The organism is Blastococcus sp. CCUG 61487 (genome assembly GCF_005222955.1).
Lineage (GTDB): Bacteria > Actinomycetota > Actinomycetes > Mycobacteriales > Geodermatophilaceae > Blastococcus.
Genome location: NZ_LWUA01000268.1, coordinates 1 through 45648, shown reverse-complemented (window position 1 = coordinate 45648; position 45648 = coordinate 1). Strand labels below are relative to the sequence as shown.

Here is a 45648-nt window from a genome sequence, read left to right as displayed (position 1 = left end):
GGCCGCTCCGGCCGAGGCCGAGGCCGAGGTGCAGCCGGCGGCGGGCGTCGCGCGGCAGGTGCTCCGGTGAGCGCGGCCGGCGGGGGCCCGGACCGGACGGAGACACCCTGGGACGTCTCGTTCCTCCGGGTGGGGGCGCTCGCGACCGCCGCGGTCACCGCCGTGGCCGCGCCCGTCACGGCCCTGGTGGCGGGGTGGGACGCCGCTGCGGGGGTGCTGGCCGGCGCCGTGATCGTCACCGCCTTCTTCGTCGTCTCCGGGCTGGTGGTCGCCTGGGCGGGCCGGATCGGGGACACCCTGACGCTGCCGGCCGCGCTGCTCGCGTTCCTCGTCAAGGCGACGGTGCTCTTCGGGGTGCTGCAGGCGCTGCCCGAGGACGGCTGGCCGGACCGCCGGGCGCTCGCCTGGTCGGTGGTCGTCGGCGCGCTGCTGTGGAGCGTCGTGCAGCTCCGGTGGGTCTGGACCCGCCAGCTGTACTACGTCCCGCCCCCGCCGCCCCCCGGCACGGGGAGCGGGCGCTGACCCGTACCCGGATCAGCCCCGGTGGGCGGCTGATAGTGTCCGTCCCGATGGCCGAGGACATGCCCGGGGACGGGGGTGCCCGATCGCGCCCGACACACCGGCCTCGTCAGCCCAGTGGTGCTGACATGGGCTGGGGAGTCACCGGGACCTTGCTGTCCGGGATGGCCGTGTGGGGCGGGGTCGGCTGGTTGCTCGACCAGTGGTGGGACACGCGCGTGTTCTTCCCGGTCGGCGTCATCCTCGGCATCGCGGTGGCGATCTACGTGGTCGTCGTCAAGTACGGAGCCGTCGATCCACACCCCGGGTCGCGGAGCAGCCACACCCCGGGCGGGCGAGGTAGCCGGTCCAGGACGCAGAAGGGACAACGGTGACCTCCAGCGCCCACGCGCTCGGCGACGTCCTCGCCGCGGCGAGCGGCTCCGGTGACGGCTTCACGCCCCCCGGCATCGGGGAGTTCTTCCCCAAGGTGCTCTGGAGCCCCTCGATCCTCGGCATCGAGTTCGAGATCACCCGGATCACGCTGCTGCTCTGGATCGCGACCTTCGCGGTGGTCGCCTTCCTGATCGCGACGGTGCGCAACCCGCAGATCGTGCCGGGCAAGATGCAGTTCCTGGGCGAGTCGGGTTACTCGTTCGTACGGGACGGCATCGCCCGCGACGTGGTGGGCCCGAAGGGGCTCCCGTTCGCGCCGTTCCTCGCCGCGCTCTTCTTCTTCATCCTCGCGAACAACCTGATGGCGATCATCCCGTTCGCCCAGATCTCGCCGATGTCGAAGTTCGCCTTCCCGCTGGTCCTGGCCCTGATCTGCTGGGCCGTCTACATCGCGGTGGGCATCAAGAACCAGGGCCTGTGGCCGTACTTCCGCGACATCATGTTCCTGCCCGGCGTCCCCAAGCCGATGTACGTCCTCATCACGCCGCTGGAGCTGCTGCAGAACTTCGTCGTCCGGCCCTTCACGCTGGCGATCCGACTCTTCGCCAACCTGTTCGCCGGCCACATGCTGCTGGTGACGTTCTCCCTCGGCGCGGTGTACCTGCTGCAGGTGGGCAACTTCTCCGCCGTCTTCGGACCGATCTCCGCGCTGATGGCGATCGCGATGACGTTCTTCGAACTGCTGGTCATCTTCCTGCAGGCCTACGTCTTCACGATGCTGATGGGGACCTACCTCAACGGCTCGGTCGAGGCCGCGCACTGACCTGACCCGGTGGCCTCCGCGGCCGCCCCTCGTACTGCACCACCGCACCACCCGCCAGCCGCCCGGTGACCGCCGGGCGACGACACAGGAGGAACACCCCGCAATGATCGAGGTTCTCGCAGAGCTCCAGGGCAGCATCGGTTCGGTCGGCTACGGCATCGCCACGATCGGCCCGGGCATCGGTGTCGGTCTGGTGTGGGCCGCCTACATCCAGGCGACCGCCCGTCAGCCGGAGTCCGCCGGCCTGACCCGTACCTACGCCTTCCTGGGCTTCGCCCTCGCCGAGGCGCTGGCCCTCATCGGCTTCGTCGCCCCCCTCGTCTACGGCACCTGAGTCGTCCGCATCCCGCGTGACGACCACCGATTCCAGACAGGGACGTTGAGAGCATGAACATCCTGGCCGCGGAACAGAGCGTCCTGGTACCGCCCGTCGGCGAGATCATCATCGGCCTGATCGCCTTCGCGATCGTGCTGTTCGTGGTGGTCAAGTTCGTCGCACCCCGCTTCGAGCAGGTCTTCCAGGCCCGCCGCGAGGCGATCGAGGGCGGCATCGAGCGCGCGGAGGTCATGCAGGCCGAGGCGAAGGCTGCGCTCGAGCAGTACCGCGCCCAGCTCGCCGAGGCGCGCGAGGAGGCGGCGCAGATCCGCGACGCCGCGCGCGCCGAGGGGCAGCAGATCCTCGAGGAGCTGCGCGCCCAGGCGCAGGAGGAGTCGGCTCGCATCGTCGCCCGCGGCGAGGAGCAGCTGGCCACCCAGCGCCAGCAGATCGTCCAGGAGCTGCGCGGGCAGATCGGCACGCTGGCGGTCGACCTGGCCGGCCGGGTGGTCGGCGAGTCGCTGGCCGACGACGCCCGTCGCAGCGGCACCGTCGACCGCTTCCTCGCGGAGCTCGACGGCATGTCCGCGGCCGGCAACGGCCAGGGCGGGGCGGTCCCCGCGGGCGAGAGCAACCGCTGATGGAGGCCTCGACCAGGTCGGCGACGATCCAGGTGCGCGAGCGCCTGGAGGAGCTGACCCGTCCTGCGGCCACCGGGCCGGAGCTGCTGGCGCTCGCCGACGAGCTGTTCGCCGTCGCGCGGGTGCTGGACGACCAGCTCTCCCTGCGCCGGGCGATGGCCGACCCCTCGCGCAAGCCCGAGGAGCGGGCCCAGCTCGTGCGCCGGCTGTTCGAGGGGAAGCTCTCCTCGACGGCGCTGGACCTCGTCGAGACGATCGCGCGGCAGCGGTGGTCCTACCCGATCGACCTGGTCGACGCGGCGGTCACCGTGGCCACGGAGGCGTCCCTGGACGCCGCCGACCAGCGCGGCGAGCTCGACGCGGTGGAGGACGAGCTCTTCCGGTTCGGGCGCATCGTCGCCGCCGACCAGGAGCTCGCCCGCATCCTCAGCGACAGGTCGGCCCCCACCGAGGGCAAGCGTGCGCTGCTCGACCAGCTCCTCGCCGGCCGGGTCAGCCCGGTCACCGAGCAGTTGCTGCGCAACGTGCTCACCGCGTCGAACGTCGGGCAGGCGGAGAACGCCATCGAGCGGCTCTCCGAGGTGGCCAGCCGCCGTCGCGGCCGCTCGGTCGCCCACGTGACGTCGGCGGCGCCGCTGACCGGCGCGCAGGAGCAGCGCCTGACCGAGGTGCTCACCCGGATCTACGGCCGCCCGATCGGGCTGCAGGTGACCGTCGACCCCGCCGTCCTGGGCGGCCTGGTCGTCCAGGTGGGCGACGAGGTCATCGACGGCAGCATCGCCCATCGGCTGGAAGCCGCCCGCCGGCGGCTGGCCGGCTGATCGACTCGCACTCATCGACAACCCGCAGGGAAGAGGACCAGAGACATGGCCGAGCTGACGATCTCCGCAGACGAGATCCGCAGTGCCATCCAGAACTACGTCACCGAGTACCGCCCCGACGTCTCCCGCGAGGAGGTCGGGCGGGTCACCGAGGCCGGTGACGGGATCGCCCGGGTCGAGGGTCTCCCCTCGGTCATGACCAACGAGCTGCTCGAGTTCGAGAGCGGCGTCCGCGGGCTGGCCCTGAACCTCGACGTCCGCGAGGTCGGTGTCGTGGTCCTGGGTGACTTCGCCGGGATCGAGGAGGGCCAGCAGGTCCGCCGCACCGGGGAGGTCCTCTCGGTCCCCGTCGGCGACGGCTACCTCGGCCGCGTCGTCGACCCGCTGGGCAACGCCATCGACGGCGGTGGCGCCATCGAGACCACCGGTCGCCGCGCGCTGGAGCTGCAGGCGCCGACGGTGGTCCAGCGCCAGTCGGTGCACGAGCCGCTGCAGACGGGCATCAAGGCCATCGACGCCATGACCCCGATCGGCCGCGGCCAGCGCCAGCTCATCATCGGCGACCGCCAGACCGGCAAGACCGCGATCGCGATCGACACGATCATCAACCAGAAGCAGGCCTGGGCGACCGGTGACCCGGCGCAGCAGGTCCGCTGCATCTACGTCGCCGTCGGCCAGAAGGGCTCGACGATCGCGGCGATCCGCTCCTCCCTCGAGGAGGCCGGCGCGATGGAGTACACGACCATCGTCGCCGCCCCCGCCTCGGAGGCCGCGGGCTTCAAGTACATCGCCCCCTACACCGGCTCGGCCATCGGCCAGCACTGGATGTACGAGGGCAAGCACGTCCTGATCGTGTTCGACGACCTGTCCAAGCAGGCCGAGGCCTACCGCGCGGTGTCGCTGCTGCTGCGCCGTCCGCCGGGCCGCGAGGCCTACCCCGGCGACGTCTTCTACCTGCACTCCCGGCTGCTGGAGCGCTGCGCGAAGCTGTCGGACGACATGGGTGCCGGCTCGATGACCGGGCTGCCCCTGGTCGAGACCAAGGGCAACGACGTGTCGGCGTACATCCCGACCAACGTCATCTCGATCACCGACGGGCAGATCTTCCTCGAGACCGGTCTGTTCAACTCCGGTGTCCGGCCCGCGATCAACGTCGGCATCTCGGTGTCCCGGGTCGGTGGCTCCGCGCAGATCAAGGCGATGAAGTCCGTCGCCGGCCGGCTGCGCCTGGACCTCGCCCAGTTCCGCGAGCTGGAGGCCTTCGCCTCGTTCAGCTCCGACCTCGACGCCTCCAGCCGCGCCACGCTGGAGCGCGGGCAGCGCCTGGTGGAGCTGCTCAAGCAGGGCCAGTACTCGCCGTTCCCGGTGGAGCGCCAGGTCGTCTCGCTGTGGCTGGGCACCACCGGGAAGCTCGACCGCGTGCCGGTCGGCGACGTCCGCCGGTTCGAGGCGGAGTTCCTGGACTTCGTCGGCCGTGGTGACAACGGCATCTACGACGGGATCCGGCAGACCAAGGCGCTCGGCGACGACGCGGTCTCCGCACTCGAGCGGGCCGTGGAGAGCTTCTACGGCCAGTTCACGACGTCCGAGGGCGAGTCGCTCCAGCTGAACGAGCCCGAGGCCGAGGCCATGGACGCCTCGGAGCGCGGCCAGGAGACCGTCCAGGTCAAGAAGAAGGCCTGACCCGATGGCTGCCTCGCTCCGCGCGCTGCGGCGCCGCATCCGCTCCACGCAGTCGACGAAGAAGATCTTCTCGGCGCAGGAGCTGATCGCCGGTGCCCGCATCGTGCGCGCCCAGGCCCGGGTGGAGGCGTCCAAGCCCTACGCCCGGGAGATCACCCGCGTGCTGTCGGCGCTGGCCTCGTCGGCGTCGCTGGACCACCCGCTGCTCACCGAGCGGGAGAACCCGCGCCGGGCGGCGGTCCTGGTGATCACCTCCGACCGCGGCTTCGCCGGCTCGTACAACGTGAACGTGCTGCGCCGCACCGAGGAACTGCTCTCCCTGCTGCGGCAGGAGGGCAAGGAGCCGGTGCTGTACGTCGTCGGCCGGAAGGGGGAGACCTACTACTCCTTCCGCGACCGCCCGATGGAGCAGACCTTCACCGGCTTCTCCGAGCAGCCCGGGTACGTCGACGCCCAGGAGGTCGGTCGCGTGCTCATCGACGTCTTCACCGCCGGGGAGGACGACGACGAGGACGGCGCCGGGGCCGACGGCATCCAGGGCGTGGACGAGCTGCACATCGTCTACACCGAGTTCCGGTCGCTGCTCTCGCAGGTCCCGGTCGCCAAGCGGATGGCTCCGCTGGAGGTCGAGGAGGTCGAGGAGTTCGACTACGAGCGCGAGGCGCGGGAGTCGGGTCAGGCTCCTGCCGACAACGCCATCGCGCCGTCCTACGAGTTCGAGCCCTCGGCCGAGGGCCTGCTCGACGCGTTGCTGCCGAAGTACGTCACCACGCGGATCTACGCGGCGATGCTCGAGGCTGCGGCCTCGGAGTCGGCGTCGCGGCGCCGAGCGATGAAGTCGGCCTCGGACAACGCCGAGGAGCTGGCGAAGAACCTGTCCCGGCAGGCGAACCAGGCCCGTCAGGCGGAGATCACGCAGGAGATCAGCGAGATCGTCGGCGGTGCCGACGCGCTGGTCTCGGCCAACGCGGGCGACTGACCCGCCCCCCACGACACCCACCAAGCACAAGCCCGAGGGCAGGAGAGCAGTACAGATGACCGTCACCGAGGACCGTCCGACCACCTCGCAGACGCAGGCCGCCGGCCGTGTCGTGCGGGTCACCGGGCCGGTCGTCGACGTCGAGTTCCCGCGCGACGCGATGCCCGACCTGTTCAACGCCCTGAACGTCGACGTCACTCTCGCCGACCTCAGCAAGAAGCTCACCCTCGAGGTCGCCCAGCACCTGGGTGAGGGGATCGTCCGCACCATCTCGATGCAGCCGACCGACGGCCTGGTCCGTGGTGCGGAGGTCATCGACAGCGGCCGCCCGATCAGCGTGCCCGTCGGCGACGTCACCAAGGGCCACGTCTGGAACGCCCTCGGGGAGTGCCTCGACACCCCCGGCCACGGCTCGGACGCACCGCACTGGTCGATCCACCGGAACGCGCCGCGGTTCGACCAGCTCGAGGGCCGCACCGAGATGCTGGAGACCGGCATCAAGGTCATCGACCTGCTCACCCCCTACGTGGCGGGCGGGAAGATCGGCCTGTTCGGCGGCGCCGGCGTCGGCAAGACGGTGCTCATCCAGGAGATGATCCGCCGGGTCGCCCAGGAGTTCGGTGGTGTGTCCGTGTTCGCCGGAGTCGGCGAGCGCACCCGCGAGGGCAACGACCTCATCACCGAGATGACCGAGTCCGGCGTCATCGAGGCCACCGCGCTGGTCTTCGGCCAGATGGACGAGCCGCCGGGCACCCGTCTGCGGGTCGCGCTCTCGGCGCTCACCATGGCCGAGTACTTCCGCGACGAGCAGAACCAGGACGTGCTGCTCTTCATCGACAACATCTTCCGGTTCACCCAGGCCGGGTCCGAGGTCTCCACGCTGCTGGGCCGCATGCCCTCGGCCGTGGGGTACCAGCCGACCCTGGCCGACGAGATGGGCGAGCTGCAGGAGCGGATCACCTCGACCCGTGGCCGGTCGATCACCTCGATGCAGGCGATCTACGTGCCCGCCGACGACATCACCGACCCCGCGCCGCACACCACGTTCGCCCACCTGGACGCGACGACGGTGCTCTCCCGGCCGATCTCGGAGAAGGGCATCTACCCGGCCGTGGACCCGCTGGACTCCACCAGCCGGATCCTCGACGCCCAGTACATCGGCCAGGAGCACTACGACATCGCCCAGACGGTGAAGCGGGTGCTGCAGCGCTACCAGGAGCTGCAGGACATCATCGCCATCCTCGGCATCGACGAGCTCGGTGAAGAGGACAAGGTGACCGTGAACCGGGCCCGCCGTGTCGAGCGCTTCCTGTCGCAGAACATGTTCGTGGCCGAGGCGTTCACCGGGCAGCCGGGTTCGTTCGTGCCGCTGTCGGAGACGCTCCAGGCGTTCAAGGCCATCACCGACGGCGAGTACGACCACGTGCCCGAGCAGGCCTTCTTCATGTGCGGTGGCCTCGAGGACCTCGAGCGCAACGCCGACAAGCTGAAGAAGCAGTAAAAGGACCCCGCTGCCCCCCACGCTTCGCAAGCTCAGCGCGGGTCCCTGCAGCGGGGCCGACCAGTAGCTCACGTCGACGGCCGGGTCTCCCTCCGGGGAGGCCCGGCCGTCGGCGTTCGTGTCACCCGACCGTGTGTTTCTCAGGTCACAGCCTGCAGAGGTCGGCCGCCCGTGCCGACCATCTCAGGAGTGCGTCCGATCGGCGGACGCCGTCCCTGGGGTCCGCCACGTGGATGCGAACGCGACGCTGCACCGGCAACCTGCCGAGGAGCAGGTCTGGACCTGGCCGCCGCACGGTCCGGAGCCGCTCACCGCTCCGCCGTTCGACCTCGGCGAGTGGGCGCCGGCCTCCACCGTGCGCCACCCGTGGGTGCGGGTGGGCCGTTTCACCCTGCTGTACCGCCGCGCCGCCTGAGAGAAGGACCACCCTTCCCCCCACGCGTCCGAGCCCGCCAGGACCGGGGCGGAGGCGTCCTTATACAGTGGGGCGTCCGTCCGTGGATCCGAGGAGTGTCGTGGCGACCCTGCAGGTCGAGTTGGTGGCAGTCGAGCGCAAGATCTGGTCCGGCGAGGCGACGATGGTCATCGCCCGCACGACCGAGGGCGAGCTCGGCGTCATGCCCGGCCACGCGCCGCTGCTCGGTGAACTCGCCGCCGGTGGCGTCGTCACGATTCGCACGGAGTCCGGTGAGGACCTCGTCGTCGCCGCGCACGGCGGTTTCCTGTCGGTGACCGAGAACGGCGTGTCGATCCTCGCCGAGACGGCGGAGATCTCCACCGAGATCGACGTCGAGCGCGCCCGCGAGGCGCTGCGCCGGGCCGAGTCCGCGGACGACGACGCCGAGGCCGTGGCCGCGGCCCGGCGGGCGCAGTCCCGGCTGCGCGCCGCCGGCGAGACCGCCTGACCCGTCCGGCTCACCCCGCAGCGACCAGGACCGCCCCGTGACGACCGCGCTCCTGGTCCTCGCCGGGCTGGTGCTCGTCCTGGTCGCGGTCGTCTTCCTGCTCCGCCGACGGTTCCTGCTCTCCGGGCTGGGGGCGGTCACGATGTGGCTGCGCACGCCCGGCGCCTCCCGCTGGTCGGTGGGGGTCGCCTGGTACGGCGGGGACGCGCTGCTCTGGTACCGGGCGCTCTCCCTGTCCGTGCGCCCGACGCACCGGCTGGGTCGGTCGGAGTTCGCCGTCACAGGTCAGCGGGCGGCCGGCCGCGACGACCTGCCGCTCCCGGACGACGTCGTCGTCCTGTCGTGCTCCACGGCCGAGGGGCCCCGCGAGCTGGCCATGGACCCCTCGACCGTCACCGGTTTCCTCTCCTGGGTGGAGAGCGCCCCGCCGGTCCGCTAGGAGAAGGACCACCCTTCCCCCCACGCCTCGCACGCTCGGCGCGGGCCCCTGAAGGGCGGCCGTTCCATCACTGTCGAGAGCCGGGCTCCCAGAGGATGTCGCCGCCGGGGTTGGCGACCCGCGCGAGGATGAACAGCAGGTCGGAGAGCCGGTTGAGGTAGCGCGCGGTCTCGTCGTTGGTGCGACCGCTCTGCCCGTCCGCCTCGTCCGCCGCCAGCAGCGCCCACACGCTGCGCTCGGCCCGCCGGGCGACCACCCGGGCCTGGTGCAGCAGCGCGGCGAGCGGGGTGCCGCCCGGGAGGATGAAGCTGTTGAGCTTGGTCAGCGTCTCGTTGTACTCGTCGCAGAGGGCCTCGAGCCGCTCGGTGTAGGCCGGGGTGATCCGCAGCGGCGGGTACTCCGGGTCGGGCGTGACCGGCGTGCATAGGTCGGCGCCGACGTCGAAGAGGTCGTTCTGGATGCCGCGCAGCAGATCGGCGAGCCCGGGCTCGGGGGAGCCCAGCGCCAGGGCCGTCCCGAGGACGCTGTTGGTCTCGTCCACGTCGGCGTAGGCGACGAGCCGCGGGTCGGTCTTGGACACCCGGCTCATGTCGCCGAGGTGGGTCTGCCCGGCGTCGCCGGTCTTCGTGTAGATGCGCGTCAGCCGGACCGTCATGCCGGAAGCCTAGGCTGACCCGGTGGAGTGCTTCGAGGTGTCGGGCGGAACCGCCCTGTCGGGGCGGGTCCGGGTCACCGGGGCCAAGAACAGCGCGCTGAAGCTCATGGCCGCGGCGCTGCTGTCACCGGGCCGGAGCACGATCGACGAGGTCCCCGACATCCTCGACGTCACGATCATGAGCGAGGTGCTGCGCCGGCTGGGCTGCGGCGTCGAGTACGCGCCGTCGGAGGGCGGGGGCGGCAGGCTGGTCGTCGACGTGCCGGAGCAGCCCTCCACCGAGACCGACTACGACCTGGTCCGCCGCATGCGAGCGTCGATCAGCGTGCTGGGGCCGCTGGTGGCGCGCTGCGGCAGCGCCCGCGTCGCCCTGCCCGGTGGTGACGCCATCGGTTCGCGCGGCCTGGACATGCACATCGCGGGGCTCGAGCGGCTGGGCGCCACGATCATCAGCGAGCACGGCTTCCTCGTCGCCACCGCGCCCCGGCTGACCGGCACCTCGATCTGGCTGGACTTCCCCTCGGTCGGCGCCACCGAGAACCTGCTGATGGCCGCCGTGCTGGCGCGGGGGACCACGGTGATCGACAACGCCGCGCGCGAGCCGGAGATCGTGGATCTCTGCGCGATGCTCACCGCGATGGGCGCGAGCATCGACGGCGCGGGCACCTCGACGCTCACGGTCGACGGCGTCGACGAGCTCCGGCCCGTCACGTTCAGCACCGTCCCCGACCGGATCGTCGCCGGCACCTGGGCGATCGGCGCGGTCATGACCCGCGGCGACGTCGTCATCGAGCGGGCCGTCGCCACCCACCTCCGGGTGGTGCTGGACAAGCTCGCCGACGCCGGCGCCACGGTCGAGGTGCTGCCCGAGGGCCTGCGGGTCGCGATGAGCGAGCGGCCGCGCGGGGTCGACGTCGTCACCCTGCCCTTCCCCGGGTTCCCGACCGACCTGCAGCCGATGGCCGTCGCGCTGGCCGCCGTGTCCACGGGGACGGCGCTGATCACCGAGAACGTCTTCGAGGGCCGGTTCATGTTCGTCAACGAGCTGGTGCGGCTCGGTGCCGACGTGCGCATCGACGGCCACCACGCCGTCGTCCGCGGCCGGGAACGGCTCTCCAGCGCGCCCGTGGTGGCCACCGACATCCGGGCGGGCGCGGGTCTGGTCCTGGCCGGGCTGGTCGCCGACGGGGTCACCGAGGTGCAGGAGGTGCACCACGTCGACCGCGGCTACCCCCGCTTCGTCGAGCAGCTGCGCGGACTGGGCGTGCAGGTGGAGCGGACCCGCCGGCCCGACTAACCCCCGAAGCCGGCGGCGAGGGTGCCGGCGCGGGCGGCGTCGTCCGGGAAGACGAGCACGTCGGTCCGCCGCGAGGGGTGGGTGCGCTGCGTCGAGCGGATCCCGGCATCGGAGAGCACCGCCCGCAGCGCGCGGGCCGTCTCCGGCGACGACACCGTCGCGACCGGCACCAGCAGTCCGTCGTCGGAGCGTTCCGCCGGAGGGGTGCCGCGGCCGTACCCGGGCCCGAAGGCCCAGCGGGTCAGCAGCGCCAGTCCGGCGAGGACGACGGCGACGACCAGGATCGGCCCGAGCCCTCCGCTCACGGCTTCCTCCCCGACGGGGTCCTTAGCGCGTTCGAGTGTGCCACCGGTCATGTCACCCCGGCGGAGGCAACGCCTCCCCTGGCCCGGCCCTAGACTCCGCGGTTATGCCGTTCCCATCGAACCCGTCGGAGCGCGACCGTCCCTGGGTCATGCGCACCTACGCCGGCCACTCCTCGCCGGCCGAGTCCAACGCCCTGTACCGGCGCAACCTCGCCAAGGGGCAGACGGGCCTCTCGGTGGCGTTCGACCTGCCGACGCAGACGGGCTACGACCCCGACGACGAGCTGGCCGTCGGCGAGGTCGGCAAGGTCGGTGTCCCGGTCACCCACATCGGGGACATGCGGGCCCTGTTCGACGGCATCCCGCTCGACGAGATGAACACGTCGATGACGATCAACGCCACCGCGATGTGGCTGCTCGCGCTCTACCAGGCGGTCGCCGAGGAGCACGGGCACGACGTCAGCAAGCTCGCCGGGACGACGCAGAACGACATCATCAAGGAGTACCTGTCGCGGGGCACCTACGTGTTCCCGCCGGCGCCCTCGATGCGGCTGATCACCGACATGGTCGCCTACACGGTGACGGCCATGCCGAAGTGGAACCCGACCAACATCTGCAGCTACCACCTGCAGGAGGCCGGGGCGACGCCGGAGCAGGAGATCGCCTACGCCCTCTCCACCGCGATCGCCGTCCTCGACTCGGTGCGCGACTCCGGCCAGGTGCCGCAGGAGAAGTTCGGCGAGGTCGTCGCGCGCATCTCATTCTTCGTCAACGCGGGCGTCCGCTTCGTCGAGGAGATGTGCAAGATGCGCGCCTTCACCCAGCTCTGGGACGAGCTGACGAAGGAGCGCTACGGCGTGCAGGACCCCAAGCACCGCCGGTTCCGCTACGGCGTGCAGGTCAACTCCCTCGGGCTGACCGAGGCGCAGCCGGAGAACAACGTCCAGCGCATCGTGCTGGAGATGCTCGCCGTCACCCTGTCCCGCGACGCCCGTGCCCGCGCCGTGCAGCTGCCGGCCTGGAACGAGGCGCTGGGCCTGCCCCGGCCGTGGGACCAGCAGTGGTCGCTGCGGCTGCAGCAGGTGCTGGCCTACGAGACCGACCTGCTCGAGTACGAGGACCTGTTCACCGGGTCGGTCGTGGTCGAGAAGAAGGTGGCCGACCTGATCGAGGGCGCGCGCGCCGAGATGGCGCGGGTGGAGGAGATGGGTGGCGCCGTGGCCGCCGTCGAGTCCGGCTACATGAAGGGCCAGCTCGTGGCCTCGCTGGCCGAGCGGCGCCGCAAGATGGAGAGCGGCGAGGACGTCGTCGTCGGGGTCAACAAGTTCGAGACCACCGAGCCCAACCCGCTCACCGCCGACCTGGACACCGCGATCATGACCGTGGATCCCGCGGTGGAGCAGGCCGCCCAGGAGGCGGTGAAGAAGTGGCGCGCCGAGCGTGACCAGGCGAAGGCGGACGCGGCCCTCGAGCGGCTGCGCCGAGCCGCAGGGACCGACGAGAACCTCATGGAGGCCACCCTCGACTGCGCCCGTGCCGGGGTGACGACGGGGGAGTGGGCCGGGGTGCTGCGCGAGGTCTTCGGCGAGTACCGGGCGCCCACCGGGGTCGCCGCGGCGACCGGGGGCGGCGAGGCCGACCAGACCCTCGTCGAGATCCGCGACCGCGTCCGGTTCACCGGTGAGGAGCTCGGGGGCCGCCTGCGGTTCCTGGTCGGCAAGCCCGGCCTCGACGGGCACTCCAACGGCGCCGAGCAGATCGCCGTGCGGGCCCGCGACGCCGGGTTCGAGGTCATCTACCAGGGCATCCGCCTGACGCCGTCGCAGATCGTCTCGGCGGCCGTCGAGGAGGACGTGCACGTCGTCGGGCTGTCGGTGCTCTCCGGCTCGCACCTGCAGGTGGTGCCGGCGGTCCTCGACGGGCTGAAGCAGGCCGGCCTGGACGACGTCCCCGTGGTCGTCGGCGGGATCATCCCCGACAGCGACGCGCGCCGGCTGCGCGAGCTCGGCGTCGCCCGTGTCTTCACGCCCAAGGACTTCGGGCTGACCGACATCATGGGCACGGTGGTCGACGTGATCCGCGAGGCCAACGGCCTCTCGGAGCAGGTGCCGCAGCCGGCCTGAGGTCGGTAGCGTCGGCCCATGGCTGACGGCGCACCCCGGGTAGAGCGCGACGGCGACGTCGTCCGCATCACGATGGCACGGCCGCAGCGCCGCAACGCGCTCTCCCGCGAGCACCTGACCCAGCTGCTGGCCGCGGTCACCGAGGCCGGGCGGACCGACGTGGCGGGCATCGTGCTGGGTGGGGAGGGCCCGGTGTTCAGCGCAGGCCACGACTTCGCCGACGTCTCCGGCAGGCCGTTGCCCGAGGTGCGCAGCCTGCTGCGGCTGTGCACCGAGCTGATGCAGACGATCCAGGACGTGCCGCAGGTCGTCATCGCCCGTGTCCACGCGCTGGCCACCGCGGCGGGCTGCCAGCTGGTCGCCTCCTGCGACCTGGCGGTCGCGGCGGAGTCGGCCGGCTTCGCCGCGCCCGGCGGCAAGGGCGGCTGGTTCTGCCACACCCCGATGGTGGCGATCGCGCGGAACGTCGGACGGAAGCGGGCGATGGAGCTGGCGCTCACCGGCGACGTGATCGACGCGCGGACGGCGCTGGACTGGGGCCTGGTGAACCGGGTGGTGCCCGACGACCAGCTAGACGACGCCGTCGACGACCTCATGGCCCGGGCGACCCGCGGCTCGCGGGCGAGCAAGGCCTGGGGCAAGCAGACGATGTACGCCCAGCTCGACCGACCGGAGCGCGACGCCTACGCGACGGCGATCGAGGTCATGGCCGCGGCGAGCCAGCTCCCGGGAGCGCGTGAGGGGATGGCGTCGTTCCTGGAGAAGCGCCCACCCGTCTGGCCGGACTGATGCTCGAGCCGAGTCCGACCGCCCGTCGGGTCAGCCGGTCAGGTCGCCGCAGGTCGCCTCGTCCGGGAGCAGCGGCCGGAAGGTGACCGACCACGTCGTCCCGTCGGCCGCCTCCCACCGGGTGAGCTCGTTCGCCCGGTCGGCCGCCGTGCGCACCGCCGTCGCCTCCTCGCCGGTGGCCACCAGGCAGTGCACGTCCGGCCCGATCGGCTCGCCGGGCAGCGGCGGCCCGGGCCAGCGCTGTGCCCCTCCGTACTCGAGTCCGGACCCGTCGTCCTCGGGCGCGGTCCAGGGCCGGACGACCGCGGCGATCGCCGCCGGCTCGTAGACCTCGGGGGAGCCGTCGTAGGGCTGCGCGACCTCCACGAGCTCGTCGAGGAAGGACTGCAGGTCCGCGCGGGCGGCGCGCTGGATCTCGGTGAGCCCCTCGCCGTCGGCGCCCTCGGCGAGCGCGTAGACCTCGCGCACGAACCGCTGCTCGGCGGTGACCAGCGTGAAGCGGGTGGTGGGAACGTCGGCCAGCGGCGGTGATCCGAGGTCGCCCGTGTCGCCCACCCCCGCTTCGAGCGCCCGGTCCACGAGCGCCTGCACCTGCTCGACGGGCACCTGGCGCACCTGCAGGTTCGGCCAGGCGAACCCGGGATAGATCGCCGCGACCGGCCCCAGCCCGAACACGCGACCGTCGGCGTACACGCTGACCACGGGCAGCCGGGCGGCGTCGGCGCCGGGCGGGGTGTAGCCGCCGACCTGCTGCACCCGGAGCACCAGCGCTCCCGGGTCGTCGGAAGGCGTCGCCGGGGGCTCGACGCGCAGCGGCCCGGGTGGCTCCGCGCACGCGGCCAGGCCGCACAGCAGCAGGAGGACCGCGGTGGTCCGGATGGTCCGCAGGGTCGCCATGCCCCTAGGACGTCGCACCGCGGCCCTCGGTTCCGAGCAGGTACCGTCGGCGCCCGTGCGCCTGGTGATCGCTCGTTGCTCCGTCGACTACGTCGGGCGGCTGACCGCCCACCTGCCGATGGCCACCCGGCTGCTGCTGGTCAAGGCCGACGGGTCGGTGTCCATCCACGCCGACGACCGCGCCTACAAGCCGTTGAACTGGATGACGCCGCCCTGCACGCTCAAGGACGACCTCGTCGACGGCACCGGCACCTGGACCGTCACCAACAAGGCCGGCGAGCAGCTGATCATCACGATCGACGAGGTCCACCACGACCACTCCCACGATCTGGGAGTCGACCCGGGCCTGCAGAAGGACGGCGTGGAGGCGGAGCTGCAGCGGCTGCTCGCGCTGCACGTGGAGACCTTCGGCGCCGGCTGGTCGCTCGTGCGCCGCGAGTACCCGACCGCCATCGGGCCGGTCGACCTGCTGTGCCGGGACGCGTCCGGTACGACCGTCGCGGTGGAGATCAAGCGTCGCGGGGAGATCGACGGCGTGGAGCAGCTGACCCGCTACCTCGAACTGCTCAACCGCGATCCGCTGCTGGCGCCGGTCAAGGGCGTGTTCGCCGCGCAGGAGATCAAGCCGCAGGCCCGGGTGCTGGCGCAGGATCGCGGCATCGACTGCGTGACCGTCGACTACGCCGTCCTCAAGGGCACCGACGACCCGTCCCAGCGCCTCTTCTGAGCCACCCTGCGAGTCCGGCCACCGGAGGGTGAGAGACTCACCGGCGATCACCGACGGTGGAGGAGATGGCAGCGTGGCCAGGGAATTGAACGAGGTCGGCGTCGTGGGGCTGGGCACCGCTGGTGCCGGCATCGCGGAGGTACTGGCCCAGGCGGGCCTGTCGGTCACGGCGGTCGAGGTCAGCGACGAGGCCGTCGCTCGCGCCCGCGCGGCGATCGAGCGGTCCGCCGGTGAGGAGAAGGACGCCGTCCTCGGCCGGATCCGCTTCACCACGTCGCTGGACGACCTCGCCGCGGCCGAGCTGGTCGTCGAGGCGGTGCCCGAGCGCGCGGAGCTGAAGGCCGGCATCCTCGCGCAGCTCGACAAGGTCTGCGGCCCGGACACCGTGCTCGCGACCAACACCTCGAGCCTCTCGGTCACCGAGCTCGCGGTGGCGACCGGCCGGCCGGGCAAGGTGGTCGGCCTGCACTTCGCCACCCCGGCGAAGGACGCCCAGCTGGTTCAGGTCGTGCGCACCGCCATCGCGGACGCCGCCGCCGTCGAGGACGCGCAGGCGCTGGCCGAGCGGCTCGGCAAGGTCCAGGTGACGGTCGGCGATGAGCCCGGCTTCATCGTCGACGCGCTGCTGTTCGGCTACCTCAACCACGCGGTCTCGATGTTCGAGAACAAGTACGCCAGCCGCGAGGACATCGACGCCGCCATGCGCTTCGGCTGCGGCCTGCCCAAGGGCCCGCTGCAGGTCGTGGACGAGATCGGCGTCGACACCACCTACGACGTGCTGGACGCGCTGCACCGGAAGTCGGGCAAGCGGCTGCACGCCCCGAGCCCCGTCCTCAAGCAGATGACGACCGCGGGCGTCCTGGGCCAGAAGTCCGGCCGCGGCTTCTACACCTACGCCGAGGCCGGCTCGGCCGAGGTCGTCGCCGACGCCTCGACGCCCACGCCCGGCGGGGCCGCCGAGGGCGCGCGCCCGGTCCAGACCGTCGGCGTCGTCGGCTCCGGCACCATGGCGACCGGCATCATCGAGGTCGTCGCCAAGGGCGGTTACGACGTCACCTTCATCGCGCGGTCCGACGAGAAGGTCGCCAACGTCGAGAAGGCCCTGGCCAAGTCCCTGGACAAGCAGGTGCAGCGCGGCCGGCTCGAGGAGTCGGTGCGCGACGAGGTCCTCGGCCGCGTGAAGGGCGCCACCTCGGTGGAGGCGCTGTCCGACGTCGACCTGGTCATCGAGGCCGTCGTCGAGTCGCTGCCGGTCAAGGAGGCGCTCTTCGCCGACCTCGGCCGGATCGCCAAGGCCGGCGCGGTGCTCGCCACGACGACGTCGAGCCTGCCGGTCATCAAGTGCGCGCAGGCCAGCGGCCGCCCGGCCGACGTCGTCGGCATGCACTTCTTCAACCCCGCCCAGGTCATGAAGCTGGTTGAGGTGGTCTCCACCGTCTCCACCGCTCCCGACGTGGCCGCCACCGTGCACGCGGTCTCGGCGAAGCTGAAGAAGGTCGCGGTGTCGTGCAACGACCGCGCGGGCTTCATCGTCAACGCGCTGCTCTTCCCGTACCTGAACGACGCGGTGAGCATGCTCGAGGCGCACTACGCCTCCGCCGCCGACATCGACACCGCCGTGAAGGCGGGGCTGGGCTACCCGATGGGGCCGTTCGAGCTGCTCGACGTCGTCGGCAACGACGTGTCGCTGGCCATCGAGCAGGAGCTGCACACCGAGTTCCGCGACCCGGCCCTGGCGCCCGCGCCGCTGCTCGAGCACCTGGTCACCGCCGGGTACCTCGGTCGCAAGACCGGTCGCGGCTTCTGGGACTACAGCAGCCGCTGACGGGTGCCTCGACGCCGTCCCCGCGCCGGCTCACGACCTGGTGGTCGCGAGCCGGCGCGGCGCGTCGAGACGGTCGAGGAGGCCGGTGACGGCGACTGGGTCGTGCGCACGCTCACCGGTTCCGGCGCGACCAAGACCTACCGCTGTCCCGGCTGCGACCAGGAGATCCGCCCGGGGACGCCGCACCTGGTGACCTGGCCGGCCTACGCCCGCGACTCCGACCTCGACCCCTGGGACACCGAGTCCGCGGCGGACTGGCGGCGGCACTGGCACGCCACCTGCTGGCGGGCGCGCGACCGCCGTCGCTAACCGAGACGGGCGAACACCACGACGTTGTCGGCGTAGCTGCCGGTCGCCCGATCGAACCGCCCGCCGCAGGTGATCAGCCGCAGCTCGGCTCCCGGGACCGGTCCGTACACGTCCCCGGTCGGGAAGGCGGTCTTCGGCACCTGCGCCACGCGGGTGACCGTGAACCGCACGCTCGTCCCGTCGGCCCGGTCGACCACGACCTCGTCGCCCGGCGCTGCTCCCGCCAGCCCGTGCAGCACCGCCGGCAGCCCGCCCCAGTCGACGTGCCCGGTGAGCACCGCCGGCCCGCGCTCACCCGGGGCCGGTCCGCCCGCGTACCAGCCGGCCAGCTCCGGCGCGGCCGGGACCGCCAGGTCGCCGCCGGCGCCGAGCCCGGTGGGTGCCACCGACGCGTCGATGCCGACCGCGGGCATCCGCAGCCGCACCGGGACCGCCGGCGCCGCGGCGAGCGGCACGGCGGGCACGGCACCTTCCGCAGTCGACGCGGAGGACGGCAGGCCACCACCGGCTTCGACGCCCCCGACGGGCACCCTCGCCGGCGCGGCGGCGTCGACGACCGGCTGCACCGTGAGCCCTCCGTCCGGAGCGTCCACCACCAGGAGGCTGACGACGGTCCCGGCCTCGAGATCGAGCGACACGGTGGTGTCGGTACCACCTCCGGCGAGCCGCAGCGTCAGCGGCCCGGCGTCGACGAGGACGTGGTCACCGGCGCCGGGGAAGGCCAGGTCGGCGGCCAGCAGGGGGCCGTCGTCGACCGCCACGTCGACGACGGGTGCGCCGGCGGCGGCCGCCACGACCCGGACCCGTGCGGTGGCGGCTCCGGCGGGTGCCGGCTCGTCGGTCAGCTCGGTCAGGGCCAGGTCGGCGAACGGACCCGAGAGCGCCAGGGTGCGGACGCCGCCGGCCGGCAGCTGGACGCGGGTGGACAGCGCCGGAGACGTGTCTGCTGGGCTGCCCGCGGGACGGACGCTGACCGCGTAGGCGCCGGCGGCGAGCTCGAGGTACTCGCCGACGTCGCCGTACTGCAGTGCGGTGGCGACGTCGGGCCCCGGGTCCGCGGCCGGTCCCGACGCCGGTGCCGGCGTGAGCGCGACGTCGACGGCAGGTGTGTCGGGGGAGAGGTGCGCGATCCGCAGCCGCCCCGGCTCGTCGGCTGCCGCCGTTCCCTGACCGAGCAGGAGCGCGGCGACCACCGCCAGGAGCAGGGTGGTCACCCCGCGCCGGGCAGCTCCCCTCAGGAGCGGCCCCGCCCGGTGGGCTGGTCGATGGCCTGCGTGGCGGGACCGCCGGCGGGAGCCGCGGTCGCACCCGCAGGCTCCTGGCCACCCTGCCGGGAGGGGAGCGGCAGCTGGCGCGTCGGCGTGGCCTCGGCCCGGGCGGGCGGTGCGGCCTGGGCGGCCGGCTGGGGAGCAGGCTCCTGGCCGGACTGCGCCGCCGCGGGCTGCGTCGTCTCCGGCTTCTGGGTCGTCTCGGGCTTCTGCGTCGCCTCCGCCGCGGGCTGGGGGCGCTCGCTCTCGCCGGACTCGGCGGCCTCCTCCGACTCCGGACGATCGGTGAGGTCGGGGAGCCCGTCCAGCAGGCGACGGGCCGCCACCAGCCGGGAGGTGAGCTCGTCGCGGACGCCGCGGATCGCCTCGGCCTTCGCCTCGCCCTCGGCGATGAGCTGGGCGGCGTGCTGCTCCGCGGCGGCGATCCGCTGCCGGGCGGCCTGGGTGGAGACGCGCTCGCGCTCCTCCTCGACCCGGGCGGCCTCCGCGCGGCGGGCGCGCTGGGCGATGTCGAAGTCCTCCTCGACCTTCGCCCGGCGGGCCTGCGACTCCGCGTCCAGGCGGGCGACCCGCTCCTGGGCCTTGGCCACGAGCTCGTCGGCGCGCTGCTGCGCCTTCTGCATGATCTGGTCGGCGTTCTGCCGGGCCTCGGCGATCATCCGCTCGACCTCGGCCTGCCCGGCGGCGTGCCGCTCGAGCAGCGCGCGCTCCTCGGCGGCGGTCTGCTCGCGCACGGCCTGCGCCTCGACCTCGGCGGCCTTGCGGATCTCGCCGGCCTCCTCCTCGGCGAGCTGCAGCATGTGCTGGATGCGCTCGCTGATGTTCTCGAAGGTCGGCGCGGAGGCGGTGGCGGCCTTGCGGCGCAGCGCCTCGATCTCGTTGTGCATCGCCGAGAGCTGACCGGCCAGGTCCGCCGAGCGGGCGACGGCGGCGTCGCGGTCGGCGAGCGCGATGCGGAAGTCGGCCTCCAGCCGCTCGATCGTGTCGGCGACCTGGCTGCGGTCGTAGCCGCGCAGCACCACGTCGAACGAGTGCTGGGCCTCGTGCATCGGCAGATCGTGGCGGGGGTCGCTCATGCGGCACATCTTCGCAGACGCCGGAACGGCGCGTCAGCGTGTCGGGTGCGACCGTTCCCAACCGCCACGACCGCCACTGGCGTGACCCGGAACGGCCGAGGGCCCGACTCCCTGGGGAGCCGGGCCCTCGACGGGCTGCAGGGTCTCGACTAGACCCCGCGGAAGCGGTTGATCGCCTCGAGGTGCTTCTCGCGCTTCTCGGCGTCCTTGACGCCGAGCCCCTCCTCGGGGGCCAGCGTCAGCACGCCGACCTTGCCCTGGTGGGCGTTCTTGTGGACGTCGAGGGCGGCCTGCCCGACCTCCTCGATCGGGTAGACCTTCGACAGCGTCGGGTGGATGAGGCCCTTGTCGATGAGCCGGTTGGCCTCCCACGCCTCCTTGTAGTTCGCGAAGTGCGAGCTCAGGATCTTCTTCAGGTTCATCCAGAGGTACCGGTTGTCGTACTGGTGCATGTACCCGCTGGTCGAGGCGCAGGTGACGATCGTGCCGCCCTTCTTGGCGACGTAGACGCTCGCGCCGAAGGTCTCCCGGCCGGGGTGCTCGAAGACGATGTCGACGTCCTCGCCGCCGGTCAGCTCACGGATCTTCTTGCCGAAGCGCTGCCACTCCTTGGGGTCCTGGGTGTTCTCGTCCTTCCAGAACTTGTATCCCTCGGCGGAGCGGTCGATGACCAGCTCGGCGCCCATCCGCCGGACGATCTCGGCCTTCTCCGGGCTGCTGACGACGCAGACCGGGATGGCGCCGCCGTTGAGCGCCATCTGGGTCGCGTAGGAGCCCAGGCCGCCGGAGGCGCCCCAGATCAGGACCGTGTCGCCCTGCTTCATGTTGGCGCCGTTCTTGCTCACCAGCTGCCGGTAGGCGGTGGAGTTGACCAGCCCGGGCGCCGCGGCCTCCTCCCAGGAGAGGTGGGCGGGCTTGGGCATGAGCTGGTTGCTCTTGACCAGCGCCAGGTCGGCGAGGCCGCCGAAGTTGGTCTCGAAGCCCCAGATCCGCTGCTGCGGGTCCATCATCGTGTCGTCGTGGCCGGCCGGGTCCTCGAGCTCCACCGAGAGGCAGTGCGCGACGACCTCGTCGCCCGGCTTCCACTTGTTGACACCCGGGCCCACGCGCAGCACGACGCCGGCGAGGTCGGAGCCCACCACGTGGTAGGGCAGGTCGTGGCGCTTGGTCAGCTCCGAGAGGCGGCCGTAGCGCTCGAGGAAGCCGAAGGTCGAGACCGGCTCGAAGATCGACGTCCAGACGGTGTTGTAGTTCACCGACGACGCCATGACGGCGACGATCGCCTCACCGGGGCCCAGCTCCGGGGTGGCGACCTCCTGCACGTGCAGCGACTTGCGGGGGTCCTTGTCCCTGGTGGCCACCCCCTCGAACATGTCCTGCTCGTCCTTGCGCACCACCACGGCGCGGTAGGACTCCGGCACAGCCAGGCCCCCCAGCGCGTCCAGCTGGTCGGCGAGGATGGCGTCCCTGATCTCGTTCACGCGAACTCCTGGGTCGTCTAAGCGGTGGCGTGATGTTACCGACGGGTAACACCAGGTTCCGAATCGGTCAGTGGGCGGAGGCCGCGGGCTGCACGATCTCGACGAGCACGCCGCCGGCGTCCTTCGGGTGGATGAAGTTCACCCGGCTGTCCGACGTGCCGCGCTTGGGGGTGTCGTAGAGCAGCCGCAGGCCGCGCTCGCGCAGGGTGGCGCTGACCGCTTCGACGTCGTCGACGCGGAAGGCGAGCTGCTGCAGACCCGGACCGGAGCGGCCGATGAACTTCGCGATCGTCGATTCGGGGGTGAGCGGAGCGAGCAGCTGGATGCGGGTGTCGCCGTCGCCCACCGCGAGCATCGCCTCGCGGACGCCCTGCTCCTCGTTGGTCTCCTCGTGCACCGATCGCACGCCGTACTTCTCGGCGTAGAAGGCGATCGCCTCGTCGAGGTCGGGCACCGCGATGCCCACGTGGTCGATCGTCGTGAACAGGCCCTCGGGCAGGCCGGCCGACGCAGCGTCGTTGGAGGTCACGACGGGCATCCTGCCGCGAGGCCCTCCGGGGCGACACTCCGGGTCGGCCGTGACCACGGTCGGGTGACGCCGATTCCGCCCCTCGGTGGGCCGTTGACCGCAGGTCCTATCCTCGTGGGTAGCCCGACGCCGCGCGTCCCGCGCGGCCCGCAGCATCTGACACGGTCGCCGGCGCCGGCGGCCCGGCACTGGAGGCCCCCCATGAGCGAGAACAACCGAGCCCGCTCCGTCATCGTCAGCGGTGCCCGTACCCCCATGGGGCGGCTCCTCGGCTCGCTGAAGGACTTCTCCGCCGCCGATCTCGGTGGCTTCGCCATCAAGGCCGCTCTCGAGCGGGCCGGCATCTCCGGCGAGCAGGTCGAGTACGTGATCATGGGCCAGGTCATCCAGGCCGGTGCCGGCCAGAACCCGGCCCGTCCCGCCGCCGTCAAGGCCGGCATCCCGATGTCGGTGCCCGCGCTGACCGTCAACAAGGTCTGTCTGTCGGGCATGACCGCCATCGCGATGGCCGACCAGCTCATCCGCGCCGGCGAGTTCGACATCGTCGTCGCCGGTGGCCAGGAGTCGATGACCCAGGCGCCGCACCTGCTCGCCAACTCGCGCACCGGCACCAAGTACGGCGACACGAAGCTGATCGACGCGATGGCCCACGACGGCCTCTCCGACACCTTCGACCAGGTCGCGATGGGCGAGCTGACCGAGAAGGCCAACTCCCGCTACAACCTGACCCGCGAGGAGCAGGACGAGTTCGCCGCGGCCAGCCACCAGAAGGCCGCGCGCTCGCACAAGGACGGCGTCTTCGCCGAGTCGATCACCCCGGTCCTGATCCCGCAGCGCAAGGGCGACCCGATCGAGTTCACCGAGGACGAGGGCATCCGCGCCGACACCACCGCGGAGAGCCTGGGCAAGCTCCGGCCCGCCTTCGCCAAGGACGGCACGATCACCGCCGGCACCGCCTCGCAGATCTCCGACGGTGCCTGCGCCGTGGTGGTCATGAGCGCGGCCAAGGCCGCCGAGCTGGGCATCACCCCGATCGCCGAGATCGGTGCCCACGGCGTCGTCGCCGGCCCGGACGCCACGCTGCAGAGCCAGCCGTCGCGGGCCATCCAGAAGGCCTGCGAGCGCGAGGGCATCGACCCCAAGGACCTCGACGTCGTCGAGCTCAACGAGGCGTTCGCCGCGGTGGGCATCGTCTCCACCCGCGAGCTCGGCATCGACCCCGAGAAGGTGAACCCCAACGGTGGCGCGATCGCCCTGGGGCACCCGATCGGCATGAGCGGCGCCCGGCTGGTCCTCGACGTGGCGCTCGAGCTGCGCCGTCGGGGCGCCAAGCTCGGCGCCGCCGCGCTGTGCGGTGGCGGCGGTCAGGGCGACGCGCTGATCCTGCACGCGCCCGCCTCGGCGTGACCTCGGACGGCCTCGCCGTCCAGACGGACGCCCCCGCCGCCCCTCGTGGGCGGCGGGGGCGCCGCTCCGTCGACGTCCCCGACCTCGTCGCCCGGGCGCGCGAGGGGGATGCGCGCTCGGTCGCCCGGCTGATCTCGCTGGTCGAGGACGCCAGCCCCGCGCTGCGCGAGGTCGCTGCCGCGCTGGCGCCGCACACCGGTCACGCCCAGGTGCTGGGGCTCACCGGCTCACCGGGGGTCGGCAAGTCCACCACCACGACCGCGCTCGTGCGCGGCCTGCGGCAGGCCGGCAAGCGGGTCGGCGTGCTCGCCGTCGACCCGTCGTCCCCGTTCTCCGGCGGCGCGCTGCTCGGCGACCGCGTCCGCATGCAGGACCACGCGGGTGACGACGGCGTCTTCATCAGGTCGATGGCCTCGCGCGGGCACCTGGGCGGCCTGTCCTGGGCCACGCCGCAGGCGCTGCGCGTGCTCGATGCCGCCGGCTGCGACGTCGTGCTGATCGAGACCGTCGGCGTGGGGCAGTCGGAACTGGAGATCGCCTCGCTCGCCGACACGACCCTGGTGCTGGTCGCCCCCGGGATGGGGGACGGCATCCAGGCGGCCAAGGCGGGGATCCTCGAGGTCGCCGACCTGTTCGTCGTCAACAAGGCCGACCGGGACGGCGCCCACCAGGCGGTCCGCGACCTGCGGTACATGCAGTCGCTGGGTGGCCGCTACGCCGAGCCGGGTGGCTGGCGGCCGCCGATCGTGAAGACCATCGCCTCCCGGGAGACCGACAACGGCATCGACGAGGTGCTGGCCCGGGTCGAGGAGCACCGGCTGTGGCTGGAGTCCTCCGGCGAGGGGCAGCGGCGCCGGGCCGAGCGGGCGGCCCGCGAGATCGAGGCGATCGCGCTGGCGGCCCTGCGCGAGCGGATCGGCGATCTGCGCGGCAGCACCGCGCTGGATGCGCTGGCCGCGCAGGTGGTGGCCGGGGAGACCGACCCCTACCGCGCCGCCGACGAACTCGTCGCCAGGCTCTGAACCGGCTGCCGCCCGAACCGCGCGGTCAGCCGTTCCCACGGCAGGATCGACAGGATCGCGATGCAGTGCGGCAGGAAGATGATCTGCACGCCGGCGTAGGTCATCACGTGGAAGCCGATCAGGAAGGCCACCAGCGCCACCCTGGCCCGGTCGCTGCGCACGAGCAGCATCAGCGGGGCGAGGAACTCCAGGATCAGGATCGCCCACTGCGCGAACGGCAGCAGGTACGGCACGTCCACGGTCCAGTCGGCGAGGTCCGTGCCGCGGCGCAGCACCGCCCGGGTGAGCGTGGAGCCGGTGGGCCAGTCCCAGCCGCCGAACCGGACCTTCGCCCAGGCGGCCAGGAAGTACGTGAGCATGACCGAGACGAACACCGCCGCCATCGCCCAGCCCGCAGCTTCCGACAGTCGCCGGTCCCGGAACCGCGCCCGACCGATCGTCGGCAGGACGGCGAGGGCCACGAGGAAGGCGATCCGGTCGTGGTCGACCTTCCCGTAGCTCATCGCGATGACCATCCACTCCAGGTACAGGAGGAAGACGGTCGTCCCGAGCACGCGCGGCGCCCGTCCGGTGGCGGCGGCCAGGGCGGCGAGGACGAGCGCCCACTGCACGACGACCACGACCGTGTGCGTCGGTGTGGGCAGCGGCAGCAGCCGGGCGATGAGCACCGGCTGGTACCACTCGGTGGGGACGTCGGCGTGCGCCTTCACCCACGCGGTGGTGAGGAAGACGTCGATCGGGATGAACAGGTAGGCCAGCACGCGGAACACCGCGACGCGGGCCAGCGGGACGGGGCTGAACCACCAGCGCGACGACGTCGGCAGGGCGGGCGCTCCGGACTCGGTGCTCACTCGTCGTCCGCCAGCTCGTGCTCGACCACGACGGTGTCGGTGTACTCGCCGGTCGGGCGCCCGCCGGACAGCCCGAACTTGCGGTGGATCACCTGCACCGAGACCAGGTCGGGGGCCGACGGGTTGGCCTCGAGGTAGGCCTCGGCGAGCAGTCCCAGGAGCTCCGGGTGCTCGCGCAGCCGGCCGATCTGGCCCTCGAACTCCGCGCGGCGCAGCCCGACCTGGCCGCCCGACAGCCGCACCTCCTCGCCCGCGGCGGTCACGCCGACGGCGCGGGTGGAGATCACGGGGGTGTTCGGGTCGTTGCGCGTGGAGTACATGCGGAACGGGCCGAACGGGAACTCGTCGTCGTCCCCCCACACCGTGCCGGCCAGGAGGAGCCCGAGGACGACGAGCACGGCGGCCATCCGCCGCCGGCGGGCGGACGGGGAGAGCCGGAGCACCTCGGGTTCGGCCGTCGGTGGGGGGAGTACGGAGGACTGCACCGGCGCAGGCTAGGTCCGGCGGGGCGCGGCCGGCCACGGGCACGCGCGCGGGTCGCCCCAGGCGCACCAGGCCGACTCACGGGCCACGGAACTTGCGCATCCGCGGCGCCGTGTGAGGATCGCCGGGTGAGTGGGCTCGCGGGACGACCGGACGCCGTCGTCGTCGGGGCTGGCCCGAACGGCCTGGCCGCGGCCCTGCGGCTGTCCGCGGCCGGGCTGCGCGTGCAGGTGGTCGACGCCGGACAGCGCCCGGGCGGCGGGATGCGCACCGAGGAGCTGATCCGGCCGGGGTTCCACCACGACGTGTGCTCGACCGTGCAGCCGATGGCGGTGGCGGCGCCGTTCTTCCGGGAGTTCGACGCCGAGAGCCGCGGCGTGCGCTACGTGCACCCCGAGGTCAACTTCGCCCATCCGCTGGATGGCGGCGCGGCGGCGCTGTCCTTCCGCTCGCTGGAGGAGACAGCTGCGGGGCTGGGCGCGGACGCCGACGCCTACCGCCGGCTGTTCGGGCCGCTGGTCGAGCACGGCACCGACGTCATCGACTTCTTCCTGTCCAGCCGGCTGCGCTCGCTGCCGACGAGGAGCGTTCCGCAGATCACGAAGTTCGCCCTCACCGGGCTGCCCAACGTGCGGTGGCTCTCGCAGCGGTACTTCGACACCGACGAGGGTCAGGCGCTCATCGCCGGTGCGGCGGCGCACGGCATGCTCGACCTCAGCCAGCCGCTGACCTCCGCGCTCGGCATGCTGCTGGCGATGCTCTCGCACCACGTCGGGTGGCCGCTGATCGAGGGCGGCTCCCAGAAGCTGGCCGATGCGATGGTCACCGCGCTCGAGGAGCAGGGCGGCGAGGTGGTGACCGGCCACCGCGTGACCGACCTGGGCGAGTTCGAGGGCATCCCGGCCGTGCTGCTGGACACCTCGCCCGGCGACTTCGTCGCGATGGCCGGGGACCGGCTCAACGAGGGCTATCGCCGCTGGGTGCGCAGGTACAAGCACGGCGCCGGAGTGTTCAAGATCGACTGGATCCTGTCCGAGCCGGTGCCGTGGGCGAACCCCGACGTGCGGCGGGCGGGCACCATCCACGTCGCGGGCGATCTCGAGGAGACGATCGCGGGGGAGCGGGCGCCGAACGAGGGGCGGCTCACCGACAAGCCCTACGTGCTCGCCGTGCAGCCGACGGTGCCGGACCCGTCGCGGGCGCCCGAGGGCGGGCACATCTTCTGGGCGTACGTGCACGTGCCGCACGGGTCGGACGTCGACATGACCGCCGCGATCGAGGACCAGGTCGAGCGGTTCGCGCCCGGCTTCAAGGACACGATCGTCGAGCGGGCCACCAAGACCGCCGTCCAGATGGAGCAGTGGAACCCCAGCTACCTGGGCGGCGACATCTCCAACGGCCAGGCGACGCTGCGGCAGATGCTCGCCCGGCCGGTGCCGCGGTGGAACACCTACCGGACGCCGGTGCGGGGCGTGTACCTCGCGTCGGCGGCCACCCCGCCGGGGCCCGCGGTGCACGGCATGTGCGGCGACCTGGCCGCGCGCACCGCGCTGCGGGACGTCTTCGGCGTGCGCGAGGTCCCGCCGCTGCGCCCGGCCCTGCACTGAGCCGGACGCAGCGGCCGGCGATCAGACGATGCGCTTGGCGACGGTGAAGCCCGGCATGCCGACATCGGTGATCTCGACACCGGTGGACTCGCTGCCCGCGTGCACCATCTTCGAGTCGCCGATGTAGATGCCCACGTGGCTCACCGGCGAGTAGAAGAAGACCAGGTCGCCGGGCTGCATGTCGTACGGGTGCACCGTCACGCCCATCTCCGACTGGGCGCGGCTGGAGTGCGGCAGCTCGATGCCGGCGGCGCGGTAGGCGAACTGGGTCAGGCCCGAGCAGTCGAAGCTGTCGGGACCGGAGCCGCCGTACTGGTAGCCCTTCCCGACCTGGGCGTAGGCGGTGTCGACGGCGACCTGGGCCGGCGCGGGCGCCGGTGCCGCGGCCTGCGCCGGGACGGGCTCGACGGCGGCGGCCGTGCCCGGGACGCCGACCAGGGTCAGGGAGGCCGCGGCGCCGGCGAGCAGGCCGGCGCCGGTGCGGCGCAGGAGGCGGGACTGGGTCGGGCGAGTGGTCGCCATGGGGCGGCTCTCCTTCCGTTCGTCCGCCGGGCCCCCGGCACGACGCAGCACAGGGCCACGGGGCTATGGGGGAGTGAGGGGCGGGACGGCGGCGTCGTGGCCGCGGCTCGCCGGGCGCCTGGCAGGCACCCCGGGCGGCGTCCGTCCGGCGGTACCGGCGCGGGGCCACCCTCGTCGGGCGACGACCACCCGGCCGGCTCCGACCACGGTAGGAACTGGGGCAGGGGGCCTCAACCCGGGAGGCGGCTTGTCGAGCAGTCGACGGGTCGACAAGCCGCGCCGGCACTGGGAATAACCGGGTCGATGTGGACCGGGTCACGTCGACGCCGTTGCGGCGAGATCTGCGCCGAGCCGCTCTCCCGGCCGCGGGTCAGCGGCCGATCGCGCATCTCGATGCGAGGGCCGAACGGATGCGCTCCAGGAGCCCCGCGGGATGGTGCAGGTCTGCGGCGGTCACGAAGACGACCACCCACCCGGCTTCGGTCAGCCGGTTGAGCCGATCGCGGTCCCGAGCGAACTGACCCGGCTCCCCGTGCCAGGCGCCGTCGTACTCGAGGGCCAGTCGCAGATCGGGCCACGCGAAGTCGACCCGTGCGACGAAGCGACCGTCCACCCGGATCACGTACTGCGCCACGGGCGCCGGGAGGTCGGACCGGTGGAGGAGCAGCCGGACGCGGGTCTCCTGCGGCGACCCCGCGAGCCCGTCGGTGAGGCCGACCACGTCTCGCACGTGCCGGCAGTCCCGCCCCGCCAGCGCCGAGGCCGAGGCCCGGACGTCGTCGAGGAGCGCTGTGCCCGGCTGCAGGAACCGGTCGACCGCTATCACGGCGGCATCGAGCGGGCGGGTGCGCGCGAGGTCGATTGCCGTACGGACGCCGCTCGTCGCGAGGAGGCCCTGCCGTCGGACGACGTCGTCCCGGTGGAGTCGGCGGCGACTGGGGCGGGTGCCGGCGATCGATCGCGCGCGCGAACCCGGGGGCAGGATGCACTCGACGTCGTCGTCCGGTCCGGCGAGGTCGACGCCCCACAGCACGGCAGCCGTGCGGCCGGCGGCGACAGCGCCCGGGACGAGGTGGTTCAGGACCGCGCGGGCCCGTAGCGCGTGCGTCACCGGCAGGTCGGCGTCGGCGTACACGTCCGGGAAGAGACGGCGCCATGCGCTGCTCTGCAATTGGTGCCGGGTGAGGAGTCCGTCCCGCACCACGGTCGAGCCGCGGAAGACGGTGCCGGACAGCGGGGGAGGGCGGTGCGGCAGAGGTGGCACCCCGGCACCCTGGCCGATCGGGAGCACTCTGACCGGAGGTATCCACAGGGCCCATCGGCGAAATGCGCGTCCTGCCGGTGTCCCGGACGGGGGATGCCGGCCGGGGGCAGATCTCGGTGAGCGCCATGACGCCCCGGTAGCGTCGCGCGCATGGTCCGACCGCTGGGGCTGCCGTTCGACCCGATCGAGCGCGCGGGGGAGACGTGGGAGGAACGGTTCGGCCCGGCCGCGGCGATGCGGGCCGCGACGAGCGTCTTCCGCGTCCAGCAGATCCTGCTCGCCCGCTTCGACGAGGTGCTCAAGCCGCACCGGCTGACCTTCGCCCGGTACGAGGTGCTCGTGCTGCTCACGTTCAGCCGCCGCGGCGAGCTCCCGCTCAAGGTCATCGGCAGCCGGCTGATGGTGCACCCCACCAGCGTCACCAACGCGATCGACCGGCTGGTGGCGGCCGGTTACGTCGACCGGCGGCCCAACCCCGCCGACGGGCGCGGCGTCCTGGCCGCCATCACCGCCCGGGGGCGCGAGGTGGTGGAGGTCGCCACCCGCGCGCTCACCGAGCTCGAGTTCGGGCTCGGCGACCTGCCGGAAGCCGAGCAGGTCACGCTGTTCGAGATCCTGCGCCAGGTGCGGCTGGGCGCCGGTGACGTGGCCGACGTGGATCCGGTGACGTAACCCACAGGTAGGTGTGTCGTTGAGGCACGGCAATACCCCCGACCTCGGAGGAACGTCGTGCGGATCGCAACAGTGCTGGTGGCAGGGGCGGTGGCGGTCGTCGGCCTGGCGGTGCCGAACACCGCCGTCGCCCACGAGGAGCAGGCCACCGAGTACGGCGGGGTGCGCAACATCCTGCCGCCCGGCCAGTCGGGCGGGATGCCGCTGCCCGCCGCCGTGGGCGCGATCCTCGGTGACCCGCTGGGCCGGCAGGCGGTCGACGGCCGGAACGCACCGGTCAACTTCTCCGACCAGCTGGAGATGTACGACGCGCTCAACGCCGCCGACCTCGATGCCCTCACCGAGGACCGGCTCGGCGAGTTCTACAAGGACGCCCCGCTCACGCTGTCCGACGAGGACGCGGTCCGCATCGAGCGCCCCCGCGAGGGCGTCGTCATCCGGCGGGACGCCTTCGGGGTGCCCTACATCGAGGCGGAGACGCGCGAGCTGGCCGCCTGGGCCTCCGGCTACGCCGGCGCGCAGGACCGGATGTTCCTCATGGACGTGCTGCGGCACGTGGGCGCCGGCCGGGCCGCGGAGTTCCTCGGCCCCAGCGAGGAGAACATCGCGATGGACCAGGAGCAGGTCCGGACCGCGTTCTACACCGAGGAGGAGGCGGCCGCCCAGGTCGAGGAGGTCGCCGCCCGCTTCGGCGAGGAGGGCGCGGCACTGCTCCGTGCCACCGACGCCTACCTCGAGGGGATCAACGCCGGCCAGCGGGCGCTCTGCCCGGGCCTGGTGCTCGGCGCGCACTGCCCGGTCGAGTACGTCGCGCTGCAGAAGCTCCCGGAGGACTGGGACCGCGCCGACATCGTCTACATCGCCTCGCTGGTCGGCGGCATCTTCGGCAAGGGCGGCGGCGCGGAGTACGCCAACGCCCGCTGGCTGCAGCAGCTCCAGCAGCAGTTCGGGGACGACGAGGGACGGCGGATCTTCGACGACCTGCGCTCGGCCGACGACCCCCAGGCGCCGACGACGGGATCGGAGGCCGCGCCCAACGGGGGCGGCACGCCGGTCGACCCGACGCTGCCCGGTGTCGCGCTGCCCGATCTCGACGGCCCGACCGCGCCCGGCACCGGCTCCGACGCCGGCGGCTCCCCGATCCCGCTCCCGTCGCTCGGTTCGCTCGGCGGAGCCCTGGCGCCCGCGCCGAAGCGGATCACCGGCCCGTTCGGCACGCTCGACCTCGGCGCGGCCGGCGACGGCATGAGCAACGCCGCCCTCGTGGCCGGTGAGCACACCGACGACGGCAAGCCGCGGGCCGTCTTCGGCCCGCAGACCGGTTACTACGCGCCGCAGCTGCTCACCGAGCAGGCCGTCGTCGCCCCCGGGATCGAGGCGCGCGGCGTCTCCTTCGCCGGCACCAACCTCGTCGTCCAGCTCGGCCGCGGCGTCGACTACGCGTGGTCGGCCACCAGCGCCAACCACGACAACGTGGACACCGTCGTCGTCCGGTTGTGCGACCCGGCCGGCGGCCCGGCGACGGTGGAGTCCGAGGGCTACCTCGACGGCGACAGCTGCGTCCCGATGGACCGGCACGTGCACGAGCAGGTGGCGCTGCCGACGCTGGGCGGCATCGGTGCCCCGCAGACGCTGCGCTTCCTCGTGCTGCGCACCGAGCAGGGCATCGTGCAGCTGCGCACCACCGCCGGGGGGGAGCCGGTCGGCGTCGTCCTGCAGCGCAGCACCTACGGGCGGGAGCTCGACTCGGTGATCGGGTTCGAGCGGTTCGGCAACCCCGACCGGGTCCGGGACGCCGAGAGCTTCCAGGAGGCGGCCGAGGCCATCGACTACACCTTCAACTGGTTCTACGCCGACGACAGGGACATCGCGTTCTACTCCTCCGGCCTCGTCCCCGTGCGCGCCGAGGGCACCGACCCGCACCTGCCGCGGTGGGCGGGCGAGGAGTACGACTGGCAGGGCTGGCTGGCCGCGGAGGACCATCCGCAGCAGGTGAACCCGCCCTCGGGCTACCTGGTCTCGTGGAACAACAAGCCCGCACCGGGCTGGGCCGCGGCCGACGACACGTGGGGCTGGGGTCCGGTGCAGCGCAGCCTGGCTCTGTCCGACCGGCTCGACGCGCTGGTCGGCGACGGCGGCGTGACGACCACGGACCTCGTTGCCCTGGTGCAGGACGCCGCGACCGTCGACGTCCGCGCCGTCGAAACGCTCCCGGCGCTGCTCGAGACGATCGGCGACGACCCGGCGCTGGCCGAGGCGACGGCGCTGCTGCGCGACTGGCAGGCCCGCGGGGCGCACCGGATCGACGCGGACAGGGACGGCGCCTACGACGACCAGGCGGCGATCGCGCTGTTCGACGCCTGGTGGGAGTCAGCGGCCGAGGACGGCAGCGTCGACTCGGTGGCGCACGACCTGCTGCGCGGCACGCTGGGGGACCTGGTCACCGAGCTGCCACAGCGGCTGGACGACCACCCGCGGCAGGGGCTCGGCTCGGCCTGGAACAACGTCGCCTGGTACGGCTACGTCGTCCGGGACCTCGGCGGCGACGACGACGGCGCCTGGTCCCGCAGCTACTGCGGGGGCGGCGACGCCGCGCAGTGCACCGAGGACCTGCGGGCGTCGCTGAGCGGCGCGATCGAGCGGACGCTGGCCGCGCAGGGCGCCGGGTCGCTCGCCGAGCTGACCTACGACAAGCACCAGGACGACATCCGCGCCAAGGCGACGGGTGTGGTCGGCGTGCGCGACGTCGACTGGCAGAACCGTCCGACGTTCCAGCAGGTGGTGGCGTTCACCGGCCACCGCCCGAGGTGACGCGGAGTGGGATGATCGCCGGCATGCAGCCCACCCGTCCTGGACGTCCCGACCCCCGGGCGCAGGCCCAGCAGGCGCAGATGGCCGCCGCGATGGCCGGCGCCGTCGACCTCGCCGCCGTGAAGGCCCGCTCGGAGGCGGCCGCCCGTGCCCAGGCGGCGCCGCCGCCGAGCGCCGCCGCCCCGGCGGGCGCCCCGGGGAGCGCGGTCGTCGACGTCACCGAGGCCACGTTCCAGGCCGAGGTGCTCGACCGCTCCTTCCAGGTCCCGGTCGTGCTGGACCTCTGGGCGGAGTGGTGCGGGCCGTGCAAGCAGCTCTCCCCGGTGCTCGAGCGGCTCGCCGCCGAGGGCGGTGGGTCCTGGGTCCTGGCCAAGGTCGACGTCGACGCCAACCCCGCGCTCGCCCAGGGCCTGCGGGTGCAGGGCATCCCCGCGGTGAAGGCCGTCTGGCAGGGGCAGCTGGTCGCCGAGTTCAACGGCGCCATCCCCGAGGAGCAGGCGCGCCAGTTCGTCACCGAGCTGGTCCGGGCCACCACCGGCGGGGCCGTGCCCGGCGACGCCGGCGAGGCGCCGGCGGCGGAGGACCCGCGGCTGGACGCCGCCGAGGCCGCGCTCGAGCGGGGCGACCTGGCCGCCGCGGAGGCGGCCTACAAGGCGATCCTGGCCGAGGAGCCCGACCACCCCGACGCTGGCATCGCGCTGCGGCAGGTGCAGCTGTTCCGGCGCGCCGAGGAGGCCGGCCCCGACGCGTTGGCCGCCGCCGACGCCGCACCGGACGACGTCGCGGCGCAGACCCGCGCCGCGGACTTCCTGCTGGGCACCGGCAACATCGAGGCCGCCTTCGACAGGCTGCTCGACGTGATCCGCCGGACCGCCGGCGAGGAGCGCGACCAGGCCCGTCGGCACCTCGTCGAGCTTTTCTCGGTGGTCGGCGACCAGGACCCGCGGGTGGCCGCGGCCCGCCGGGCGCTGACGACCGCGCTGTTCTGACGGGTCTACAGCCCGCAGGCGTCCAGGCCCTCGAAGAACCCGGCCCGGTACAGGTCGACCAGCTGGAAGCCCGTCAGGTCGACGCCGGGGAGCACCTCCGGCTCGCTGCCGAAGGTGAGCAGGAACTGCACGCTCTCGTCCACGTCGCCCGGTGAGATCGACGAGGTGAAGATCCCGTCGGCGCCGAGCGGGTCGCTGTAGAGCTGCTCGGCGTACCAGCCGCTGAGGCAGACCACCGACCGGGCGGCGTCCTCGTCGTCGACGGAGAGCCCGAGCTGGTCGCGCACCGCCAGCCCGTAGGGCAGGGAGATGGCGGTGGCGACGGCGAAGTCGCCCAGCTCCTCGTACGCCGGGACGGCGAGGTCCGTCTCGTCGAAGGCGACCAGGCCGTCGTCGGGGCAGTACACGAGATCGAGCCCGGGGTCCGGGGCGCAGTCGGGCGCCTCGCCGTCGAACCGCTCGACGGACGGCGGCCGGAAGTCGTCGCCGAGGGCGGACGCCCAGGCCTGGGGCAGCGTCTCGGCAGCGATGTCCAGCAGCACCTCGTAGGGCGCGTTGCCCCCGGTCTCGATCTCCCCCACGGTGCGGAACCGGTCCTGGGTCAGGGGGCGGGCCACGTCGAAGTTGTCGCGGCACGCCTCGGCGCCGAGCTCGAAGCCCTCCTGGAACGCCGAGACCCGGTCGAAGTAGGAGCCGTGCGCCTGCGGCTGCCCCGGGTTGGTGCCGACCGGGTCGCGCAGCAGCAGGTAGCCGCGCAGCACGTCGTCGAGCTCGCTCGTCCGCAGCACCGTGTGCTCGGCCGCGCCGTCGGCGACCCAGCGCGACCAGGCGCCGGCCAGGCAGTCGGCCTGGGTCTCGACGAGGATCGAGAACTCCGGCGAGCCGACCCGCGCCTGCACCGCGTGCCCGAACTCGTGCGCCATCACCAGCGCCGGGATGAAGCGCCCGAAGTCCGCACCGAGGTCGCCGAGGAACGTCCGGTCATAGCTGATCGCGTCGGAGTTGGGTGCTTCCCGGGCGAGGCAGTAGTAGGCGTTGTCCTCCACCTCGCGGGGGTCGGCGCCGCAGCCGATCCCCGTGGGGTACAGCCGCGGGTCGACGTCGCCCGGGTCGACGCTGAAGTAGCCGCCCTCCAGTGGCTCGAAGGGCAGGCCGAAGACGGCCGGTTGCTGCTCGGCCCAGAAGGTCTCGAGATCGGCCAGGGCGTTGCGCGCCAGGACGTCGACCTCCTGGTCGGTCGCGCCGACGACCTCGATCTCTCCGGGCTCGGCATCGGTGACCGGCGGGAGGGCGGGGATCGCCTGCCCCACGACGACCATCGAGCAGCCGGTGAGCACCAGCAGGCAGGCGAGGACGGCGGGAAGCAGTGCCGCCCGCCGTCCTCCTGCGCCCGCCACCCCCTGGTGTCCGCTCAGCCCTCGTGGAGGAACCAGACGGTCCCGAGCGGGGGTGCCGACACCGTCGCCGAGTACGGCTGGCCGTGCCAGGGCTCCTCGACCGCCTCCACGCCGCCGTAGTTGCTCACCCCGGAGCCGCCGTAGCCCTCGGCGTCCGTGTTGAGCACCTCCCGCCAGATGCCCGGGCGGGGCAGCCCCACCCGGTACTCGTGGTGGGGGTTGCCGGCGAAGTTGACCACGCAGGCGACCGCGGCACGGTCGTCCTCGGTCCCCGTGCCGAAGCGCAGGAACGACAGCACGTTGCCGCCGGCGTCGTTCGCGTCGATCCACCGGAAGCCGGCGGGGTCGACGTCGAGCGACCAGAGCGCGTCCAGCTCTCGGTAGCGCGCGTTCAGGTCGGTGACCAGCTGCAGGATGCCCCGGTGCGCCGGGTCGTCCAGGTGCCACCAGTCCAGCGAGCGGCTCTCCGCCCACTCCGAGTCCTGGGCGAACTCCGAGCCCATGAAGAGCAGCTGCTTGCCCGGGTGAGCCCACATGTAGCCGAGGAAGGCGCGGAGGTTGGCCAACTGCTGCCACCGGTCTCCGGGCATCTTCCGCAGCATCGAGCCCTTGCCGTAGACGACCTCGTCGTGGCTGATCGGCAGCACGTAGTTCTCGGAGTAGGCGTAGTGCATCGAGAACGTGAGCTGGCCGTGGTGGTAGCTCCGGTACACCGGCTCCCGCTCCACGTAGGAGAGCGAGTCGTGCATCCAGCCCATGTTCCACTTGAAGCCGAAGCCCAGGCCCCCGAGGTGGGTCGGCCGGGTGACGCCGGGCCAGGCGGTGGACTCCTCCGCGATCGTCACGACGCCCGGGACCTCGCGGTACACGGTGGCGTTGAACTCCTGCAGGAAGGCGACCGCCTCGAGGTTCTCCCGGCCGCCGTACTGGTTGGGCACCCACTCGTCGCGGGAGTAGTCCAGGTAGAGCATCGAGGCCACCGCGTCGACGCGGATGCCGTCGACGTGGAACTCCTTGCACCAGAACAGCGCGTTGGCGACGAGGAAGTTGCGCACCTCCGAGCGGCCGAAGTCGAAGACGAGCGTGCCCCAGTCCAGTTGCTCGCCGCGGCGCGGGTCGCCGTGCTCGTAGAGCGGTGTCCCGTCGAAGCGGGCCAGCGCCCACTCGTCCTTGGGGAAGTGCGCCGGCACCCAGTCGACGATGACGCCGATGCCGGCCTGGTGGGCGCGGTCGATCAGGTAGCGCAGGTCGTCCGGGCTGCCGAAGCGCGACGTGGGCGCGTAGTAGGAGGTGACCTGGTAGCCCCAGGAGCCGCCGAAGGGGTGCTCGGCCAGCGGCATGAACTCGATGTGGGTGAAGCCGGCCGCCTTCACGTAGTCGACGAGCTCGTCGGCCATCTCCCGGTAGGAGAGCCCCTGCCGCCACGAGCCGGCGTGCACCTCGTAGACGCTCATCGGCTTCTCGTGCCAGCCACCCGCGGCCCGCTCGGCCAGCCAGGCGTCGTCGTTCCACTCGTGGGTCGACTCGGTGACCACCGAGGCGTTCAGCGGCGGCACCTCGGTGGCGAACGCGAGCGGGTCGGACTTCTCCCGCCACTGCCCGTCGGCGCCGAGCACGTGGTAGCGGTAGCGGCTGCCGACCTGCACCCCGGGGATGAAGATCTCCCAGACCCCGGAGGAGCCCAGCGACCGCATCGGGTAGGCGCGCGCCTGCCAGTAGTCGAAGTCGCCGGTGACCTTCACCCCGCGGGCGGCCGGCGCCCACACGGCGAAGGAGACGCCCTCGACGGTGCCCCGCGGCGTCTCGTAGCGGCGCACGTGCGCGCCGAGCACCTCCCAGAGCCGCTCGTGGCGGCCCTCGCGGATCAGGTGCTCGTCCATCGCGCCGAGCGTGGGCAGCCAGCGGTACGGGTCGTCGACGGTGTGCGTGCTGTTGCCGCCCTGGCCGTCGGGGTAGACGACCTCGATCCGGTAGTCGCCCGGCTGCTGGGGGAGCGTCGCCTCGAAGATCCCGCCGTCGTGCAGGGAGCGGGCCTCGTAGCGCCCGCCGTCCTCGTCCAGCACCGTCACGGAGACCGCGTCCGGGCGCAGCGTCCGGACGACCCAGCCGTCCCCGGCCTGGTGGGCGCCGAGCACGCGGTGCGGGTCGTGGGCCCACCCCTCGACGATGGCGCGCAGGTCGTCCTCGCCCGGCTCGTCGAGGCTGGGCTGCTCACCGGGAGCCGCCAGCCCGGTGGGCGAGGGGCCCGCAGCACCAGCAGCGGCGGCGTCGTCGTCGGGAGCCTGCGGGCTGCTGGGCTCCGCGGGGTCGGGGCTCGGCGGGTCCGGCGGGCCGGCCGGAGTGCCCGTCCCGTCGCCCGGCTCGGCGATCGGCGCGGGCGCGACCACCGGGGGCACCGTGGTGGGGCCGCCCTCGGGTGCCGTCGAGGCGGTGCTCGGCTGCTCGTCGGTCGTGGTGTCGCCGGGCGGGGCGACGTTGCCGGTCACGGTGACCTTCTTCGCCGGCGTCCGCTTGGCGGCCTTCTTCGCCGGTGCCTTCTTGGCGGCGGCCTTGCGGGCCGTCTTCTTCGCCGGTGCGTTGATCACCGGCTCGCCGCCGGCGGCTGCCTCGGCCGCGGCGACCCGGTCCTCCACGGCGCGCTGCAGCTCGTCGTTGCCGGCCACCGGTTCCTCTCGGTCAGGGCTGCTCATCGTCTCGTCCTCCGGTGCCGTGTGCGTCAGTCGCGACTGGTGAGCCGGGACAGGGAGTGGAGCGGGATCATCAGCCAGTGCGGTCGGTTCCGTGCCTCGTAGACGCACTCGTAAACCGCCTTGTCGGCCTCGAACGCCCGAAGGAGTGGTGACTCTCCGCACGGGTCGAGCCCGCTGGCCTCGGCGTACCCGGTGCAGAACGCGGCGCGGTTCCGGTCCGCCCACTCCTGCGCCCGGTAGGCGCGCTGGGCGTCCTCGGGCTGCTCGACCAGCAGGTGCCGGGCCGCGTAGTCGAAGCTGCGCAGCATCCCGGCGACGTCCCGCAGCGGGCTGTCCAGCTCGCGGCGGGAGGCCAGCGGCCGGGCGGGCTCGCCCTCGAAGTCCAGCACGATCCAGCCGGTCGCCGTCCGCAGCACCTGGCCGAGGTGCAGGTCGCCGTGCACCCGCTGGCGGACGACGGGCTCGGTGCTCTCGGCCACCGCGGCGTAGAGCCTCCGGATCCCGTCGGCGTGCTCGGCCACCTGCGGCACGATCTCGATCGCCGCGTCGAGCCGCTCGGCCATCTGGCGGGCGACCAGTGCGAACCAGTCCCGGTCGGCGGGCTGGGTGGGCAGCGCGGCGGCCATGTCGGTGTGCACCGACGCCGTCGCCGCGCCGAGCCGCTCGCTGTCGGCGGCGAAGTCCCCGCCCACCTCGTCGGCGTGCAGGTCGCCCTCCGCGTAGAGGTCGCGGAAGCTGGCCGTGGCCAGCCGCCAGCCGTCGCTGGCGTTGGGGATGAAGGTCTGCAGCATCGCCACCGTCGCCGGCGGGCGGGACGGGTCGGGATCGTCGATCTCGATGTGCCCGAGCAGCGGCGCGATGTGCGGGTTCTCCGAGTTCCGCAGGGCGTCGTGGATCTCGACGTCGGGGTTGAGCCCGGGTTCCAGCCGGCGGAACAGCTTGAAGATCGCCTCCTGGCCGTAGACCAGGGAGGTGTTGCTCTGCTCGGTGGACAGGACGTCGCCGGGGAGCCCCTCGGGGATGTGGGCGACGCCGGTCGGGTGGAAGTGCATCGGCCCGACCGTCGAGGCGTTGGCCAGGTGGATCAGCCAGGGGGTCGTGGCGTCCCGGTCGCGCATCGCGTCGTAGGCGAAGGACTCCTGGCCGTCGTTGGTCACCGACCCCACGAACGCCGACGCCAGGTCCTCGACGGCGTGGTCGCGCCAGGACAGCGGGACCAGGTAGGTGTCGGAGCCGCCGTCGGCGTAGGTGATCGTCACCCGGTGCACCGACAGGACCGGCTCGCTGCGGTCGAGGAAGAACCCCTCCTCGGTGATGCCGGCCCACTCGCGGCCCTTGCTCCCGAACCACCGCTGCCCGGGCATCCACTCGCGCAGCAGATCGGCCAGCGCGGTCACCGGGTCACCTCCGCGTCGCCCTCGGGGAGGTTCTCGCCGACGGTCTCCTCGGCGTCGCTCACGATGCCCCCGGCCAGCAGCGAGTCGGCGACGGCGCTGCTGCCGGTGGTCTCCCAGTCCTCGATCTCGTCGGGCTCGGGCTCCACCGGCTTGGACAGCTCGAACCAGTAGAAGCCGTGCCCGGCGAGGGTGAGCATGTAGGGCAGGACGCCGATCTGCGGGAACTCCACCCGGCCGGTGAGCTCGACGGGTGTGTAGCCCTCGAACTCGCGCAGGTCGAGCTCGACCGGCTGCGGGAACCGGGACAGGTTGTTCACGCACAGGACGACGTCGTCGCCGAACCGGCGGACGAACGACAGCACCGTCGGGTTGCGCGACCCGATCTCCTCGAAGGTGCCCAGGCCGAACGTGGGGTGCTGGCCGCGCACCTGGATCATCCGGCGGGTCCAGTGCAGCAGCGAGGTGGTGTTGCGCAGCTGGGACTCGACGTTGGTGACCTGGTAGCCGTACACCGGGTCCTGGTTCAGCGGCAGGTACATCCGCTGCGGGTCGGCGGTGGAGAACCCGCCGTTGCGGTCCGGGGTCCACTGCATGGGCGTCCGGACGCCGTCGCGGTCACCGAGCCAGATGTTGTCGCCCATGCCGATCTCGTCGCCGTAGTAGAGGACCGGCGACCCGGGTAGGCTCAGCAGCAGCGCGGTGAACAGCTCGAGGGTGTCGGTGTCGTTGTCCAGCAGCGGGGCCAGCCGCCGCCGGATGCCGATGTTGGCCTTCATGCGGGGGTCCTTGGCGTACTCGTCCCACATGTAGTCGCGTTCCTCGTCGGAGACCATCTCGAGGGTCAGCTCGTCGTGGTTCCGCAGGAAGATGCCCCACTGGCAGTTGTCGGGGATGTCCGGCGTCTGCGCCATGATCTCCGAGATCGGGAACCGCTGCTCCCGCCGGACGGCCATGAACAGCCGCGGCATGACCGGGAAGTGGAAGGCCATCTGGCACTCGTCGCCGTTCTCGCCGAAGTACTCGACGACGTCGGCCGGCCACTGGTTGGCCTCGCAGAGCAGCACCTTGTCCGGGTAGTCGGCGTCGACCACCTTGCGCACGTGCTTGAGGAACTCGTGGGTGCGCGGCAGGTTCTCGCAGTTGGTCCCCTCCTCCTCGAAGAGGTAGGGGACGGCGTCCAGCCGGAAGCCGTCGACGCCGAGGTCCAGCCAGAAGCGCAGGGCGTCGATGATCGCCTCCTGCACCTTGGGGTTCTCGAAGTTGAGGTCGGGCTGGTGTGAGAAGAACCGGTGCCAGAAGTACTGCTTGCGCACCGGGTCGAAGGTCCAGTTCGAGCTCTCGGTGTCGACGAAGATGATGCGGGCGTCCGCGTAGCCGGTGTCGTCGTCGGCCCACACGTAGAAGTCCCCGTACGGGCCGTCGGGGTCGGTGCGGCTGGCCTGGAACCACGGGTGCTGGTCCGAGGTGTGGTTCATGACGAAGTCGATGATCACGCGCATGCCGCGGGAGTGCGCCTCGGTGAGGAACTCCTGGAAGTCCTCGATGTCACCGAACTCCGGCAGCACCGCGGTGTAGTCGCTGACGTCGTAGCCGCCGTCGCGCAAGGGCGAGGCGAAGAACGGCGGCAGCCACAGGCAGTCGACGCCGAGCCACTGCAGGTAGTCCAGCTTGTCGATCATGCCGCGCAGGTCGCCGACGCCGTCGGCGTTGCTGTCGGCGAAGCCGCGCACCAGGACCTCGTAGAAGACCGCGCGCTTGTACCACTCCGGATCCGTGCCGGGAGGCGGCAGCGCGGAGCGGCTGTCGGGGAAGTCAGGGACGGGAACGGACATCGGAAGGATCGGCCCCTCGAGTCGAACGGCGGGTGGGCGGGGTCCTGACTTCAGGAGACAGGTGCGGGGAACTGCACCTGGCGCGGCAGCTCGAGTGCGAAGACGTGCGCCGGCTCCCGGTGCGGGTCCAGCTCCAGGTAGTTGAACTGGCCCCAGTCGTACCGGGCGCCGCTGAGCTCGTCGGTGACGCCGAACCGCTCGTGCCAGTCCAGTCCGAGGACGGGGAGGTCCAGCGCCGTCGTCCCGATGTGGGTGTCCCTGCTGGACAGGTTGACCACGACGAGGACGGCGTCCTGCGACCCGGGATCGGTCTTGGAGAAGCAGAGCAGGTTCGGGTTGTCGACCGGGTGGAAGTGCAGGGTGCGCAGCTGCTGGAGCGCCGGGTGCGCGCGACGGATCTCGTTGAGCCGGCGCAGGTACGGCGCCAGGCTCCGGCCGGAGGCCTCGGCGCCGGCCCAGTCGCGCGGGCGCAGCTTGTACTTCTCGCTGTCCAGGTACTCCTCGCTGCCGGGCTTGACCGCCACGTGCTCGAACAGCTCGAAGCCGGAGTAGACGCCCCACGTGGGGCTCATCATCGCCGCGAGCACCGCCCGGATCTTGAACATCGGCGGGCCGCCGAACTGCAGCGACTCGTGGAGGATGTCCGGGGTGTTCACGAAGAAGTTGGGCCGCATGTAGTGGCTGTGGGCGGCCAGCTCGCGGCCGTACTCCTCGAGCTCGCCGCGCTCGGTGCGCCAGGTGAAGTACGTGTAGGACTGGGTGAACCCCAGCCGCGCGAGCTGGTGCATCATCGCCGGCCGGGTGAACGCCTCGGCCAGGAACAGCACGTCGGGGTGGCTCTGCTTGACGTCCCAGATCAGCCAGTGCCAGAAGTTCAGCGGCTTGGTGTGCGGGTTGTCGACGCGGAAGATCTTCACCCCGGCGTCGATCCACACCTGCAGGACGCGACGGCACTCGGCGTAGATGCCCTCGGGATCGTTGTCGAAGTTGATCGGGTAGATGTCCTGGTACTTCTTCGGCGGGTTCTCCGCGTAGGCGATCGTGCCGTCGGGCTTGGTGGTGAACCACTCCGGGTGCTCGGCGACCCACGGGTGGTCCGGCGCGGCCTGCAGCGCGAAATCGAGCGCCACCTCCATGCCCAGCTCGCGGGTGCGCGCCACGAAGGCGCGGAAGTCCTCCATCGTCCCGAGCTGCGGGTGCACGGCGTCGTGGCCGCCCTCGGCGCTGCCGATGGCCCACGGGGAGCCGACGTCGTCCGGGCCGACCTCGTGCGGGTTGCCGCCGGGGAACTGGGTCGAGTTCGGGCCCTTGCGGTTGACCCGGCCGATCGGGTGGATCGGCGGCAGGTAGACCACGTCGAAGCCCATGTCGGCGATCGCGGGCAGCCGGTCGGCCGCCGTCGTGAAGGTGCCGTGCGTGGGCGTGCCGCCCACGACCGGCCCCTCGGACCGGGGGAAGAACTCGTACCAGGAGCCGAAGAGCGCCGTCTTCCGGTCGACCCAGATCTCGTGGTCGGGGGAGCGGGTGACCAACTCGCGCACCGGGTGCTCGCGCAGGTACTGCTGCAGCCCCGCCGCCAGTGCGGGGGCGATGCGCACGGTGAGCTCCTGGGAGGTGTCGCGCAGCGCGGCCGCGGCGGCCTCGACCCGGCCCCGCCAGTCCTCCTCGGCCTCCTTGGCGACCCGGTCGAGCAGCCGCGCGCCCTCCTCGAGGTCGTTGGCGAGCTCGTCGGCGCCCTGGCCGGCCTCCACCTTCACCTCGACGGCGTGCTTCCAGGTCTCCAGCGGGTCGCTCCAGGCCTCGATCCGGAACGACCAGCGGCCCTCGCGGTCGGGGACGACCGTGGCGATCCAGCGGTCGGGCTCGGGGGGCAGCTTGGCCATGCGGATGAACGGGCCGGCCTCGCCGTCCGGGGAGGTCCAGACGACGTTCGCGGCGACGGCGTCGTGCCCCTCGCGGAACACCGTCGCGGTGATCGGGACGTGCTCGCCCACCACGGCGCGTGCGGAGAACGAACCGCAGGACACGACGGGGGCGACATCGGTGATGCCGAGGCGGAGATCAGCGCGGCCAGTCATCTCGCACCACGCTACTGACCTCCCGTCCCACCAGCACCTCGGCGGCGGCGGGGCCACCCGGGCGGGGGGTCGCGCCACCCCCGGAGAGAACCCGCTGAGATCTATGCTTAGCCTCACCTAAGCAACGTCGGCCTGACCCATGAACAGCCTGGAGCCCGGAATGTCCCCGAACGTCCTGCCCCGCCGCCGATCCACCGGGCTGCTCCGGGGGGTGGCCGTAGGCGCCATCGCCGTCCTGGGCGTGGGCCTGGCCGCCTGCGGCGAGTCCTCGGCCGATGACGTCGACGCCGCGCCCGCACCCGAGAGCACCTGCGAGGCCGGTGCGGTCGCGTACGGGGAGATCGACGACGACGCCGGGGCGGTGGAGGTCGACGAGGGCGCCCTGGTCGTCTACTCCGGCCGCAACGAGGAGCTCGTGGCCCCGCTGCTCGAGGAGTTCACCGAGGCGACCGGCACCGAGCTGTCCGTGCGCTACGGGTCGACGCCCTCCATCACCGCGCAGCTGCTCGCCGAGGGGGCCGACAGCCCGGCGGACGTCGTGCTGCTCCAGGACGCCGGTGCCCTCGGGGCCCTGGCCGACGCCGGCTGCCTCGCCGACCTTCCCGAGGACGTCACGGGGCAGACGTTCGAGGCGTACGCGGACGACGACAGCCGCTGGGTGCCGGTCACCGGCCGCGCCCGTGTCGTCGTCTACAACCCCGAGCTGATCGCCGAGGAGGACCTGCCCCAGACCACCGCCGAGCTGGTCGACGAGCGCTTCGCCGGCCAGATCGCCATCGCGCCGGGCAACGCCTCGTTCCAGGCCTTCGTGACCGCGCTGCGCGTCCAGGAGGGCGAGGACGCCGCCGAGGAGTTCGTGCAGGCGCTCGTCGACACCGACGCGCCGGTGTACAGCAAGAACGGCGAGATCCTGGAGGCCGTCGACGCCGGCGAGGTGCCGATGGGGCTGATCAACCACTACTACTGGTTCGAGCGGGCCGTCGAGGTCGGTGCCGACAACGTCACCGCCCAGCTGCACTACCTGCAGGACGGCGAGGCCGGTTCCCTGGTCAACGTCAGCGGGTCCGGTGTGGTCAGCTCCACCGACCGGTCCGCGGACGCCCTCGCGCTCGTGGAGTTCCTGCTCTCGGAGCAGGCGCAGGAGTACTTCGCGAACGAGACCTACGAGTACCCGATGACCTCGGCGGTGCCGACGGCGGCCGAGCTGCCCGCGCTCGACGAGCTGGACTCCCCGGACATCGACCTCGACGAACTCGCCTCCCTGTCCAGGACCCTCGATCTGCTCGACCGGGTGGGTCTGACCTGAGCGACGTCCTCACCTCGCGGCCGAGTGCGGCCGGCCGGCCACCGGACCCCGGTGCCCCCTGGGGCACCGGGGTTCCGGAGGTGCTGCCGCCGCTGACGGAGGCGGGGGTCCCTGCGGCTCGCGGCGGGACGCTGCCGGGACGGCGGCGGCTACCGCGCGGCCTGCTCGCGGCGGCCGTCGTCTCCTGCGCCCTGGTGCTGCTGCCCCTGGCGCACCTGATCGGTGTCGCCGCCGGGCTCAACGCGGGGGAGATGGTCGACGTCCTGCTGCGCCCGCGCACGCGGGACCTGCTGGTGACGACGCTCGGCCTGGCCGCCGTGGTCGGTGCCGGCAGCATCGTCCTGGGCGTCGGCGCGGCCTGGATCGTCGAGCGGTTCGAGTTCCCGGGCCGACGGACGTTCGCGATCCTCGTCGCCCTGCCGCTGGCGGTCCCCTCGTACGTCGCCGCCTACACCTGGCTGGCCGCGGTCCCCGCGGTCCAGGGCTTCGCCGGCGCCGCGCTCGTGCTCACGTTGTGCTGCTACCCCTACGTCTACCTACCGGTGGTCGCCGCGCTCCGTGGCCTCGATCCCGCGTGGGAAGAGGTGGCGCGGGCCGCCGGGCACTCGCCCCGGACGGTGTTCCGCCGGGTGGTGCTGCCCCAACTGCGCCCGGCCGTGACCGCCGGCGGTCTCCTGGCGGTCACCTACGTGCTCGCCGACTTCGGGTCGGTCGCGATCATGCGCGTCGAGACCCTCACCCGGTCGATCGCGATCTCGATGGAGAACAGCTTCACCCGGCTCGTCCCCACGACCTTGTCGCTGCTGCTCGTGGCGGTCACCGCGCTGGTCGTGACCGCCGAGCTGCGCAGCCGGGGCCGGGCGCGGTTCGCCCGGCTGGGCCCGGGCGCCGCTCGCCGGCGCTCCCCGCGCGAGCTCCGCGGCGCCGGCCTGATCGCCGCGCCCGCCGTGCTCGGGGCGCTGCTGGTCGCGGCCCTGGGCGTGCCGATGGCCAGCCTGGCCTGGTGGCTCACCGCGGGCAGCTCGGGGGAGGTGGAC

Annotated in this window: 42 protein-coding genes; 26 read left to right on the top strand and 16 right to left on the bottom strand. The window is 72.6% G+C overall.

Translation table 11 applies throughout. The annotated features are described in order from the left end of the window. The first annotated feature begins 66 nt into the window (after positions 1 to 66). The 12 genes from A6V29_RS17655 (at position 67) to A6V29_RS17600 (ending at position 9002) form a co-directional block, all read left to right on the top strand. Positions 67 to 522, top strand: a complete 456-nt coding sequence (locus A6V29_RS17655) for a Cg1360 family ATP-synthase-associated protein (protein WP_137161520.1) — start codon at positions 67 to 69, stop codon at positions 520 to 522. 125 nt (positions 523 to 647) lie between these two features. After that, entirely contained in the window at positions 648 to 893 is a 246-nt protein-coding gene (locus A6V29_RS17650) for a hypothetical protein (protein ID WP_249933317.1), read from the top strand. After that, complete coding sequence (gene atpB / locus A6V29_RS17645) at positions 890 to 1717, top strand: F0F1 ATP synthase subunit A (RefSeq protein ID WP_137161518.1); 828 nt, start codon at positions 890 to 892, stop codon at positions 1715 to 1717. The genes A6V29_RS17650 and atpB overlap by 4 nt, the downstream gene beginning before the upstream one ends. A gap of 103 nt (positions 1718 to 1820) precedes the next feature. After that, the gene (gene atpE / locus A6V29_RS17640) at positions 1821 to 2051 is read left to right on the top strand and encodes an ATP synthase F0 subunit C (RefSeq protein ID WP_212719555.1); all 231 of its coding nucleotides are present in this window, start codon (positions 1821 to 1823) and stop codon (positions 2049 to 2051) included. A gap of 53 nt (positions 2052 to 2104) precedes the next feature. Beyond that, a complete protein-coding gene (locus A6V29_RS17635; RefSeq protein ID WP_137161517.1) occupies positions 2105 to 2674 on the top strand; it encodes a F0F1 ATP synthase subunit B in 570 nt (189 codons plus the stop codon). Next, positions 2674 to 3495: a F0F1 ATP synthase subunit delta gene (locus A6V29_RS17630; protein WP_137161516.1), complete on the top strand. Its 822-nt coding sequence runs from the start codon at positions 2674 to 2676 to the stop codon at positions 3493 to 3495. Before A6V29_RS17635 ends, A6V29_RS17630 begins: the two co-directional genes overlap by 1 nt. A gap of 45 nt (positions 3496 to 3540) precedes the next feature. Then, positions 3541 to 5178 (top strand): F0F1 ATP synthase subunit alpha, encoded by a 1638-nt coding sequence (atpA, locus tag A6V29_RS17625; protein ID WP_137161515.1) that lies wholly within the window; start codon positions 3541 to 3543, stop codon positions 5176 to 5178. Positions 5179 to 5182: 4 nt separating this feature from the next. Continuing rightward, positions 5183 to 6157, top strand: coding sequence for a F0F1 ATP synthase subunit gamma (locus tag A6V29_RS17620; RefSeq protein ID WP_137161514.1), 975 nt, complete (start codon positions 5183 to 5185; stop codon positions 6155 to 6157). Positions 6158 to 6212: 55 nt separating this feature from the next. Next, positions 6213 to 7658, top strand: coding sequence for a F0F1 ATP synthase subunit beta (gene atpD / locus A6V29_RS17615; RefSeq protein WP_137161513.1), 1446 nt, complete (start codon positions 6213 to 6215; stop codon positions 7656 to 7658). A gap of 229 nt (positions 7659 to 7887) precedes the next feature. Beyond that, a complete protein-coding gene (locus tag A6V29_RS17610; RefSeq protein WP_137161512.1) occupies positions 7888 to 8073 on the top strand; it encodes a hypothetical protein in 186 nt (61 codons plus the stop codon). A gap of 100 nt (positions 8074 to 8173) precedes the next feature. Beyond that, the gene (locus tag A6V29_RS17605; RefSeq protein WP_137161511.1) at positions 8174 to 8563 is read left to right on the top strand and encodes a F0F1 ATP synthase subunit epsilon; all 390 of its coding nucleotides are present in this window, start codon (positions 8174 to 8176) and stop codon (positions 8561 to 8563) included. Between the two features lie 37 nt (positions 8564 to 8600). Continuing rightward, on the top strand, positions 8601 to 9002 hold the full coding sequence (locus tag A6V29_RS17600; protein ID WP_137161510.1) for a DUF2550 domain-containing protein: 402 nt from the start codon (positions 8601 to 8603) through the stop codon (positions 9000 to 9002). Positions 9003 to 9069: 67 nt separating this feature from the next. On the opposite strand, the gene A6V29_RS17595 is transcribed toward A6V29_RS17600, so the two are convergent. Next, positions 9070 to 9657 carry a cob(I)yrinic acid a,c-diamide adenosyltransferase gene (locus A6V29_RS17595; RefSeq protein ID WP_137161509.1) on the bottom strand — a complete coding sequence of 196 codons (588 nt, stop codon included), beginning with the start codon at positions 9655 to 9657 and terminating at the stop codon, positions 9070 to 9072. A gap of 22 nt (positions 9658 to 9679) precedes the next feature. On the opposite strand from A6V29_RS17595, the gene murA reads away from it, so the two are divergent. Further along, entirely contained in the window at positions 9680 to 10954 is a 1275-nt protein-coding gene (gene murA, locus A6V29_RS17590) for a UDP-N-acetylglucosamine 1-carboxyvinyltransferase (RefSeq protein WP_137161508.1), read from the top strand. Here murA and A6V29_RS17585 read toward each other — a convergent pair. Continuing rightward, complete coding sequence (locus A6V29_RS17585) at positions 10951 to 11259, bottom strand: hypothetical protein (protein WP_137161507.1); 309 nt, start codon at positions 11257 to 11259, stop codon at positions 10951 to 10953. The genes murA and A6V29_RS17585 overlap by 4 nt on opposite strands. Before the next feature lie 104 nt (positions 11260 to 11363). Here A6V29_RS17585 and A6V29_RS17580 point away from each other — a divergent pair, with 104 nt between their 5' ends. Both A6V29_RS17580 and A6V29_RS17575 read left to right on the top strand, forming a co-directional pair. Then, positions 11364 to 13382, top strand: coding sequence for an ethylmalonyl-CoA mutase (locus A6V29_RS17580; protein WP_137161506.1), 2019 nt, complete (start codon positions 11364 to 11366; stop codon positions 13380 to 13382). 18 nt (positions 13383 to 13400) lie between these two features. Beyond that, a complete protein-coding gene (locus A6V29_RS17575; RefSeq protein ID WP_137161505.1) occupies positions 13401 to 14171 on the top strand; it encodes an enoyl-CoA hydratase-related protein in 771 nt (256 codons plus the stop codon). A 30-nt stretch (positions 14172 to 14201) separates the two neighbouring features. Here the strand turns inward: A6V29_RS17575 and A6V29_RS17570 are convergent, their stop codons facing one another. After that, the gene (locus tag A6V29_RS17570) at positions 14202 to 15068 is read right to left on the bottom strand and encodes a hypothetical protein (RefSeq protein WP_137161504.1); all 867 of its coding nucleotides are present in this window, start codon (positions 15066 to 15068) and stop codon (positions 14202 to 14204) included. A 55-nt stretch (positions 15069 to 15123) separates the two neighbouring features. Between A6V29_RS17570 and nucS the strand changes: the two genes are divergently transcribed. The 3 genes from nucS to A6V29_RS17555 all read left to right on the top strand — a co-directional run bounded on the left by nucS (position 15124) and on the right by A6V29_RS17555 (position 17929). Next, complete coding sequence (gene nucS, locus A6V29_RS17565; protein WP_137161503.1) at positions 15124 to 15795, top strand: endonuclease NucS; 672 nt, start codon at positions 15124 to 15126, stop codon at positions 15793 to 15795. Positions 15796 to 15868: 73 nt separating this feature from the next. Continuing rightward, positions 15869 to 17620, top strand: a complete 1752-nt coding sequence (locus A6V29_RS17560; RefSeq protein ID WP_137161502.1) for a 3-hydroxyacyl-CoA dehydrogenase family protein — start codon at positions 15869 to 15871, stop codon at positions 17618 to 17620. Between the two features lie 3 nt (positions 17621 to 17623). Then, positions 17624 to 17929 carry an Rv1322 family protein gene (locus tag A6V29_RS17555; protein ID WP_137161501.1) on the top strand — a complete coding sequence of 102 codons (306 nt, stop codon included), beginning with the start codon at positions 17624 to 17626 and terminating at the stop codon, positions 17927 to 17929. On the opposite strand, the gene A6V29_RS21075 is transcribed toward A6V29_RS17555, so the two are convergent. The 4 genes from A6V29_RS21075 to mce all read right to left on the bottom strand — a co-directional run bounded on the left by A6V29_RS21075 (position 17926) and on the right by mce (position 22283). Further along, on the bottom strand, positions 17926 to 19143 hold the full coding sequence (locus A6V29_RS21075; protein ID WP_170977939.1) for a class F sortase: 1218 nt from the start codon (positions 19141 to 19143) through the stop codon (positions 17926 to 17928). The two genes, A6V29_RS17555 and A6V29_RS21075, sit on opposite strands and share 4 nt — an antisense overlap. Before the next feature lie 20 nt (positions 19144 to 19163). Then, positions 19164 to 20273 (bottom strand): coiled-coil domain-containing protein, encoded by a 1110-nt coding sequence (locus A6V29_RS17540; protein WP_137161500.1) that lies wholly within the window; start codon positions 20271 to 20273, stop codon positions 19164 to 19166. Between the two features lie 149 nt (positions 20274 to 20422). Further along, on the bottom strand, positions 20423 to 21754 hold the full coding sequence (ccrA, locus tag A6V29_RS17535; RefSeq protein ID WP_137161499.1) for a crotonyl-CoA carboxylase/reductase: 1332 nt from the start codon (positions 21752 to 21754) through the stop codon (positions 20423 to 20425). A 67-nt stretch (positions 21755 to 21821) separates the two neighbouring features. Next, positions 21822 to 22283 carry a methylmalonyl-CoA epimerase gene (gene mce, locus A6V29_RS17530; protein ID WP_502700112.1) on the bottom strand — a complete coding sequence of 154 codons (462 nt, stop codon included), beginning with the start codon at positions 22281 to 22283 and terminating at the stop codon, positions 21822 to 21824. A 201-nt stretch (positions 22284 to 22484) separates the two neighbouring features. On the opposite strand from mce, the gene A6V29_RS17525 reads away from it, so the two are divergent. Both A6V29_RS17525 and meaB read left to right on the top strand, forming a co-directional pair. Next, positions 22485 to 23690, top strand: coding sequence for an acetyl-CoA C-acetyltransferase (locus A6V29_RS17525; protein WP_137161497.1), 1206 nt, complete (start codon positions 22485 to 22487; stop codon positions 23688 to 23690). Continuing rightward, positions 23687 to 24712 (top strand): methylmalonyl Co-A mutase-associated GTPase MeaB, encoded by a 1026-nt coding sequence (gene meaB / locus A6V29_RS17520; protein ID WP_137161496.1) that lies wholly within the window; start codon positions 23687 to 23689, stop codon positions 24710 to 24712. The genes A6V29_RS17525 and meaB overlap by 4 nt, the downstream gene beginning before the upstream one ends. On the opposite strand, the gene A6V29_RS17515 is transcribed toward meaB, so the two are convergent. Together A6V29_RS17515 and A6V29_RS17510 are read right to left on the bottom strand one after the other, a co-directional pair. Further along, positions 24676 to 25563, bottom strand: coding sequence for an HTTM domain-containing protein (locus A6V29_RS17515; protein WP_249933316.1), 888 nt, complete (start codon positions 25561 to 25563; stop codon positions 24676 to 24678). The genes meaB and A6V29_RS17515 overlap by 37 nt on opposite strands. After that, positions 25560 to 26048, bottom strand: a complete 489-nt coding sequence (locus A6V29_RS17510) for a hypothetical protein (protein ID WP_137161495.1) — start codon at positions 26046 to 26048, stop codon at positions 25560 to 25562. The genes A6V29_RS17515 and A6V29_RS17510 overlap by 4 nt, the downstream gene beginning before the upstream one ends. Positions 26049 to 26174: 126 nt before the next feature. Here A6V29_RS17510 and A6V29_RS17505 point away from each other — a divergent pair, with 126 nt between their 5' ends. After that, complete coding sequence (locus A6V29_RS17505; RefSeq protein WP_137161494.1) at positions 26175 to 27653, top strand: phytoene desaturase family protein; 1479 nt, start codon at positions 26175 to 26177, stop codon at positions 27651 to 27653. A gap of 21 nt (positions 27654 to 27674) precedes the next feature. On the opposite strand, the gene A6V29_RS22005 is transcribed toward A6V29_RS17505, so the two are convergent. Then, entirely contained in the window at positions 27675 to 28175 is a 501-nt protein-coding gene (locus A6V29_RS22005; protein WP_137161493.1) for a C40 family peptidase, read from the bottom strand. Positions 28176 to 28545: 370 nt separating this feature from the next. Further along, positions 28546 to 29439, bottom strand: coding sequence for an endonuclease domain-containing protein (locus A6V29_RS17495; protein ID WP_137161492.1), 894 nt, complete (start codon positions 29437 to 29439; stop codon positions 28546 to 28548). Positions 29440 to 29589: 150 nt separating this feature from the next. Here A6V29_RS17495 and A6V29_RS17490 point away from each other — a divergent pair, with 150 nt between their 5' ends. The 3 genes from A6V29_RS17490 to A6V29_RS17480 are packed head-to-tail and all read left to right on the top strand — an operon-like array spanning position 29590 to position 33911. Further along, complete coding sequence (locus A6V29_RS17490) at positions 29590 to 30111, top strand: MarR family winged helix-turn-helix transcriptional regulator (protein WP_137161491.1); 522 nt, start codon at positions 29590 to 29592, stop codon at positions 30109 to 30111. A gap of 57 nt (positions 30112 to 30168) precedes the next feature. Beyond that, positions 30169 to 32922 (top strand): penicillin acylase family protein, encoded by a 2754-nt coding sequence (locus A6V29_RS17485; RefSeq protein WP_137161490.1) that lies wholly within the window; start codon positions 30169 to 30171, stop codon positions 32920 to 32922. Positions 32923 to 32945: 23 nt separating this feature from the next. Continuing rightward, on the top strand, positions 32946 to 33911 hold the full coding sequence (locus tag A6V29_RS17480) for a tetratricopeptide repeat protein (RefSeq protein ID WP_170977938.1): 966 nt from the start codon (positions 32946 to 32948) through the stop codon (positions 33909 to 33911). A gap of 5 nt (positions 33912 to 33916) precedes the next feature. On the opposite strand, the gene A6V29_RS17475 is transcribed toward A6V29_RS17480, so the two are convergent. The 5 genes from A6V29_RS17475 to A6V29_RS17455 are packed head-to-tail and all read right to left on the bottom strand — an operon-like array spanning position 33917 to position 43305. Further along, positions 33917 to 35308 carry a neutral zinc metallopeptidase gene (locus A6V29_RS17475; protein ID WP_137161489.1) on the bottom strand — a complete coding sequence of 464 codons (1392 nt, stop codon included), beginning with the start codon at positions 35306 to 35308 and terminating at the stop codon, positions 33917 to 33919. 14 nt (positions 35309 to 35322) lie between these two features. Beyond that, complete coding sequence (gene glgB / locus A6V29_RS17470) at positions 35323 to 37998, bottom strand: 1,4-alpha-glucan branching protein GlgB (protein ID WP_212719553.1); 2676 nt, start codon at positions 37996 to 37998, stop codon at positions 35323 to 35325. Positions 37999 to 38024: 26 nt separating this feature from the next. After that, positions 38025 to 39395 carry a maltokinase N-terminal cap-like domain-containing protein gene (locus tag A6V29_RS17465; protein WP_137161488.1) on the bottom strand — a complete coding sequence of 457 codons (1371 nt, stop codon included), beginning with the start codon at positions 39393 to 39395 and terminating at the stop codon, positions 38025 to 38027. Further along, positions 39392 to 41227, bottom strand: a complete 1836-nt coding sequence (gene treS, locus A6V29_RS17460; protein WP_137161487.1) for a maltose alpha-D-glucosyltransferase — start codon at positions 41225 to 41227, stop codon at positions 39392 to 39394. Before treS ends, A6V29_RS17465 begins: the two co-directional genes overlap by 4 nt. A 50-nt stretch (positions 41228 to 41277) precedes the next feature. Continuing rightward, positions 41278 to 43305: an alpha-1,4-glucan--maltose-1-phosphate maltosyltransferase gene (locus A6V29_RS17455; RefSeq protein ID WP_137161486.1), complete on the bottom strand. Its 2028-nt coding sequence runs from the start codon at positions 43303 to 43305 to the stop codon at positions 41278 to 41280. Between the two features lie 160 nt (positions 43306 to 43465). Here A6V29_RS17455 and A6V29_RS17450 point away from each other — a divergent pair, with 160 nt between their 5' ends. Together A6V29_RS17450 and A6V29_RS17445 are read left to right on the top strand one after the other, a co-directional pair. Next, on the top strand, positions 43466 to 44611 hold the full coding sequence (locus tag A6V29_RS17450) for an extracellular solute-binding protein (RefSeq protein WP_170977937.1): 1146 nt from the start codon (positions 43466 to 43468) through the stop codon (positions 44609 to 44611). Between the two features lie 80 nt (positions 44612 to 44691). Further along, the coding region (locus A6V29_RS17445; RefSeq protein ID WP_137161484.1) for an ABC transporter permease at positions 44692 to 45648 on the top strand (957 nt) is incomplete at its 3' end.

Coding starts and splice junctions, on each gene's coding strand:
- A6V29_RS17650 (WP_249933317.1), top strand. CDS start 648: ATGGGCTGGGGAGTCACCGGGACCTTGCTGTCCGGGATGGCCGTGTGG.
- atpE (WP_212719555.1), top strand. CDS start 1,821: ATGATCGAGGTTCTCGCAGAGCTCCAGGGCAGCATCGGTTCGGTCGGC.
- A6V29_RS17635 (WP_137161517.1), top strand. CDS start 2,105: ATGAACATCCTGGCCGCGGAACAGAGCGTCCTGGTACCGCCCGTCGGC.
- A6V29_RS17630 (WP_137161516.1), top strand. CDS start 2,674: ATGGAGGCCTCGACCAGGTCGGCGACGATCCAGGTGCGCGAGCGCCTG.
- atpA (WP_137161515.1), top strand. CDS start 3,541: ATGGCCGAGCTGACGATCTCCGCAGACGAGATCCGCAGTGCCATCCAG.
- A6V29_RS17620 (WP_137161514.1), top strand. CDS start 5,183: ATGGCTGCCTCGCTCCGCGCGCTGCGGCGCCGCATCCGCTCCACGCAG.
- atpD (WP_137161513.1), top strand. CDS start 6,213: ATGACCGTCACCGAGGACCGTCCGACCACCTCGCAGACGCAGGCCGCC.
- A6V29_RS17595 (WP_137161509.1), bottom strand. CDS start 9,657: ATGACGGTCCGGCTGACGCGCATCTACACGAAGACCGGCGACGCCGGG.
- A6V29_RS17580 (WP_137161506.1), top strand. CDS start 11,364: ATGCCGTTCCCATCGAACCCGTCGGAGCGCGACCGTCCCTGGGTCATG.
- A6V29_RS17575 (WP_137161505.1), top strand. CDS start 13,401: ATGGCTGACGGCGCACCCCGGGTAGAGCGCGACGGCGACGTCGTCCGC.
- A6V29_RS17570 (WP_137161504.1), bottom strand. CDS start 15,068: ATGGCGACCCTGCGGACCATCCGGACCACCGCGGTCCTCCTGCTGCTG.
- A6V29_RS17540 (WP_137161500.1), bottom strand. CDS start 20,273: ATGAGCGACCCCCGCCACGATCTGCCGATGCACGAGGCCCAGCACTCG.
- A6V29_RS17525 (WP_137161497.1), top strand. CDS start 22,485: ATGAGCGAGAACAACCGAGCCCGCTCCGTCATCGTCAGCGGTGCCCGT.
- A6V29_RS22005 (WP_137161493.1), bottom strand. CDS start 28,175: ATGGCGACCACTCGCCCGACCCAGTCCCGCCTCCTGCGCCGCACCGGC.
- A6V29_RS17490 (WP_137161491.1), top strand. CDS start 29,590: ATGGTCCGACCGCTGGGGCTGCCGTTCGACCCGATCGAGCGCGCGGGG.
- A6V29_RS17480 (WP_170977938.1), top strand. CDS start 32,946: ATGCAGCCCACCCGTCCTGGACGTCCCGACCCCCGGGCGCAGGCCCAG.
- glgB (WP_212719553.1), bottom strand. CDS start 37,998: ATGAGCAGCCCTGACCGAGAGGAACCGGTGGCCGGCAACGACGAGCTG.
- treS (WP_137161487.1), bottom strand. CDS start 41,227: ATGTCCGTTCCCGTCCCTGACTTCCCCGACAGCCGCTCCGCGCTGCCG.
- A6V29_RS17455 (WP_137161486.1), bottom strand. CDS start 43,305: ATGACTGGCCGCGCTGATCTCCGCCTCGGCATCACCGATGTCGCCCCC.
- A6V29_RS17450 (WP_170977937.1), top strand. CDS start 43,466: ATGTCCCCGAACGTCCTGCCCCGCCGCCGATCCACCGGGCTGCTCCGG.